General features: G+C 68.6%; 57 protein-coding genes (1 of these 57 cut by a window edge). 35 read left to right on the top strand and 22 right to left on the bottom strand.

The genetic code is table 11. The features are described from left to right. Positions 1–251: the final stretch of a TetR/AcrR family transcriptional regulator gene (locus tag OG587_RS04415; protein WP_329087103.1), read on the top strand. 385 nt of this gene lie to the left of the window's left edge; 251 of the gene's 636 nt are visible here — the last part of the coding sequence; its start codon lies beyond the left edge, outside the window; the stop codon is at positions 249–251. A 52-nt stretch (positions 252–303) separates the two neighbouring features. Then, positions 304–558 (top strand): hypothetical protein, encoded by a 255-nt coding sequence (locus OG587_RS04420; RefSeq protein WP_329087105.1) that lies wholly within the window; start codon positions 304–306, stop codon positions 556–558. A gap of 93 nt (positions 559–651) precedes the next feature. On the opposite strand, the gene OG587_RS04425 is transcribed toward OG587_RS04420, so the two are convergent. After that, positions 652–3,000, bottom strand: coding sequence for a serine/threonine-protein kinase (locus OG587_RS04425; RefSeq protein ID WP_329087107.1), 2,349 nt, complete (start codon positions 2,998–3,000; stop codon positions 652–654). Between the two features lie 432 nt (positions 3,001–3,432). Between OG587_RS04425 and OG587_RS04430 the strand changes: the two genes are divergently transcribed. Both OG587_RS04430 and OG587_RS04435 read left to right on the top strand, forming a co-directional pair. Further along, positions 3,433–4,431: an MBL fold metallo-hydrolase gene (locus OG587_RS04430; protein WP_329087108.1), complete on the top strand. Its 999-nt coding sequence runs from the start codon at positions 3,433–3,435 to the stop codon at positions 4,429–4,431. Beyond that, on the top strand, positions 4,428–5,645 hold the full coding sequence (locus OG587_RS04435; protein ID WP_329087111.1) for a CaiB/BaiF CoA transferase family protein: 1,218 nt from the start codon (positions 4,428–4,430) through the stop codon (positions 5,643–5,645). Before OG587_RS04430 ends, OG587_RS04435 begins: the two co-directional genes overlap by 4 nt. Here OG587_RS04435 and OG587_RS04440 read toward each other — a convergent pair. Continuing rightward, the gene (locus tag OG587_RS04440) at positions 5,606–6,319 is read right to left on the bottom strand and encodes a GntR family transcriptional regulator (protein ID WP_329087113.1); all 714 of its coding nucleotides are present in this window, start codon (positions 6,317–6,319) and stop codon (positions 5,606–5,608) included. The two genes, OG587_RS04435 and OG587_RS04440, sit on opposite strands and share 40 nt — an antisense overlap. Further along, positions 6,319–7,113 carry an alpha/beta fold hydrolase gene (locus tag OG587_RS04445; RefSeq protein WP_329087115.1) on the bottom strand — a complete coding sequence of 265 codons (795 nt, stop codon included), beginning with the start codon at positions 7,111–7,113 and terminating at the stop codon, positions 6,319–6,321. Before OG587_RS04445 ends, OG587_RS04440 begins: the two co-directional genes overlap by 1 nt. A 61-nt stretch (positions 7,114–7,174) precedes the next feature. Here OG587_RS04445 and OG587_RS04450 point away from each other — a divergent pair, with 61 nt between their 5' ends. The 9 genes from OG587_RS04450 (at position 7,175) to OG587_RS04490 (ending at position 17,368) form a co-directional block, all read left to right on the top strand. Continuing rightward, complete coding sequence (locus tag OG587_RS04450; RefSeq protein ID WP_329087116.1) at positions 7,175–8,008, top strand: ABC transporter ATP-binding protein; 834 nt, start codon at positions 7,175–7,177, stop codon at positions 8,006–8,008. A 68-nt stretch (positions 8,009–8,076) separates the two neighbouring features. Further along, complete coding sequence (locus OG587_RS04455) at positions 8,077–9,084, top strand: ABC transporter substrate-binding protein (RefSeq protein ID WP_329087117.1); 1,008 nt, start codon at positions 8,077–8,079, stop codon at positions 9,082–9,084. Positions 9,085–9,130: 46 nt separating this feature from the next. After that, positions 9,131–9,868: an ABC transporter permease gene (locus OG587_RS04460; RefSeq protein ID WP_329087119.1), complete on the top strand. Its 738-nt coding sequence runs from the start codon at positions 9,131–9,133 to the stop codon at positions 9,866–9,868. After that, entirely contained in the window at positions 9,865–10,701 is an 837-nt protein-coding gene (locus OG587_RS04465) for an ABC transporter permease (RefSeq protein ID WP_329087121.1), read from the top strand. The genes OG587_RS04460 and OG587_RS04465 overlap by 4 nt, the downstream gene beginning before the upstream one ends. A gap of 32 nt (positions 10,702–10,733) precedes the next feature. Beyond that, positions 10,734–12,437 carry a CocE/NonD family hydrolase gene (locus OG587_RS04470; protein WP_329087123.1) on the top strand — a complete coding sequence of 568 codons (1,704 nt, stop codon included), beginning with the start codon at positions 10,734–10,736 and terminating at the stop codon, positions 12,435–12,437. Between the two features lie 116 nt (positions 12,438–12,553). Beyond that, positions 12,554–13,360, top strand: coding sequence for an HpcH/HpaI aldolase/citrate lyase family protein (locus tag OG587_RS04475; protein WP_329087125.1), 807 nt, complete (start codon positions 12,554–12,556; stop codon positions 13,358–13,360). Positions 13,361–13,551: 191 nt separating this feature from the next. Further along, positions 13,552–14,577 carry a LacI family DNA-binding transcriptional regulator gene (locus OG587_RS04480; protein WP_329087126.1) on the top strand — a complete coding sequence of 342 codons (1,026 nt, stop codon included), beginning with the start codon at positions 13,552–13,554 and terminating at the stop codon, positions 14,575–14,577. 263 nt (positions 14,578–14,840) lie between these two features. Further along, a complete protein-coding gene (locus OG587_RS04485) occupies positions 14,841–16,727 on the top strand; it encodes a ricin-type beta-trefoil lectin domain protein (protein WP_329087128.1) in 1,887 nt (628 codons plus the stop codon). A 167-nt stretch (positions 16,728–16,894) separates the two neighbouring features. Beyond that, the gene (locus OG587_RS04490) at positions 16,895–17,368 is read left to right on the top strand and encodes a hypothetical protein (RefSeq protein ID WP_329087130.1); all 474 of its coding nucleotides are present in this window, start codon (positions 16,895–16,897) and stop codon (positions 17,366–17,368) included. 454 nt (positions 17,369–17,822) lie between these two features. On the opposite strand, the gene OG587_RS04495 is transcribed toward OG587_RS04490, so the two are convergent. Next, complete coding sequence (locus OG587_RS04495; protein WP_329087131.1) at positions 17,823–18,803, bottom strand: GlxA family transcriptional regulator; 981 nt, start codon at positions 18,801–18,803, stop codon at positions 17,823–17,825. A 160-nt stretch (positions 18,804–18,963) separates the two neighbouring features. Between OG587_RS04495 and OG587_RS04500 the strand changes: the two genes are divergently transcribed. Both OG587_RS04500 and OG587_RS04505 read left to right on the top strand, forming a co-directional pair. Beyond that, a complete protein-coding gene (locus OG587_RS04500) occupies positions 18,964–19,632 on the top strand; it encodes a DJ-1/PfpI family protein (RefSeq protein WP_329087132.1) in 669 nt (222 codons plus the stop codon). Positions 19,633–19,665: 33 nt separating this feature from the next. Further along, positions 19,666–20,004, top strand: a complete 339-nt coding sequence (locus OG587_RS04505) for a hypothetical protein (RefSeq protein ID WP_329087133.1) — start codon at positions 19,666–19,668, stop codon at positions 20,002–20,004. 93 nt (positions 20,005–20,097) lie between these two features. Here OG587_RS04505 and OG587_RS04510 read toward each other — a convergent pair whose 3' ends face one another. Then, complete coding sequence (locus tag OG587_RS04510) at positions 20,098–20,703, bottom strand: oxidoreductase (protein ID WP_329093730.1); 606 nt, start codon at positions 20,701–20,703, stop codon at positions 20,098–20,100. Here OG587_RS04510 and OG587_RS04515 point away from each other — a divergent pair. Further along, positions 20,656–20,871, top strand: a complete 216-nt coding sequence (locus OG587_RS04515) for an SbtR family transcriptional regulator (protein WP_329087135.1) — start codon at positions 20,656–20,658, stop codon at positions 20,869–20,871. The genes OG587_RS04510 and OG587_RS04515 overlap by 48 nt on opposite strands. An 87-nt stretch (positions 20,872–20,958) precedes the next feature. Here the strand turns inward: OG587_RS04515 and OG587_RS04520 are convergent, their stop codons facing one another. Further along, the gene (locus OG587_RS04520) at positions 20,959–21,522 is read right to left on the bottom strand and encodes a TetR/AcrR family transcriptional regulator (protein ID WP_329087137.1); all 564 of its coding nucleotides are present in this window, start codon (positions 21,520–21,522) and stop codon (positions 20,959–20,961) included. A 295-nt stretch (positions 21,523–21,817) separates the two neighbouring features. Here OG587_RS04520 and OG587_RS04525 point away from each other — a divergent pair, with 295 nt between their 5' ends. From OG587_RS04525 to OG587_RS04535, 3 genes are all read left to right on the top strand, one after another. Then, positions 21,818–22,723: a TIGR03564 family F420-dependent LLM class oxidoreductase gene (locus OG587_RS04525; protein ID WP_329087139.1), complete on the top strand. Its 906-nt coding sequence runs from the start codon at positions 21,818–21,820 to the stop codon at positions 22,721–22,723. Between the two features lie 285 nt (positions 22,724–23,008). Further along, a complete protein-coding gene (locus OG587_RS04530; protein WP_329087140.1) occupies positions 23,009–23,908 on the top strand; it encodes a helix-turn-helix domain-containing protein in 900 nt (299 codons plus the stop codon). A gap of 194 nt (positions 23,909–24,102) precedes the next feature. Then, complete coding sequence (locus OG587_RS04535; protein ID WP_329087141.1) at positions 24,103–25,074, top strand: hypothetical protein; 972 nt, start codon at positions 24,103–24,105, stop codon at positions 25,072–25,074. A gap of 344 nt (positions 25,075–25,418) precedes the next feature. Here OG587_RS04535 and OG587_RS04540 read toward each other — a convergent pair whose 3' ends face one another. From OG587_RS04540 to OG587_RS04555, 4 genes are all read right to left on the bottom strand, one after another. Continuing rightward, on the bottom strand, positions 25,419–25,826 hold the full coding sequence (locus OG587_RS04540; protein ID WP_329087143.1) for a PIN domain-containing protein: 408 nt from the start codon (positions 25,824–25,826) through the stop codon (positions 25,419–25,421). Next, positions 25,811–26,071, bottom strand: coding sequence for a type II toxin-antitoxin system Phd/YefM family antitoxin (locus tag OG587_RS04545; protein WP_329087145.1), 261 nt, complete (start codon positions 26,069–26,071; stop codon positions 25,811–25,813). Before OG587_RS04545 ends, OG587_RS04540 begins: the two co-directional genes overlap by 16 nt. Before the next feature lie 366 nt (positions 26,072–26,437). Further along, on the bottom strand, positions 26,438–27,211 hold the full coding sequence (locus OG587_RS04550) for an SDR family NAD(P)-dependent oxidoreductase (RefSeq protein WP_329087147.1): 774 nt from the start codon (positions 27,209–27,211) through the stop codon (positions 26,438–26,440). Between the two features lie 116 nt (positions 27,212–27,327). Next, positions 27,328–28,230 (bottom strand): AraC family transcriptional regulator, encoded by a 903-nt coding sequence (locus OG587_RS04555; RefSeq protein WP_329087149.1) that lies wholly within the window; start codon positions 28,228–28,230, stop codon positions 27,328–27,330. 156 nt (positions 28,231–28,386) lie between these two features. On the opposite strand from OG587_RS04555, the gene OG587_RS04560 reads away from it, so the two are divergent. Then, complete coding sequence (locus OG587_RS04560) at positions 28,387–28,692, top strand: putative quinol monooxygenase (RefSeq protein WP_329087151.1); 306 nt, start codon at positions 28,387–28,389, stop codon at positions 28,690–28,692. Positions 28,693–28,766: 74 nt separating this feature from the next. Here OG587_RS04560 and OG587_RS04565 read toward each other — a convergent pair whose 3' ends face one another. The 4 genes from OG587_RS04565 to OG587_RS04580 all read right to left on the bottom strand — a co-directional run bounded on the left by OG587_RS04565 (position 28,767) and on the right by OG587_RS04580 (position 32,667). Then, positions 28,767–30,917 carry a prolyl oligopeptidase family serine peptidase gene (locus tag OG587_RS04565; RefSeq protein WP_329087152.1) on the bottom strand — a complete coding sequence of 717 codons (2,151 nt, stop codon included), beginning with the start codon at positions 30,915–30,917 and terminating at the stop codon, positions 28,767–28,769. Between the two features lie 614 nt (positions 30,918–31,531). After that, positions 31,532–31,918: a VOC family protein gene (locus tag OG587_RS04570; protein WP_329093731.1), complete on the bottom strand. Its 387-nt coding sequence runs from the start codon at positions 31,916–31,918 to the stop codon at positions 31,532–31,534. After that, on the bottom strand, positions 31,918–32,214 hold the full coding sequence (locus tag OG587_RS04575; RefSeq protein ID WP_329087154.1) for an ArsR/SmtB family transcription factor: 297 nt from the start codon (positions 32,212–32,214) through the stop codon (positions 31,918–31,920). The genes OG587_RS04570 and OG587_RS04575 overlap by 1 nt, the downstream gene beginning before the upstream one ends. A gap of 81 nt (positions 32,215–32,295) precedes the next feature. Continuing rightward, positions 32,296–32,667 (bottom strand): DUF4267 domain-containing protein, encoded by a 372-nt coding sequence (locus OG587_RS04580; RefSeq protein ID WP_329087156.1) that lies wholly within the window; start codon positions 32,665–32,667, stop codon positions 32,296–32,298. An 88-nt stretch (positions 32,668–32,755) separates the two neighbouring features. Here OG587_RS04580 and OG587_RS04585 point away from each other — a divergent pair, with 88 nt between their 5' ends. The 3 genes from OG587_RS04585 to OG587_RS04595 all read left to right on the top strand — a co-directional run bounded on the left by OG587_RS04585 (position 32,756) and on the right by OG587_RS04595 (position 34,843). Continuing rightward, positions 32,756–33,328: a TetR/AcrR family transcriptional regulator gene (locus tag OG587_RS04585; protein ID WP_329087157.1), complete on the top strand. Its 573-nt coding sequence runs from the start codon at positions 32,756–32,758 to the stop codon at positions 33,326–33,328. 224 nt (positions 33,329–33,552) lie between these two features. Next, a complete protein-coding gene (locus OG587_RS04590; RefSeq protein WP_329087159.1) occupies positions 33,553–34,536 on the top strand; it encodes a BtrH N-terminal domain-containing protein in 984 nt (327 codons plus the stop codon). Continuing rightward, a complete protein-coding gene (locus OG587_RS04595) occupies positions 34,487–34,843 on the top strand; it encodes an acetamidase/formamidase family protein (RefSeq protein WP_329093732.1) in 357 nt (118 codons plus the stop codon). The genes OG587_RS04590 and OG587_RS04595 overlap by 50 nt, the downstream gene beginning before the upstream one ends. A gap of 168 nt (positions 34,844–35,011) precedes the next feature. Here OG587_RS04595 and OG587_RS04600 read toward each other — a convergent pair whose 3' ends face one another. Continuing rightward, positions 35,012–36,301: a hypothetical protein gene (locus OG587_RS04600; RefSeq protein ID WP_329087160.1), complete on the bottom strand. Its 1,290-nt coding sequence runs from the start codon at positions 36,299–36,301 to the stop codon at positions 35,012–35,014. A gap of 563 nt (positions 36,302–36,864) precedes the next feature. After that, positions 36,865–37,368: an inclusion body family protein gene (locus tag OG587_RS04605; protein ID WP_329087162.1), complete on the bottom strand. Its 504-nt coding sequence runs from the start codon at positions 37,366–37,368 to the stop codon at positions 36,865–36,867. Between the two features lie 639 nt (positions 37,369–38,007). Between OG587_RS04605 and OG587_RS04610 the strand changes: the two genes are divergently transcribed. The 3 genes from OG587_RS04610 (at position 38,008) to OG587_RS04620 (ending at position 39,776) form a co-directional block, all read left to right on the top strand. Next, entirely contained in the window at positions 38,008–38,568 is a 561-nt protein-coding gene (locus OG587_RS04610; RefSeq protein ID WP_329087164.1) for a hypothetical protein, read from the top strand. A gap of 9 nt (positions 38,569–38,577) precedes the next feature. Then, positions 38,578–39,150, top strand: a complete 573-nt coding sequence (locus OG587_RS04615; RefSeq protein WP_329087166.1) for a hypothetical protein — start codon at positions 38,578–38,580, stop codon at positions 39,148–39,150. A gap of 203 nt (positions 39,151–39,353) precedes the next feature. Beyond that, positions 39,354–39,776 (top strand): DUF6924 domain-containing protein, encoded by a 423-nt coding sequence (locus OG587_RS04620; RefSeq protein WP_329087168.1) that lies wholly within the window; start codon positions 39,354–39,356, stop codon positions 39,774–39,776. Positions 39,777–39,994: 218 nt separating this feature from the next. On the opposite strand, the gene OG587_RS04625 is transcribed toward OG587_RS04620, so the two are convergent. Beyond that, complete coding sequence (locus OG587_RS04625; protein ID WP_329087170.1) at positions 39,995–40,750, bottom strand: MarR family transcriptional regulator; 756 nt, start codon at positions 40,748–40,750, stop codon at positions 39,995–39,997. A 293-nt stretch (positions 40,751–41,043) separates the two neighbouring features. Here OG587_RS04625 and OG587_RS04630 point away from each other — a divergent pair, with 293 nt between their 5' ends. Next, positions 41,044–42,198, top strand: coding sequence for a serine hydrolase domain-containing protein (locus OG587_RS04630; RefSeq protein WP_329087171.1), 1,155 nt, complete (start codon positions 41,044–41,046; stop codon positions 42,196–42,198). A 211-nt stretch (positions 42,199–42,409) separates the two neighbouring features. On the opposite strand, the gene OG587_RS04635 is transcribed toward OG587_RS04630, so the two are convergent. From OG587_RS04635 to OG587_RS04645, 3 genes are all read right to left on the bottom strand, one after another. Then, the gene (locus OG587_RS04635; RefSeq protein ID WP_329087173.1) at positions 42,410–44,017 is read right to left on the bottom strand and encodes a hypothetical protein; all 1,608 of its coding nucleotides are present in this window, start codon (positions 44,015–44,017) and stop codon (positions 42,410–42,412) included. 378 nt (positions 44,018–44,395) lie between these two features. Further along, complete coding sequence (locus tag OG587_RS04640) at positions 44,396–45,676, bottom strand: YcaO-like family protein (RefSeq protein ID WP_329087175.1); 1,281 nt, start codon at positions 45,674–45,676, stop codon at positions 44,396–44,398. Between the two features lie 114 nt (positions 45,677–45,790). Next, positions 45,791–45,913, bottom strand: a complete 123-nt coding sequence (locus OG587_RS04645; protein ID WP_329087176.1) for a hypothetical protein — start codon at positions 45,911–45,913, stop codon at positions 45,791–45,793. A gap of 544 nt (positions 45,914–46,457) precedes the next feature. On the opposite strand from OG587_RS04645, the gene OG587_RS04650 reads away from it, so the two are divergent. The 7 genes from OG587_RS04650 to OG587_RS04680 all read left to right on the top strand — a co-directional run bounded on the left by OG587_RS04650 (position 46,458) and on the right by OG587_RS04680 (position 53,721). Further along, positions 46,458–47,891, top strand: a complete 1,434-nt coding sequence (locus tag OG587_RS04650) for a M20/M25/M40 family metallo-hydrolase (protein ID WP_329087179.1) — start codon at positions 46,458–46,460, stop codon at positions 47,889–47,891. Positions 47,892–48,591: 700 nt separating this feature from the next. Beyond that, positions 48,592–49,758 carry a glycosyltransferase gene (locus tag OG587_RS04655; RefSeq protein WP_329087182.1) on the top strand — a complete coding sequence of 389 codons (1,167 nt, stop codon included), beginning with the start codon at positions 48,592–48,594 and terminating at the stop codon, positions 49,756–49,758. After that, entirely contained in the window at positions 49,755–51,074 is a 1,320-nt protein-coding gene (locus OG587_RS04660; protein WP_329087184.1) for an aromatic ring-hydroxylating oxygenase subunit alpha, read from the top strand. The genes OG587_RS04655 and OG587_RS04660 overlap by 4 nt, the downstream gene beginning before the upstream one ends. Further along, positions 51,071–51,583 (top strand): aromatic-ring-hydroxylating dioxygenase subunit beta, encoded by a 513-nt coding sequence (locus OG587_RS04665; RefSeq protein ID WP_329087186.1) that lies wholly within the window; start codon positions 51,071–51,073, stop codon positions 51,581–51,583. Before OG587_RS04660 ends, OG587_RS04665 begins: the two co-directional genes overlap by 4 nt. A gap of 7 nt (positions 51,584–51,590) precedes the next feature. After that, positions 51,591–52,799, top strand: coding sequence for an MFS transporter (locus OG587_RS04670; RefSeq protein ID WP_329087188.1), 1,209 nt, complete (start codon positions 51,591–51,593; stop codon positions 52,797–52,799). A gap of 3 nt (positions 52,800–52,802) precedes the next feature. After that, positions 52,803–53,195 (top strand): carboxymuconolactone decarboxylase family protein, encoded by a 393-nt coding sequence (locus tag OG587_RS04675; protein WP_329087190.1) that lies wholly within the window; start codon positions 52,803–52,805, stop codon positions 53,193–53,195. Then, a complete protein-coding gene (locus OG587_RS04680; RefSeq protein ID WP_329087192.1) occupies positions 53,185–53,721 on the top strand; it encodes a hypothetical protein in 537 nt (178 codons plus the stop codon). The genes OG587_RS04675 and OG587_RS04680 overlap by 11 nt, the downstream gene beginning before the upstream one ends. On the opposite strand, the gene OG587_RS04685 is transcribed toward OG587_RS04680, so the two are convergent. After that, positions 53,664–54,386 carry a flavodoxin family protein gene (locus tag OG587_RS04685; protein WP_329087194.1) on the bottom strand — a complete coding sequence of 241 codons (723 nt, stop codon included), beginning with the start codon at positions 54,384–54,386 and terminating at the stop codon, positions 53,664–53,666. The genes OG587_RS04680 and OG587_RS04685 overlap by 58 nt on opposite strands. A gap of 193 nt (positions 54,387–54,579) precedes the next feature. Here OG587_RS04685 and OG587_RS04690 point away from each other — a divergent pair, with 193 nt between their 5' ends. Beyond that, positions 54,580–54,741: a hypothetical protein gene (locus OG587_RS04690; protein ID WP_329087197.1), complete on the top strand. Its 162-nt coding sequence runs from the start codon at positions 54,580–54,582 to the stop codon at positions 54,739–54,741. Between the two features lie 39 nt (positions 54,742–54,780). On the opposite strand, the gene OG587_RS04695 is transcribed toward OG587_RS04690, so the two are convergent. After that, the gene (locus tag OG587_RS04695; protein ID WP_329087199.1) at positions 54,781–55,734 is read right to left on the bottom strand and encodes a phosphotransferase family protein; all 954 of its coding nucleotides are present in this window, start codon (positions 55,732–55,734) and stop codon (positions 54,781–54,783) included. Positions 55,735–55,907: the final 173 nt, after the last annotated feature.

Below are 55,907 nucleotides of genomic sequence, written 5' to 3' on the forward strand. Positions count from 1 at the left end.
TCCTCGACATCGTCAAGGAGTACGGAGCCCATCGCCTCAACCAGGCTGTGGCCGACCGGCTGGCCCGGCTCACGCTCGCTGGCCGTCTGCGCGCCACCGACCCTGCCCAGGCGGCCGAACAGTTCATGGCGCTGCTCACCGGCCCGATGGAGGCACGCTCCCAGATGGGGACTCGCCCGGTCGGAGATGCCGAACTGCAGGCCGTGGCCCGTGCCGCCGTCGACACGTTCCTGCAGGCTTTCGGCGCGTAGCGCGCCGAGCATTTAGAAAGCTCTGCTCATCGCCCGGGGCCGCGGTGAGCGGATGGCCGAGCGCCTGTTCCGCGCCTACTTCACCGACGCGCTCAACGTCGCCGACCACGGCACCCTGGTGACGCCGGCCGAGGGGACGGGCATGCGGACGCACGACGGCGGCGCGACGGAACCGCACGCCGAGCTCGACCGCGTACGCGGGCTCGGCTTCACCGCCGGGTCGGTCCCCGCCTTCCGCTTCGACACCGGACCTGTTCTATCCGGCGAACAGCGAGAGGAGACCTTCTTCGCCGCGTTCAGCGGCTGAGACGCCCGGGGCGTTCGCCGGGTCGCTAAGGTGTTCCCCCCTCAGCGCGCCGGAGGCGTCACGCCTCGCCTCCGAGGAGCGTCCGACAACCCCTCAGGACCTCGGCGACGGCAGGGGCGGGCCGAGACTCCACACCCGGATCGTCTCGTCTCTGCTGCCGGTGACCGCGACGGGCAGCCCGCCGAGCTCGCCGAAGGCCACCGTCCACACGCAGTCGGTGTGACCGGAGAGAGAGCCGCCGAGTTGCTTTCGCGTGCCGAGATCCCAGACGCGGGCGGTCCTGTCCTCGCCACCGGTGACCGCGACGGGCAGCCCGCCGACCTCGCCGAACGCCACCGACCAGACCCAGCCGGTGTGGCCGGACAGGGGGGCGCCGAGCTGGTTCCCTGTCGTGAGATCCCAGACGCGGGCGGCCCTGTCCTCGCCACCGGTGATGGCGACGGGCTTCCCGCCGAGCTCACCGAGCGCCACCGACCGGACCCAGCCGGTGTGGCCGGTCAGGGAGTCGCCGAGTTGTTTCCTGGTGGCGAGGTCCCAGACGCGGACGGTGCCGTCGTCGCCGGTGGTGACCGCGATCGGCGAGCCGTCGAGCTCGCCGATGGCCACCGCCCACACCGTGCCCCTGTGCCCGGCGAGGGGGGCACCGAACTCCTGGCCGGTGCGCAGGTTCCACACCCGTGCGCGCTCGTCGGCGCCGCCGGTCACCGCGATGGGGACACCGTCCAGCTCGCCCACGGCCACCGCCTTGACGTCACCGGCGTGCCCGGCGAGGACTGGACCGATCGATTGGCCGGTTCTCAGATTCCAGACCCGGGCGGTGTCGTCGTCGCTGCCGGTCACCGCGATGGGGACGCCGTCGAGACGGCCGACCGCGACCGCCCGGACCCATTCCGTGTGCCCGGACAGGGTCGCACCGAGTTGCTCACCGGTGGCGAGGTCCAGCACGCGGGCGCTCTCGTCGTCGGATCCGCTCACCACCACGGGGGTGCCATCGAGCACGTCGACCGCCACCGCCCGTACGTCGTTGGCGTGAGCGGTCATCGGCTCGCCGACCGGTGCACCGAACGGCACCGAGGACGACGGGGCGACGCTCGGTGTACTCGATGTGCCCGACGTGCCGGGTGTACCGGGCGTACCGGGCGTACCGGTGAGGGTGGTGGTCGTCCGGGAGGAGTCCGTGCCGGTGTCGTCCGTACCGCGCGGCCAGAACCACACGGTCAACACCCCCGCCGCCAGGACGGCCGCCAGTCCGGCCGCGACCAGCGCGCGGCGCGGGATCGCACGCGTACCCGGTGCGGGCAGGGCCTCGGTCGCACGACCGGGACCGGCCGGGGCTGTGGCGTCACCGCCCGACCCCGGAGTCGGGCTCGGGCTCAGGTCCGGGCTCGGGCCTGAGCTGAGGCTCGGACCTGGGCTGAGGCTCGGACTCGGCCTCAAGCCCGGAGCCGTGCCCGAACTTGGACCCGGCCTCGTGCCTGGGCTCGTGCTTGAGCCCAGCCTTGGACTTGGACTTGGACTTGGGTCTGGGCCTGGGCCTGGGCCCAGACTAGGACTCGGGCTGGAGCTCGAACTTGGGCTCGTGCCTGGGCTTGGGCTCGTGCCTGAGCTCGTGCCTGGATCCGGCCTCGGACTTGGGAGATCTTCGCCGGTCAGGGTCCGGACCAGGGCGGCCGCGGTGGGACGGCTGCCGGGATCCTTCGCCAGGCATGCCTCCACCAGGGACCGCAGTCCTTCCGGCAGGCCAGAGAGGTCCGCGGTGCCGTGCAAGATCGCGTACAGCATCGCGGGAACCGAGGCGCCGGGAAAGGCCTGTCGGCCCGTGGCCGCGTAGACCATCGTGGCGGCCCAGCTGAACACGTCCGCCGCCGGGCCGACGGGTCCCGCAGCGATCTGCTCCGGCGCCATGTAGCCGGGCGTACCCATCGCCCCGGTCTGCGTGGCGGTGTTGTCAAGGGCGCGCGAGATCCCGAAGTCGATGACCACCGGGCCTTCGGGACCCATGATGACGTTGCTCGGCTTGAAATCGCGGTGCACGATCCCGGCCCGGTGGATCGCGGCCAGCGCGGTCGCCGTGGCGACCGCGAGCCGCTCCAGCCCACTGCCCGACCGTGGGCCGTCCTGCCGCACGACGTGCTGCAGTGACGCACCAGCGACGAACTCGCTCACGATGTACGGCCGCTCGCCCTGGAGCCCCATGTCGAGCACCCGCGCCGTGCAGAAAGGGGCGACCCGCCGGGCCAGCTCGACCTCGCGGAAGAACCGGCGGCGAGCGTCGGGATCCCCGGAGAGCCGGGCGTGCAGCACCTTGACCGCGACATCGGCACCCGACGGGGTCACCGCCCGGTAGACCTCGCCCTGGCCACCGTGCCCGATCCGAGCGGCCAGCCGGTAGTCGCCCACCTGTCCGAGGTCGCCCGGATCACGTGGCTCGGTACGAGGCAATTCCCACCTCTTCCGAAGCCCGGGCGAGACGCGGTTCCATCAACCACTCAATAATGAAGCCGCGGGCCTCGGGGCTGTGAGATCGCGGGTCGTCAATTCACCCATCGGCAATCTCCCGTCTCCCCGCAGTTCCCCACCGGCCAGATTCCCGCGCCCGCGGCGTACGCCTCGAACTCCGCACGCCGAACTCCGAACTCCGCACGAGCCCCGAGCGCCGGTGTCCTGGACGGCCCGGTTCACCGCCGGCGTCGCCCCCTCCCTCGCCCTCATCGCCATCGTGATCGGCGACGTCGGCCGCGCCGGCCCGGCTCCACGCGGTGACCCGCCTCTTCACATCGACCCGGCAAATAAAACATGATCTTGTATATGATGCATTATCTGTCTAGCTAATGTAAAGTGCCCCTCTGGTTGTACAAAGGAAGGAGCTGCCTCGTGTTCCAGGCCGAGTCCGTTACGATCACGGTCCTCGTGGAGAACTGGGTGGACATGTTGCTGCCGGATCAGGCGAGTCCACTGGGGTCCGACGACCACTGCGTCAGCCGTTACGGGCTGATCGAGCACTTCGACGGGAAGCGCGTCCCGCCGCAGGCCGAGAACGGGATCAGTCTCCTGGTCGAAGCCACCCGCGGCAGGCACGTCCTGCGCGTGCTGTTCGACGTGGGCCTGACCGGCACCGTGCTCGAACACAACATGAGGGTGCTCGGCGTCGACCCGTCCGGCATGGACCACGTGGTCATCAGCCACGGTCACCCCGACCACTTCGGGGGCGTCCACCGGTTCCTCGGGCTGGCCGGCCGCCGGATCCCGGTCGCCACGCATCACGACGCCGAGCTGCCGCGCTACGCGGTCATGGGCGACGGGCGGACGTCCTCGGTCTACAACTCCGCGTTCACCTTCGAGCAGATAGAGGCGTCCGGCGGGGCGCCCGTCCTGACGAGGGACCCGCTGGATCTGGGCTGGGGGGTGTGGACAACCGGTGAGATCCCGCGCAACGTGCCGTTCGAGTCGGTCTCCCAGCCGTTCGAGCGCGGAGCGCCCGGCCTGTACCAGGTGTCGCGGGAGGGTGACCTGCGCCGGGACGAGGTGATCGACGAGATGGGACTCGTCATCGACGTCAAGGGGGAGGGCCTGGTCGTGCTGACGGGATGCGCGCACGCCGGTGTGATCAACACCATCGAGCAGGCCCGGCGGGTCTGCGGCGACCGGCCGATCAGGGCGGTCATCGGGGGGTTCCACCTCGGCTTCCCGACGACTCCCGCGAAGAACGTCGAGGCGACGGCGAACGCCTTCCGGGATCTCGACGTCGCCACGGTCGTGCCCATGCACTGCAGCGGGCTGCGCTCGCACGCGCACATGTCGGCGTCACTGCACGACCGTTACGTGCAGCCCGCCGTCGGCACGGTGTTCCGCTTCGGCGGAGGTGCGCGATGAGGAACGACCTTCGAGGCGTGCGCGTGGTCGCCGTGGAACAGGCCGTCGCCGTCCCGCTGTGCTCCCGCCATCTCGCCGACCTCGGGGCCGACGTCATCAAGGTGGAACGGCTCAGCGGCGATTTCGCCCGCGACTACGACGACTTCGTCCAGGGGTACTCCAGCCATTTCGTCTGGCTGAACCGCGGTAAGCGAAGCGTCGCCCTGGACCTCAAGACGTCCGAGGGGAAGCGGCTGCTGGGAGAGCTGCTGCGGTCCGCCGACGTGCTGGTGTGCAACCTCGCGCCCGGCGCCTTCGAGCGGATCTTCACCGACGACGACCTCGTCGGGATCAACCCGCGGCTCATCCGGTGCTTCCTGTCCGGCTACGGCACGCAGGGGCCCTACGCCCACCGGAAGGCGTACGACATGCTCATCCAGGGGGAGGCGGGTACGGTCACGGCGACCGGCACACCGGCGCAGCCGGCCAAGCCCGGGGTGTCCCTGGCGGATCTGGCCGGTGGCACCTACGCCCTCGCCGCCATCAACGCGGCGCTCTACGCGCGGGAACGTTCCGGCGTCGGCCGGCGCATCGACGTCGCCATGTTCGACGTGCTCCTCGAATGGATGAGCCCCCTGCTTCTCGCCCAGTCGCACGCGGGCACGGCACCGCAGCCGGCCGGGCTCAGCCACGCGAGCATCGCCCCCTACGGCCCCTACCTGTCCGGCGACGGGGACCAGGTGCTCATCGCCGTGCAGAACGAGGGGCAGTGGCGCCGCCTGTGCGTGGGGGTGATCGAGGATCCGATCCTCGCGACCGATCCGGACTTCGCCTCGAACAGCGACCGCCTGCGCAACCGGGCACGGCTGGAGCCCCTGATCCAGGAGGCGCTGCGCGCGTTGTCGACGGAGACGCTGGTCTCCCGGCTCGACCTGGCGGACGTGCCGCACGCCAGGCTGAACGGCCTCCCCGAGGTTCTCGCGCATCCGCAGGCGCACGCCACGGGCCGATGGTCGTCGGCCGCCCTGCCGGACGGCGAGACGGCGACGGTGGTGACGTCGCCGTTCCATCCGGCACACGTCGAGGAGGAGGAGCGGGCCGTGCCCGCTCTCGGGGAGCACACGGTGGAGGTGCTTCGCGAGCTCGGCGTGCCCGACGCCGAGATCGACGGCCTGCTCGCCGCCGACGTCTGCCGTCAGTCGTTGTCGATCTCGAAGGGATCGGTGACCTCGTAGCCGGTGAGATGGCGGGCCAGCGCGAGGAAGCTGCTCGCCAGGTGCTCCTCCGTGGCGCGGGCGAGCGCGTCGGGGTCGCCGTCGTGGGCGGCCTTGAGGATCGCCCGGTGCTCCTGCGACACCTCGTCCGCGCGGTGGGTGAGCACCTGGAGCACGTCCCACGGGAACTGCTGCCACAGGAGCGCCACCTCCTCGGCCAGCCCCTCGTTGCCCGTCCTGTCGTAGAACAAAAAGTGGAACTGCCGGTTCTTCTCGTTCAGCGTCGCCCGGTCGCCCTCGGCCGCGACACGTTCCATGTCGTCCACGAGCCGCTGCGCGAGGTCGAGGTCCTTGGGGGAGAGGCGCCGGGCGGCCCGGCGCATGGCGTACGGCTCGACCAGCCTTCTCAGCAGGTAGACCGTCTTGACCCGCTCGTAGTCCGCGTCCGCGACGCGGACTCCCCTGTGCGGCTCGCTGACCAGCATTCCCTCCGCCTCCAGCAGCCGCAGCGCCTCGCGCACGGGGGTGATGCTGGTCTTGAAGCGAGCGGCGATCACGTCCTGCCTGATCCTGCTGCCACGCGCCAGCTCGCCTTCCGCGATCATGCGGCGCAGCTCCGCGACGATGCGGTCGCGCTTGGTGCGCGGGCTGTCGGCGGATCCACTTGACGAGGCGGACGAAGGGGGCTTGGCCATCAAGTTCCTTCCTGCGAGAGGACGGGCTCAGCAGGAGAGCCTGGACTGAGAGTGCCCGGCACGGCCGTACGCGCCTCGACGACCCGATGAAAGGCGTCCATCAGCTCACGGAAACCTCGGGGATCGTCCACGTACGCGATGTGACCGGCTCCGGGAACACCAATGTAGTCGGCACCGAGACGAGTCGCGAGTGATCGCGCCGCCTGCTCGGTCACCCGGACGTCGTGTTCTCCTCGCAGCATCCGGCACGGCACCGGACCCGGCGACACCGGCGTCTCCCACCCCAGCGCCGCCTCCAGGGCGCCGAGGAACGCCTCCGGCCGCATGCCCGTCATCGACGCGGTCAGCTCCGCCAGACCGATGCCACTGTCGGGGCCGCCGTCGGTCACCACCGTCGCGGTCAGGTACCCGGCCGCGAACCCGGCCATCCCCGTCGCGTGCAGCGAGTCGGCCGTGGCGCGCAGGCGGGCGGGGTCTCCGCCGGGAGGGAAGCCGGCGAGCAGCAGGGAGGCCAGGCGGTGCGGCGCGTCGGCGAGGACCCGCAGCGCGACGAAGGCTCCCAGACCGGAGCCGACGAGATGCGCGGGTGCCGTACCGCACTCGTCCAGCGCCGCGTGAACCACGGTCACGGCGGCGGCCAGGTCGAAGGGGTCCTCCCCGCGCACACCGTGACCGGGCAGGTCGACCGCGAGGAAGCGGGTGGGATCGGCCCCCGCGTCCACGACCGGCGCCCACGTGCGCGCGTTGCCTCCGAGGGTGTGCAAGAGCAGAACAGGGTTGGACGGATCATGCATTATTAATCTCCATGACACATTACTCTTGTACAGAAGGCATCATCATGCAACAGTATGGCCCATGTCACTGCTCGACAGGCTCAGGGATTCCTCCCGCCCTCCTCGCACCGTGAACGCCGCTCCCGCCTCGGGCAGCGCGTCGGTGGACATCGACGGCGTCACCATGCGCTTCGGGGACCGCAACGCGGCCGAGGACATCCACGTCGACGTCAGACCCGGTGAGATCGTCTCGATCGTCGGGCCCTCGGGATGCGGCAAGACGACGCTGCTGCGCGCGGTGGCCGGGCTCATCTCACCGGCCGAGGGACGCGTGCGCGTCGACGGGGAGACCGTGAGCACGACCCCCGACGGCGTCGCCATGGTCTTCCAGCACTTCGGCCTCTTCCCGTGGAAGACGGCCGAGGCGAACGTCGCCTACCCGTTGCGCCTGCGCGGCCTGCCCAGGGAGGAGATCACCTCCCGCACGCGTGAGCTGATCGAGATGGTGGGCCTCTCCGGTTTCGAGAAGTCCTACCCGCACCAGCTCTCCGGCGGCATGCAGCAGCGGACCGGCCTGGCCCGCGCCCTCGCGGTGCGCCCTCGGGTGCTGCTCATGGACGAGCCGTTCGGCGCCCTGGACGCCCAGACCGCCGAGGTCCTGCGGTTCGAGCTGCTCCGGATGTGGGAGGAGCATCCGATCACGATGCTGTTCGTCACGCACTCCATCGACGAGGCCGTGCTCTTCGGTGACCGGGTCGTCGTGCTGAAGGGCCGTCCGGGCCGGGTGCACGAGGTGATCGACGTCGCCCTGCCCCGGCCGCGCGACAGAGCGGTCGCGATGTCGGAGGAGTTCGTCGCCCTGCGTGAACGTGTCTGGTCCCTGGTGATGTCCCAGGACGCCGACCAGACCAGGTGAAACCCATCCAGTAAGTGGCAGACCCTCCGGCAGGGGTGGTCGCGATCCCAAGAGGACAGCAAGTGCAAATGATCAAACGCATCGGAGGAGCCGTCCTGGCCCTCGTGTCGCTGTCGGCCCTCGGCACCGCGTGCGGTGGCGACTCGCCCTCCGCCGGCGGTACGCCCACCATCACGATGGGCATCCCCGGCATCCCCCCCGTCTTCGTCAACCTGATGGCCTACGTGGCAGAGGAGAAGGGTTACTTCACCGCGAACGGGGTGAAGGTGACACTGCGCCCGCTGCCCACCGGGGCGGACGTGGGGCGTGCGATCCAGAGCCGTGAACTCGACGGCGGGATCGTGGGCACCTCCGGCGCGGTCGCGCTGCGGGCCTCCGGCGGCTCGGTCGTGGCCGTCCTCGGCAACGAGAACCCCTCGTACCTGGTGGCCTCCTCCGACGCGGCGGTGAAGGACTGCGCCGCCCTGAAGGGGAAGACGATCGCGGTGGACGGCGTCGGCGCCCCCAAGGCGCTGAGTGTGGGGACGATGCTGGCCTCCTGCGGGCTCACCGTCAAGGACGTCAAGCTGGTGAACGTGGGCGGGCCGCAGAGCGTCGACGCGATGATCGCCGGCCAGGTCGACACCGCCGTCCTGCACCCGGACGAGCTGGCCGCCGTGCAGCAGTCGAAGGAGACCCACGAGGTGGTCGCGCTGGCCAAGGTCGACCCGAAGTCGCACTACACCATGCTCGTCACCCGCGAGGACGAGTTGAAGGACGGCGGCAAGCGGCCCGCGTGGGTCGAGACCGTGGCGGCCCTGCACAAGGCGATCACGTACATCAACGACCCGGCCAACGCCGACGACGTGACGGCGATCGCCGCGCGGATGACGAAGCGAAGCCCGGAGATCTCCAAGGTGGCCCTGGGCGACTACGTGAAGCTCGGCTTCTGGCCCACCGACGTCGGCCTCACCCGCGAGCGCGTCGACAAGGCGATCGAGGACCAGGTGAAGGCCGGGAACGTTCCAGCGGACAAGACTCCCAAGTACGACCAGTTCGTCGACGCCACGGTGTTCCGCGATGCCCTCGCCAAGTGACCCTGCTTCCGGGGGTCCCGGGGTCTCCGGAGCCAGGCTGAAAGGCGTGGCGATCTCGCTGGTCGGGCTGCTCGCCGGGCTGCTGGCCTGGCAGGTGCTCGGTCAGCGCGATCCGGTGCTGCTGGCGACACCGGTCCGCTCCTTCGAGTCGCTCGTCGCCATGACCCGCGACGGCACGCTTCCCGAGGCACTCGCCGACACGGGGGTACTGTTCCTGGCCGGGCTCGTCGCCGCCGTCGTGGGCGGGGTGGGCTACGGGCTCGTCCTCTCCCGGTCCAGGCGGCTTCGCACCGGCACGCAGTGGCTCGTCTTCGCGGTGCAGTCGGTGCCCATCGTGGCGCTCGCGCCGCTCATCCTGGCGGCGTTCGGCTTCGGTTTCGGGGCGAAGGTGCTGGTCGTGTTCCTGAGCGCGGTCTTCCCCGTCCTGATCAACACGGCCGAGGGCGCCCGGCACACCCCCGTCACCCTGCTGGAGGTCGCCCGCGTCCACCGCAGCGGCGAATGGGCCCTCTGGCGCGACGTCCTGCTGCCGCACGCGATGCCGTACGCCATGAGCGGCATCAGGCAGGGGATCGCGATGGCCTTCGTCGGCACGTTCATCGCCGAGTTCTTCCTCGAGGCGACCGGCATCGGCGGGCTCCTGCTCGGGGCCAGCTCGCGCTTCGACTCCGCCACCGTACTGGCACTGACCGTGCTGGTGTCGGTGCTGGCGGCGATGCTCATGGCATTCGGGCAGGTCCTGGAACGGGCGTTCGCCCCATGGCGCGAGGGGAGCACGGAGTGAGCACCACCCCGGACACCACGGCGGACACCGGCGTGGGCACCACCGCGAAGGCCGCCTCCCCGGCCGTCTCCTCCGGCGGGCCGTCGCGCGACGTCACCGGCAAGCTCGTGGCCGCGGCGGCGGTCCTGCTCGTGTGGCAGATCGCCGGTACGGCCTGGCTGCCCGACTACCTGCCCACCCCCCTCGGCGTCCTCGGGCAGGCGATCCCGACCCTGACCTCGGCGAGCTTCCTCGGCTCGGTGTGGGAGACCGTCTCGGCCGTGGTGCTCGGCCTGCTCCTCGGCTGCGTCCCGGGGATCGTGGCCGGTCTGCTCATCGGGCGGGTGGCCTGGCTGCGCCACCTGAGCACGCCCTACATCAGCGGTCTGTACGCGATGCCGATGCTGGCCATCGTCCCGATGGCGACCATCTGGTTCGGCTACAACGACGTGACCCGCGTCATCGTCGTCGCGCTGTCCGCCTTCCTGCCCTGTGCCGTGAGCACCGCCGACGGGGCGCGGGCCCTGCCCGGCAACCTGGCGGACGTCGCGCGGGTGCTCAACGTGCCACGGCGCCGGTTCATCACGGACTTCGTCCTGCCGTCGGCGCTGCCGTTCGCGGTGGCGGGCGTCCACGTGGCCGTCGGCCGGGCGCTGGTCGGGGCGGCCGCCGTCGAGTTCCTCGCGAACCTGGACGGCCTGGGCACGTTCATCCTCACCAACGCCCGGTCCTTCGCCCAGGACCAGGCGTTCGTCGGCGTGGCCGTTCTCGCCCTCCTCGGCGTCCTCGCCCGCGCCGGGACGGAGCGCCTCATCCGGCGGGTGGCTCCGTGGCAGCACGCGGGCCGCGAATAAACCCCTTACACGTACAGACAGGAGCTTTTGGCATGTTGGTCGAATGGGACGTCCCGATCGAGGTCGACGACGGGACCGTACTCCGCGCGGACGTCTTCCGGCCGGAGGCGGAGGGCCGCTACCCCGTCATCCTCACCTACGGCCCGTACGCCAAGGGCCTGTCGTTCCAGGAGGGCTACCCGAGCGCCTGGGAGAAGATGGCGAGGGACCATCCGGACGCGGTCGGCGGATCGACCAACCGGTACCAGAACTGGGAGGTGGTCGACCCGGAGAAGTGGGTGCCCGACGGCTATGTCTGCGTCCGCGTCGACTCCCGTGGCGCGGGCCGCTCCCCCGGCGTGATCGACATCTTCTCCCCGCGCGAGGTCCAGGACCACGTGCTCTGCGTCGAGTGGGCGGGCGAGCAGGAGTGGAGCAACGGCAAGGTCGGGCTCTGCGGCATCTCCTACTTCGCCATCAACCAGTGGCTCGTCGCCTCACGGCGACCGGCCCACCTCGCCGCCGTCTGCGTGTGGGAGGGGGCGGCCGACTGGTACCGCGACTCCACCTACCACGGGGGCATCCGGACCACGTTCTGGGACCACTGGTACGGCATGCAGGTGAGCTCCGTCCAGCACGGCCTCGGGGACGCCGGTCCGCGTAACCCGAACACCGGGGTGAACGTCTGCGGGGACGAGAACCTGAGCGAGGAGGAGCGGGCGTCGAACCGCGTCGACCTCGGCGCGTCGATCCGCGAGCACCCCCTGGACGACGGCTACCACCGGGACCGCTCGCCGGACTGGGACAAGGTGACCGTCCCGGTCCTGTCCGCGGGAAACTGGGGAGGCCAGGGGCTGCACCTGCGGGGCAACACCCACGGCTACCTCCGCGCGGCGTCGCGGGAGAAGTGGCTGGAGATGCACGGTGACACGCACTGGTCGCTGTTCTACGCCGACTATGGCGTCTCCCTGCAGAAGCGCTTCTTCGGTCATTTCCTGAAAAATGAGGACACGGGGTGGAAGGAGCAGCCGCCGGTGCAGCTCCAGATCCGCCATGTGGACAGCACCTTCACGCTGCGCCACGAGGAGGCGTGGCCGATTCCCCGCACCCGCTGGACCTCCCTCTATCTCGACGCCGCGCACGGGTCGCTCACCCCCGAGCCTCCCGCGACGCCGGGAAGCGTCGGCTACGACGGCATGGGGGACGGGGTCATCTTCGAGACCCCGCCGCTGCCCGCCGACACGGAGTTCACCGGCCCCCTGTCGGCCAAGCTGTTCGTCGAGTCCTCGACCGCCGACGCCGACCTGTTCCTCGTCGTGCGGGTGTTCTCGCCGGACGGCACCGAGGTGACCTTCCAGGGCGCCCTCGACCCGAACACCCCGGTGGCGCAGGGATGGCTGCGCGCCTCACACCGCAAACTCGACGACGAACTCTCCCGGCCGTACCAGCCGTACCACACGCACGACGACCCCTCTCCCCTGGTGCCCGGCTCGGTGTCCGAGCTCGACATCGAGATCCTGCCGACCTGTCTCGTGGTGCCCGAGGGCTACCGGATAGCACTCGCCGTACGGGGCCGGGACTATGTCCACGACGGGCCCGCGACCCGCCTGTCCAACCTGAAGAACCAGATGACCGGGTGCGGGCCGTTCGTCCACGACGACCCGCGGGACCGCCCGGCCGAGGTGTTCGGCGGCCGGATCACCCTCCACACCGGCGGGGACCGCCTCTCGCGGCTCCTGCTGCCGGAGATCCCGTAGTGACCGTCGCCGGTGCGGGAGGGCGTCGATGAACCGGTCCGCGGTGCCCGCCGCCGGGGCGAGAGGGATCCGATGAACCGGGACACGGTGACCGCCGCCGAGGCGAGAGTGCGCCGATGAACCGGGACACGCTGGCCCGCGCGCGGGCGCTGCTCTTCGTCCCCGGGCATCGCCCCGAGCGTTTCGAGAAGGCGGTACGGGCCGCCGGTGACGCGATCGTCCTCGACCTGGAGGACGCCGTCGCCCCCGAGGACAAGGATCGGGCACGCGACAACGTCCGCCGGTGGCTCGAAGCCGGCGGGAACGCGGTCGTACGGATCAACGGGCGGGGGACCCCGTGGCATGACGCCGATGTCGAGCTGGCCGGCCGGCACGACTGCGGCGTCATGCTCCCGAAGGCCGAGAGCCCCGAGGACATCGCCGCCCTGATCGACCGGCTGCCTCGCGGCAACAGCGTCGTCCCGCTGGTGGAGACAGCCGCCGGCATCTTCGGGGCAAGACGGCTGTGCGCGGCCCCGGGGGTGACGCGGCCCGCCTTCGGCAGCGTGGACCTCGCCGCCCAGCTGGGCGTCGACCCCGGGGACCGGACCGCGCTGCTGCACGCCCGTTCGACGCTCGTCCTCGCCGCCGCGTCGGCGGGCGTGGCCGCCCCCCTGGACGGTGTCACCACGAACGTCGAGGAGCACGCCGCCGCGGTGGCCGACGCGGAACACGCGGCGCGCCTGGGATTCACCGGCAAGCTGTGCGTCCACCCCCGGCAGGTCGAGCCGGTGCGCGCGGCGTTCGCGCCGTCTGCCGAGGCCCTGCGATGGGCCGAGGCGGTGGTGGCCGCCGCCGGCGGCGGCGGCGGGGTGAGCACGCTGGACGGGCAGATGATCGACAAGCCCGTCGTCGAACGGGCCCGCAGGCTACTCGGCGGATGAGGCGGACGAGGCCGTCAAGCGGACCCGCCGGCCGCTCGGCGGCCCCCGGCGAACAAGGCCCTCGAACGCGGGCCCTTCGTCCCCCGGCACTCCTGGCTCCCCTGGCTTCTCCGCCTCCCCGGTTCCTCGCCGCGGCCTCCCGTCAGCGCTGGTTATGCTGACGGCAGGGACACGGCTATCAGGGGGCGCACATGGCTCGGCCCGGGACGCGCGCGACCGTGCGCGACGTCGCGGCGGAGACGGGGCTGTCGATCGCCACCGTCTCGCGGGTCCTGAACGGGCAGGCCAACGTCGCCCCGCACACCCGTGAGCTGGTGTTACGGGCCATCGGCCGCCTCGGGGACCAGGCGCCCCGGCCGCGCGCCGGGCAGGAGGCGATGGCCGGGGGCACGATCTACGTGCGCTGCCCCTACCTGCTGACCGACTATTTCGGGCTCATCGTCTCCTCGGTCGGCGAGACCATCGAGCTGCACGGCGGGCAGATGGTCCTGAGCGCCGGAGAGTCGGCCCAGCACACCCCGGTGCTCTCCGGCCTGCCCGACCGCCCCGACATCGCGGGGGCGATCCTGATCCTTCCCCCGGAGCCGGGCGACGAGCTCGTACGGCTCCGCGACCGGCAGTTCCCCTTCGTGGTGATCGACCCCAGGACGCCGCCTCCCAGGGACATCGTGGCGGTGTCGGCCGCGCACTTCGCGGGCGCGCGCAAGCTGATGGCGCACGTGGTCGAGCTCGGTCACCGCCGGGTCGGCATCGTCGGCGGCCCCGTGAAGTGGCTGCCGAGCGAGGCCAGGCTGGCGGGATACACCGCGTCGCTGGCCGACGCCGGTGTCCTGCCGTCGGCCGAGCTGCTGCGCAGCGTGCGGGAGCCCAACTCCGAGAACGGCTACCGCGCGGCCTGTGAGCTGCTGGACCTGCCCGAGCGGCCGACGGCGCTGGTCGCGTTCAACGACAAGATGGCGGTCGGCGCGCTGTGGGCGGCGGCCGAGCGCGGCCTGAACGTGCCGGGTGACCTGTCGGTCGCGGGGTTCGACGACCTCGACCTCGGCCGGGCGACCCTGCCGACGCTGACCACGGTGCGCCAGCCGCTGCAGGAGATGGGCCGGATGGCGGTCACGCTGCTGATGCGGCTCCTCAACCGGCACACGCTGGAGGCACTGCACGTCTCCCTGGGTACCGATGTGATCGTCCGCGGCTCCACCGGACCCGTCTCGCGCTGAGCGCGTTTGTTTCATTTGTTTCATTATCGGTCGGTCTTCGCGCCCGTCGCGCGACGTGTACCGGTCCAGGTGTTTCCCGACCTTTTCCGACCTTTCTCGGCCTTGACAATCGATTTCCACGTGTGTTGTCCTATCCTGCAACAGGAAAGTTTCTTATCTGTTACATCGGTTACAGCGACGGTTCCCGGGGCGACGCACGTGCTCTGACTCGAACGGCCCGGGGCGTCGCGGGCCCAATCGCACCCCCCGAAAGGACCCCTGCCGTGCTCCGACCACCTCGCCGGGCCCTCACCCTCGCCCTGGCCTGCGCCGCCGCCCTGTGGGCGACGGGACCCGTCGCCGCCACCCCCGCCCTGGCCGCCAACGAACCCGTGAACATCTGGCTCACCACCACTTCCGACGCGGGCGGCCGGACCGTCACGCGGGGCCTTCAGCAGCAGTCGCCCATCGCCTTCGGGCCCGCCGGAGGCAGCGCCAACCACACCATCACCGTCAACGAGGGCACCACCTACCAGCAGTTCGAAGGCGGCGGGGCCTCGATCACCGACACCACCGCCTACCTGCTGCGGGGCGGCCCGATCAGCGCGGCCACCCGCGACGCGGTGATGCGCAGGCTCTTCCACCCCACCGACGGCATCGGCCTGTCGTTCGTGCGCAACCCGATCGGCGCCTCCGACCTGTCGCGGCCCGGCCACGTCTCCCTCGACGACACCTGCTGCGACCTCAACGACTTCGGCGCCAACGGGTACGACACCAACGTGCGTCTGCTCACCGCGCAGGCCAAATCGCTCAACCCGGCACTGCGCGTCAAGGGCGTGCCGTGGAGCGCCCCCGGCTGGATGAAGGACAACGGCCGGATGGACCAGATGGGCTGGCTCAAGTGGGAGCACTACCCCACGTACGCCCAGTATCTGGTCAAGTACATCCAGAGCTACCAGAACGCCGGGATCCCGGTTAACTACATCTCGGTGCAGAACGAGCCCAACTGCTGCCAGGCGGGCAACCCGACCGCGGCGAACTACCCGAGCATGAACTGGAACTCGTCCGGGCTGGCCGAGTTCACCAAGAACCACGTCTACCCGGCGTTCCGCGCCGCCGGCATCACGACCAAGGTGCTCGTCCACGACTGGAACTACGGCGACTACGCCGCCATGGGCGCCGGCGTGCTGAACGACGCGGCCGTGCGCAACGACCCCCTGTTCGGCGGCATCGCCTGGCACGGCTACGCCGGCGACCCGGCGGTCGGCACCCAGATCCACAACCAGTATCCGGCCGTGCGCCAGTTCAGCACCGAGCACTCGGGCGGCACCTGGATCGGCAACCAGCACAACGAGGACCTCGCCGACATCGTCAACTACGCCCGCAACTGGAGCGGCAGCCTCGTCAAGTGGAGCCTCGCGCTCAACCAGGGCATGGGCCCGCACAACGGCGGCTGCGACGTCTGCACCGGCCTGATCACCGTCCAGGAGGGCGGCTCCCGCGCCGGCCAGGTCGACAACACCATCGAGTACTACACGACCGGTCACCTCACGAAGTTCGTCAAGCCCGGCGCGTACCGGATCGACTCCACCGCCAACGGCACGATCCAGAACGTCGCCTGGCGCAACCCCGACGGCTCCAAGGCCCTGATCGCGCACAACCGCGGCACCTCGGCCCAGTCCGTCCGGGTCAACTGGGGCGGCCAGTCCTTCACCTACTCCCTTCCGGCCCGCACCACCGCCACCTTCACCTGGTCCGGAACGCCGAGCGGCAACCCGGGCAACCCCGGCGGCGGCGCCATCACCGGCCTGGGCGGCAAGTGCATGGACGTCGCGGGCGCGAGCAACGCCGACGGCACCGCCGTCCAGCTCTACTCCTGCAACGGCAGCACCGCGCAGCAGTGGACCCGCCCCGGCGACGGCACGCTCCGCGTACTCGGCAAGTGCCTGGACGTCGTCGGCAACGGCACGGCCAACGGCAGCCAGCTCCAGCTGTGGTCGTGCTTCGGCGGCCCCAACCAGCAGTGGACCTACAACCCCGCGACCAGGGACCTGGTGAACCCGGCCGCGAACAAGTGCGTGGACGTCACGGGTAACACCAGCGCCGACGGCACCCGCCTCCAGCTGTGGGAGTGCACCGGTGGCGCGAACCAGAAGTGGACGGTGTCCTGACCTCAGCGAGACACGGACGCGAACCCGCCTGACGGGGGTTCGCGTCCGTGGCCTTCCCGGGTCCTCCGAGCTCCGGACGCCCCGGTACGACCGGTGGCCCGCGACCCTTGACGCTAACTTGAAGCGTCGGGGCGATTACTCACAGTGATTTCGGTGCATGAGGTCACATGCCAATCAACCCTCAGCACCAACGGGAGCACCCCATGCACACCCGCACCACCGCGACGGCGCTGGCCGCCCTCGGCCTTCTCACCACCCTGGCCACCGTCGGCGCCACCGCCACCACCGCCGTCGCGGCCACCTCCGCCCCGGCCCCCTGCGCGCAGGAATATCTCGCGCTGCTGAACGCCGAGGACGCTCTCACCAACGTCGACGCCCTACCGGAGGTCAAGGCCGCCCACGCCGCCCTGATGAAGGCCGGCGCGGCCGCGGACGTCGACCAGCTCTCCCAGAAGATGGCCCTGCAGCAGCTCGGGGTGAAGGCGCCGTCGCTGGATCCCGCCGCGAAGAAGATGGTGGACGCCTACAACGCCGCCGGGGCCAAGTACGTGCAGGTGCGCGACGCGGCGCTGCTGAAGGTCGCGCCGAAGCGGCAGAACTCCAGGGAAACGCTCAAGCGGTGCCTCACCGCCCACTCCTGAGCCTGACCGTGTGAATCGCTCACTCCTGAGCCTGACCGTGTGAGACGGGCCGGAGTCCCCGAGGCCACGACCGGGGCGACACGCCTCCTGGTGGTCGGGGACTCCGGCGAGGGCCGACACGGAACCCGCCGGCGGGTAGCCCGGACCGGGCGAACGCGCCCGGTTCCCTGTCAGGCCCCTCTGTTATCCGGGGACGAAAACCCGGCATGACTTATGGTGCCTCCGGCCATCCGGGTCCGTTCGGCCAGGCCGAGCAGTCCCAGTTTCCCGCCGGGACCCGCGGGCGCCCCGGACGGCGTCGGGTTGCTCATCCGGATCCGCAGGCCGTCACCCGGCCACCCGCCGAGCACCACAGCGCCGACATCTGGAACCTGTTGCGACCCCTCGCAGGGGTGATGAGGACGCGGGGCGTCCCACCGGCCGTGTACGGACCTCGGCGGACGTCCCCGCCATGTCACGACGCGCGCAGCGGGCGATGCCCCCCGACGGAGGCGCGGTAGGCCTGCGGAGTGGTTCCGACGACGCGTTTGAAACGTTCCCTGAAGGCGGTCGGCGAGCCGAACCCGGCCTGCGCGGCGATCCGCTCGACGCCGTGCTCGGTGTTCTCCAGCAGATACTGCGCGCGGCGCACCCGGGCACGCAGCAGCCACTGCAGAGGGGTCGTACCGGTCTGCTCGCGGAAACGGCGACTGAAGGTCCGTTCGCTCATCCCCGACCGGACGGCCATCCCCTCCAGGGTGAGGTCGTGGCCGAGGTTGTCCTCGATCCAGGCCAGCACCGGCTCCATGACCGACCCGCGCGGCACCGGCGGCTGCTCGTGCACGATGAACTGGGCCTGCCCGCCCTCGCGCTCCAACGGCATGACGGACAGGCGGGCCGCGTCGGCCGCCACCGCGGAGCCGTGGTCGCCGCGGATCATGTGCAGACACAGGTCCAGGCCGGCCGCGGCGCCCGCCGAGGTGAGAAACTGCCCGTTGTCGACGTACAGGACGTCCGGCCGGACGTTCACCCGGGGAAAGCGCTCGGCCAGCGCGGCGGCGCCGGCCCAGTGCGTGGTCGCGGTGAGCCCGTCGAGCAGGCCGGTGGCGGCCAGGGTGAACGCGCCGGCGCAGATCGACGCGATCCGGGCGCCCTGCCCGGCCGCCCGGCGAAGCGCCTCCAGCACCTGTGGCGGGGGCGGCCCCGCCTGTTCCGAGCAACCGGGCACGATGATCGTGTCGGCCTCGGCCAGCGTCTCCAGACCCCATGACACCTTGACGACGAACGCCTCGCTGCGCATCTCCGGCTCGGGACCGCACACCCGGATCCGGTACGGCCTGCGCCCATCGGGCAGCCGGGTCCGGCCGAACACCTCGATCGGCGTCGACAGATCGAACGCCACCACCTGATCCAGCGCCAGGATCGCCACCGTGTGCATGAACGCCACGATAGACACGATCCCGCCTCCCTGGCAGATGCGCTCTTATATCTGTTTCCGCACTTCACCGGGCTGGCGGGAATACGTTGGCCTTTGGCGATCCAGCCACTGTGAGCGGCGGTTCCTCCCTCCCTAGCGTGGAGCGGGCACAGACAACCAGAAGAAGGAGAGTCTGCTGATGCTCGCGCAGTTCGTCCTGTTCGACGGGTTCGACCCCTTGGACGTCATCGCCCCCTACGAAGTGCTGGACACGGCCGGCATGCTCACCGGCGGGGCGGTGAGAACGGAACTGGTGTCGGCCGAGGGAGCCCGCGAGGTCGCCGGCGGGATCGGAACCGTGTCCCTGCGGGCCGTCACCGCGCTGGACCCGGCCCGCGCGGACCTGATCGTCGTGCCCGGCGCGTACGGGGAGCTGCCCGGCGACGACGAGGACCTCACCGACGAGGAACGCGACAGGACCATCCCGGCCATCCTGGGCCGCACCCTCGGCACCGACCTCCCCCGGCTGCTCGACGAGGCCCTGTGCCGGGACGGGGTGACGGTGGCCACGGTCTGCGGCGGCTCGCTGATCCTGGCGATGGCCGGCCTGATCGAGGGTCGCCCCGCCACCACGCACCACATGGGCCTGGACCTGCTGGGAGCCACCGGCGCCCGCCCGATCGACGCCCGGATCGTCGACGACGGCGACCTGGTGAGCGGCGCCGGCGTCACCTCGGGACTGGACCTGGGCCTGTACCTGGTGGAACGCGAACTCGGCCCGCGGATCGCGCACGGCGTGGAGAAGCTGATCGCCCATGAACGGCGCGGCGTGGTCTGGCACGAGCGCGGCCCCACCCCGCCCACCTGACACCCCGTCCCATCGATCCAGAAAGATCGGTACATGTCTGCCGAAGGCACCTGGAACCTGACCATCGACACTCCCCTCGGTAAGCAGCACGCCCAGGCGGACCTGACCCGCTCACCCGACGGCACCTGGCGCGGTGTCGCCCGCGACCCCGCCTCGGGGGAGGAAGTATCGCTGGCCGACGTCACCGTCCAGGGCCGGGAAGTCACCTGGCGGCAGTCCGTCACCAGACCGATGCGGCTCAACCTGACCCTTCAGCTCACCGTCACCGGCGACACCGTCACCGGCAGCGCCAAGGCTGGACGGCTGCCCGCCAGCAAGGTGACCGGCGAGCGCGCCGGACAGGACGGCTTGTCGCGGGACGCTTCGTCGTGACCAGGGCCCCGACGCCGTTCCCCGGTGTCGGAGAACCGCGCGTCACGCGAATCACCTGCCGATTCGGCTTTTTCACGTCACAGCCGTTGCCCGTCACACCGGGAAGACGACGCCGGTCAGCTCCTCCGAGATCGTCCACAGCCGACGCTGATCGGCCACGTCGTAGGACCGCGCGATCGACGTGACCACCTTCGGGTATCCCCTGCTCTCCTGGAATCCGTCCGGGCCGTAGTACTCGCCGCCCCGGACGGCCGGATCCGTCGCGGCGCGCAGTGAGGGCAGCGCCCCCATCTCGGCGGGCTGGATCAACAGCGGCCGGACCACGCTGAACGCCGCCCGGAAGAACGCGGGCTGCCGTGACACCGCCGTCTTGGATCCTCCGGTGTCCGACCCCCCGGGATGCGCCGCGACGGCGATGGTCTCCCCCGTGCCGGACAGTCTGCGCTGGAGCTCGTAGGTGAACATCAGGTTGGCCAGTTTGGAGTGTCCGTACGCGGCGACCCGGCTGTACCGGTTGGTCTTCCAGTCGAGGTCGCCGAAGTCGATCGGCCCGCCCTGCCGGTGTCCCGCGCTGCTGACGGTGACCACACGAGAGCCGGGCACCGCCAGCATCATGTCGAGCAACAGCCCGGTCAGGGCGAAGTGGCCCAGGTGGTTGGTCCCGAACTGCAGCTCGAAGCCGTCCGAGACCAGGCCCAGCGCGCGGGAACCGTACGGGCCGACGTGACCGCGGCCGACATCAAGACTCTGATCGTCGGGCTGCAGGCGATGCGGCGCTTCCGCGGCGACGGCGAGCTGATGCGCCGCGTCTACCCGGTGATCCGGGCCGGCCTGGCCGTACCGAACCCGGCAGAGACCTCAACGTAAGAACCGATGGACGCGGGAGCCGGACACCCCGGCTCCCCGCGTCCCAAGCCGACTCCACCCTCCGCACCCGGAGGAGCCGCCAGCCGATCAGCCCCGTCCAGGCTCCTGGCCGGCGTTCCGGTCCCGAAGGAGGCCGTCGAGGATGGTGTCGATCGCCTTCACCCGACTCTCAGGGTTGTCCGTGGTGAGGGTCATCCGGATGAACACGGCGATGTCCTGGACGGTGATACCGGGACGCATCCCATCGATCTCCTGCAGCCGCGACGTGGCCGGCCCGACGACACCTTCGATCAGGCGCTGGGCGTACTCCCCGACGCGGCCGCCGACGTTGGCCAGCCGGGCGAACGTGACCACATCCCGCTCCGACATGTCGCAGCTCTGGGTGAACACCGCCCGGAACGCCTGCCGTGGATCCTCGATTCGCGCGACCCGTTCGGCGTTCTCCCGCACCGCGCCGACCAGGTCGTCGAGCACCGCCTCAAGCAGTTCCTCCTTGCCGGGGAAGTGCCGGTACAGCGTCGTCGGCCCGACCCCCGCGCGCCGGGCGACCTCTTCGAGCGAGATGCCCGGCCCCTGCTCACCGAACGCGTCGCGCGCGGCGGTCACCAGGCGCTGACGGTTTCGGACCTGGTCCTTGCGTGGCGTGCGCATCGGTGACACACCTCTCCATAGAAACGGTAGCGTTACCCCCACTTTCGCGGTACGTTTAAAGCGGAAGTGTTACTACCATATCGCTGGAGATCTCGTGACCAGGAATCTCGATACCCCACCGGCCCCGTCAGGCCGGACATTCGCCGTCACCGGCGGCGACGCCGGAGCCGGCTACCTCGTTACCGGACAGCCGGCCGCGGCGGTCGCCCCGGTCCCACCTTCCGACCGCGGTCGCTCATCGCCGGAGAGACCGTCCGGCCGTCGTCCCGACCGAGCGGGCACGAGGAGCTGACCGATGGACATCGGACTGTCGAGCTACGGCGCCGCGCCCATCCCGGAGCTCCTGACCGAGATCGAGCGCGCGGCGGCGGACGGTTTCTCACGTTTCTGGCTCGGCGAGCACGGCGGATGGGATCCGCTGACGGTGTTCGCCGCGCTGGGCGACCGCGCACCGGGCATCGAGGTGGCCACGTCCGTCGTGGGGACCTACCCGCGGCATCCCCTCGCCCTCGCCGCCCAGGCGCTGACCACGCACGCCGCCACCGGCGGGCGGCTGACGCTCGGCGTCGGGCCGAGCCACGCCCCGGTCGTCGAGGGCCGGTACGGACTGACCTGGCAGCCCCCCGTACAGCACACACGGGAGATTCTGGACGTTCTCGGCCGGGTCCTGCGGGGCGAGGAGGTGGAGGTCCGCGGCCAGGTGGTCACCGCGGTCGGCGGGGTCGCCGCGCCGGGCGTGACTCCGCCGTCTCTCCTGCTCGCCGCGAACGGGCCCCGCATGCTGGCCCTCGCGGGCGAGCAGGCGGATGGCGCGCTCACGATGTGGACGACGCCCCGGTTCCTCGACGAGGTCGTGGTGCCGACCGTCACCACCGCGGCGGCGGGGCGAGCGGCGCCGCGCATCGTCGTCGGGCTGCTCGCGTCCGTGACCTCCGACGTGGACGGAACACGTGAACGCGTCGACGCGGGCTTCCGCCAGGCCGCGACACTGCCCACTTTCCGCGCTCTGCTCGACCGGCAGGGCTCCGCGGGCCCGGCGGACACCCTGGTCGCCGGTGACGAGGCCGCCGTCGAGAAGGCGGTGGGCCGTTTCGCCGACGCGGGGGCGACCGAACTGATCATCTTCCCCGTCGGGCTTCCCGAGGACCAGGGCCGCACGGTCGCGTTGTCAGCCGATCTCGCGAGGAGACATCGCGGTTAGAGCTCCGCCTCGCCGGCACCCGGACTCCAACGTCTCGATCAGTGACACGTCGCCGACGAGGCGGTGGACGGAGTCCGGTGTCGTGTCGGCCCAGAGCCGCCGGGCGAAGGCGAAGGAGGTCAGGGCGAGCCCGGCGAGGCGGTTTCCGTGGCTCGGAGGGGGCGGAGGTGGCGCTCATGGACTCTCCCGGAGGCGACGAGAAGGGACGCGGGTGAGCCAGACCCCGCGGATCCCTACCCCGACGGGGTGAGGCGCGAATCGCCGGCCGCGCGCATACTCGGTTCCATGAACAAGCACGGCCACCTCGCCGACTTCCTGCAGACACGCCGGGGCCAGCTGCGGCCCGAGGACGTCGGGCTGCGGACCTACGGCGAGCGGCGCCGGGTACCCGGGCTGCGGCGGGAGGAGCTCGCGATGCTCGCGGGCATCAGCGCCCCCTACTACACCCGCCTGGAGCAGGGCCAGTCACACAACGCCTCGCGCGAGGTGCTCGACGCCATAGCGAACGCCCTGCGACTGGACGAGTCCGAGCGTGCCCACCTGCATGCCCTGGCCCGCGCACCGAGACGGGACGGACTCGCGGGCCGGCCGCGTACCGAACGTGTTACCCCGGCGACCAGCGCTCTACTCGCGGCCTTCGGGAGCACACCCGCCGTCGTGATCGGCCGCCGCGGCGATGTCCTGGCCTGGAACCGCCAGGGGCACGGGCTGTTCGCCGGCCATCTCGACCCGGACGGCCCCGACGTCCCGGGCCGACGGCCGAACATGACCAGGCTGGTGTTCCTCGACGCGCACACCCGTGACCTGTACGCCGACTGGCCTGCCAAGGCCAGGGCCGTGGTGGGCAACCTGCGCCTGACGGCTGGGCGATACCCGGACGATCCACTGCTGGCCGGGCTGATCGGCGAGCTGACCATGCGCAGTCCGGAGTTCGCCGCGATGTGGGCCGATCACCGGGTCCTGGCCTGCGACGTCGCCGACTACGAGATGCGCCACCCCCTGGTCGGGACACTGACGGTCACCCAGCAGACGTTGCAGAGCCCGCAGGGGAACGGCCCGGCTCTGGTGGTGGCCACGGCCGATCCCGGCTCCCCCTCCGCGACGGCCCTGACTCTGCTCTCCCATGTCACCGCACCGCGGGAGGCGACCCGGCCGCGCCACGGCGCCGAGACCCGCACCACCTGACCCGAGCCCCTTCGTCGGCCGAGGACACCGGGCGAGTACGTATCCGCCGCGGCGTCCCCTGCCGGGCCACCCCCTGCCGCCGGCCGCTCCCACGCCTGCCGGTCGGCGACACGATCGCGACCTCCCTGCGAGGCGCCCCCTCGACCACGGCGCCGCACCGCGGCTGCCGCATGCCGGAAAACAGTGAAGGAACCATGTCAAAGCAAAGCATCAAGATCACCATGTCGGCCGTTCTGATGGCCTCGGCCGCCCTGACGGCGACCGCGCCGGCCGGCGCGACGTCCGCCAAGGGCCCGCTGACGGACGTGCGGGTCGCCACCCACTTCGACCTGTCCGCGGGCCAGATGCCGGAGAACATCGCCCTGCTGCCCGACGGCACGGCGAACATCACCTTCGCCGCCAGCCGCCAGGTGGCCCAGGTCACCCCCCGGGGCAAGACACGCATCCTGGCGACGCTGCCCGCACCCGCCGACGGCGGGGTCAACACGCCGGTACTCGGTTTCCCCCTGGCCACCGGCATCGTCCACGCCTCGGACGGCACCGTGTACGTGCTGTACGCGACCGGCACGGCCGACCTGACGGGGCTGTGGCGGATGCGCCACGGGCAGACCCCGCGGCGCATCGCCGCGCTGCCCGCGGGCGGCCTGCCCAACGGGCTGGCACTGGACGGGCGCGGCAAACAGCTCTACATCACCGACTCGGTGCTCGGCACGGTGTGGACCGTCCCCGTCACCGGCGGCACCCCCACCGCGTGGTCCACCGCCCCCGAACTCGCCTCGACCGGCTTCCTCGGAGCCAACGGCGCGAAGGTACGCGGTGGCGCGCTGTGGGTGACCAACCTCGATCGGGGCACCCTCCTGCGCATTCCGATCCGCCCCGGAAACCGGGCGGGAGCGCCGCAGGTCAAGGCGTCAGGCATGGTCGGTATCGACGATTTCACCTTCACCGGCCGCGGCGACGAGATCCTCGCCGCCCTCAACGGTCCCAACGCGGTCGTGCGTATCCAGCCTGACGGCACCAGCACCACCGTTCTGGACTCCACCGACGGACTCCAGAACCCCACCTCCGTCGCGCTGCGCGGCAACGACGTGTACGTGCTCAGCGCCGCCTACACCACGACCACCGACCCCAACCTGCTGCGCGCACGCCTGCCCAAGCACCCGTGAGCCCCGGCGCGGCACGAATACCGGAACACACATCATGAGCGACGTCACTGTCGGCGGCATCGAGACGAAGCAGGACGGAGCGAGGCGACGCACGGACCGGTCGGCATGACCCGGGACAGGCGCCCAGCCCTCCGCGAACTCAGTGACGCACCCGAGTGAATCCGCCGTCCCCTGAACGCCCCGATACCCATATCGGGGCGTTCAGGCTGTTCAGGGGATGCGCGGTCAGGGTAGGAGCGAGCCACCGACCCTCCGCTTTTCGAACGCGGCGATCACCCCGCCCACCCTCCGTGGGAGCCGAGAGGGGCCACGGTGAACCTCGCCGTCAAGGCCGCCGTCCACGTTCAGCGGGGAACGACCTGCGCCCGGACCCCGGGCAGGTCATCGAATCCGGCGGACGAATCCATCGTGATCACGATTCTCGCGGTGGCGGCCGCCGTCGCGGCGATCAGCAGATCGTACGCTCCCCGCGTTTTTCCCGACCGACGCACATGCGCCAGGAGACGAGCGTGAACCCTGGCAACGTCCACCGTGTACTCCTCAACCGGAATCAACGCCAGAACCTCATCCACGAAGGCCTGTCGCCCAGGACGGCGCGCCGCATCCGCCAGTTCCACACCGACGAGCAGCTCAGCCACGGTGATCGCAGCGACCGCCACGTCGTCGGCATCTCCGATCACCGCGTCCACGGAGGCCCTGCCCCGCTCCGCCGCGATCAGCACGCCGGTGTCCAGAATCAGGCGTCGGGCCACGTGCTCCTCATCTCGTCGTCGACCACCTCCCGGGCCGCTGTGACATCGACCTCGAAATCGGCGTCCAGCGTCCCCGCGGCTCTGGCCAGGAAAGCTTTGACCATACGCCCCGGCGCCGTAGGCGCGGGCCCGATCACCGCGATCCGCTTACCCCCACGAGTAACCACGATCGTCTCCCCCCGCTCAGCCTCATCCAGAACGACCGCGAAGCTCCGGGACGCCTCAGTGGCAGTCATCACCTTCATAAAATCAGACTATCTGATTTTCGGCGGGGGCAACATCGATTGGGTGACCGGCACGGGAGCCGGACTCGGAGCCGGACTCTAAGTCGGCGTCACGGCTCCAGGAGCCTGACCTGCTCGAAGATCTTCGCGCGCAGCTCGTGGGTGTCGCATCTCCATCCGGAGATCTTGATCACAATGGGGACGAACGACATGCCGAGCACCTCCCGGGAGATCCCGGCGCCCTCCTGGCGTCCCGGACACGGAATCAGCAGCGCCTGAACCCGTCCGAGCAGGAATTCCAGCGTGACGGCGGCGATCCCGGCACCGGCCGCCCGCAGGTGGACCGCCGCCGTTCCCCCGCGGGCGACCAGCCAGGCCAGCCGGCCGTCACGTCTCTTCGGGATCGCGCGCGAGCACCGACCGTCCGCCGTCGACAGGCATGACCACCCCGTTGACGAAGCTCGCGTCGTCCGACAGCAGATACGCGACGGCGCCCGCCACCTCCTCAGGACGTCCCACCCTGCCCAGAGGATGGAGCAGGCGCATCTCGTCCTGGATCCGCCCGGCCGTCGCGGGTTCCTGCCGGCCGAGGAAGGCCTCGTAGCGTTCGGTGCCGATCGAACCCAGCGCGACGGTGTTGACGCGGATGCCCAGCGGCCCGTAGTCGACGGCCAGCGCGCGGGTCAGTCCTTCGGTGGCCGCCTTGGCCGTCACGTACGGCAGGGCTCCGCGAACGGCCCGCTGGGCCTGGTGCGAGGAGACGTTGACGATCGCACCGCCCTGGCCCGCCGCCAGGAAGCGACGGATCGCCGTGGCACACCCGACGACGGCGGGGTTGAGGTTCAGCGCGATGAGATCCAGGATCTCGCGGGCCGGCACCGCGTGCAACGAGGCGTCGCGGAACACCGCGGCATTGTTCACCCAGCCGGTGAGCCTGCCCGCGGCCTGCGCCAGATCGGCGGCTCGCTCCGTGACGGCCTCGTCGGCGGCGTCGCCGACCACGGCGATCACCCGGGAACCGGCCGGGTGGTCGTGGGTCCACGCGAGCGCCGCGGGGTCGAGCTCGATGACGACGACGCTGTCCGCGTTTCCGAGAAGCCGCTCGACGAGTGCGCGGCCGATGCCCTGACCGCCTCCCGTCACGACGTAGGAACGCCCCACATCCACCCCCTTCGCCGAGATCGCAAATTACCACCGATGACGGACGGGCCGCCGTCATGACCGAACGCCCGGCCCATCATCCCCCTCACGATCCGCCCCGGTTCTTCGAACGGCTGTCACACCAGGGCGGGGGCGGTGCGCGGCGTCGACCCGCGCAGGCGGGCGGCGTCCTCGCTCGGTGATGCGCCGAACTGGCGGCGGTACTCGCGGCTGAACTGCGACGGGCTGTCGTAGCCGACGCTGTAGCCGACGCCGGTGACGTCGTTGGGATGGGTGGCGAGCAGGAGCCTGGCCTCCTGCAGCCGGATCTGCTTCTGGAACTGGATGGGGCTCATCGCGGTGACCGCCTGGAAGTTGCGGTAGAAGGCGGACGCGCTCATACCGGACAGCTGCGCCACGTCCTCGACGCGGAAGGACTGCGCGTAGTGGTCGCGGATCCACCGGACCGCTCGGGCGATATGGGTGAGGCCGCTGTCGGCGAGACCGAGCTGGCGTACGACGGCGCCCTGTTCGCCGGTGATGACCCGCCAGAGGATCTCCCTCTTGATCAGCGGCGCGAGCACCGCCATGTCGCGTGGCTGGTCGAGCAGCCGCAGCAGCCTGATCACCGCGTCGACGAGCGCGTCGGGCGCGTCACTGACGGCCATGCCGGACGGCGTGCCGCCGGTGGGTGGAAGGTCTCCGGGGGCCGCCTGCAGCAACAGCTCGGCGACGGTGGCCGGGTGCAGGACCAGGCCGAAGCCCATCGCCGGCCGCTCTGGGCTTGCCTCGGTGAAGTGGCCGGTGATCGGCATGTCGACCGAGGCGAGGAGATACTGCCCGGCGCGGTACTCGTACACGCGGTCGCCCAGCGCGATCCGTTTCGCGCCCTGCGCGATGAGTGCCAGCACCGTGCCGGACATCGAGGACGACGGCGGAGTCGGCTGCTCGACCTTCGAGACCAGGACACCGTCGATGGCGGTGGTCATGTCGGGCCGGGCATGGCGAGCGAGCAGGGTACGCAGCTCATCAAGGTCCATGACCCGATTGAAGCACGAACCCGATACTCCTGGTAACGAGAGGAATAGGCAAGAGGGAGGGAGCATCCTTCTAACGTTTCCGCTGGCAGTACTGATTTCATGGACCTATCGAAATCCCAGGAGCGCACAAAAGCTCCACGAACGAGGAGATCCCCCATGCACGTCGGCCACGGTTTTCACGCCACCATGACCGCGCAGCCCGGAAAGGGCGACGAGCTGGTCGAGTTCCTGCTCGACGCGCCGTCCCTGTCCAACGAGGACTGCGTCGTCTTCCTGGTCGGCCGCTCGGCCGGCGACCGGGACACCGTCTACGTCACCGAGGGCTGGACCAGCCAGGAGGCCCACGCCGGGTTCTTCGCGACCGAGGAGGCGCAGGCGCTGGTCGCGAAGCTCCAGCCGCTGCTGGCCGGCGAGTCCCGCTACCTCGACGAGGTGCCGGTCGGCGGTAAGGCCGCCTTCTGAACTCGGCTTCCGGCACGTAGGCGCCGCCTCAGAAACCGATGATCACGTCCGCTGCCGCTCCAGCCCGCACCCGATCAGGGTTCGCGGACGAGCCCATCCCGGTGTGGTTCCGCGACGGTCTCGTGAAGACGCATGGTCGTCTTCTCCGGTGACAGGCCGGTGTATTTTCCAGCGAAGGTCAGGATGTCCGCGATCAGGGCGCGTTCCTTGCTCGCGGGGAAGGCGGCGTGGGCGGTGTCGGGTTCTCGACGCATGAGGATCGGCCGGTCACCGCCGGTGGCGTGTTGAAGGGCCGCGCACATCTTGGTGACGTGGGCCTCTCCGGTCTGCAGATCGGTCACCGCACCGGTGAGGAGGAACGCGGGATAGGAACCTCCGGGCGTGACGTTGTGGTACGGGGAGTATCCAAGCAGCCATCGGAGGTGTTCGGGCTGGGAGACGGTACCGAATTCGTCCGTCCATGTGCATCCCAGGCCGAAGCGTTCGTAACGCACCATGTCACAGAGCGGGCCTTCGGCGATGACCGCGGCGTACAGGTCCGGTCGCTGGGTGGCGGCGGCGGTGACCAGTAGTCCGCCGGCGGACTGGCCATGGATCGCCAGCTGCTCGCGGGTGGTTCGACCGGTGTCGATGAGCCAGGTCGCGGCGTCGTTGAGGTCGCTGACCGCGCGGTGTTTGTGTGGTCCGCGGCCGGCGTCGTGCCAATGCTGGCCTTCTTCTCCGCCTCCGCGTACGCAGGCGACCGCGTAGGTGCCGCCGGCGCCGACCCACGCGGCCGCCATGGGGGAGAACCACGGGCGCATCGGCATGCCGAAGCTGCCGTAGCCGTAGAGGAGGGTGGGGCGGGGGCTCTGATGCTCTTCGGCCGGAGTGAAGAGGAACAGCGTGATCTCGGTACCGTCGCCGGCGTGATAGCGGACACTCCGGCTGCGGATCTCTGGAGTATGCCCGGCTGTCGTGGCGCAGGTTTCCTGTTCCGTCTGCCCGCCGATGGCGTCGTAGCGATAGACGGTGGGAGGCGTGGTCGCGTCGCAGTAGCTGAACCATGCGTGATGTCCGTGTGGGATGTTCGTGCGCAGGGATGACACGACGCCCGCGCCAGGAAGGGGCGGATCGGTGAGCGGCCGGCCAGTGGCCAGGTCGTGCATCGTCAGGACGGAGGTGCCGTGGCGGGTGCGTGCCACCAGCAGGAGGGGTCGCGGAAGTGCCGGGTCGTCCAGGACCAGACACTCGTCCAGGGGGGCCTGGGGGTCCTCGGCCACCAACACTCGCCAGGCGGCCGGGTCGGTATCGTGCCGGTCCGCCACACAGATGCGGCCACACGGGGCCTGGTAGTCGGTGACCAGCAGCAGGTCGCCGTCCGCGAGGAAGCGTGGGAGGACACGGGCACCCGTGGTGTGCCCGTCCACGATCTTGATAAGACGCGGGGCTTCCGGATCGATGAGCTCGGCCACGTACACATCGTTGTGCGAGGCGGGACCGACCGTCGCGGTGATCGCCAGATGGCGGCCGTCGGCGCTGACCGTGAGCCCGTAGTAGTGGTCCGGGGCGTCGTCGCCGCCGAACACCACCGTGTCGGCCTGCCAGGGTGAACCGATCCGATGCAACCTCACCCGCCGCTGCAGACGCATGTCGTCGGGGGCCAGTTCCTCGTCGGGAACCCGGCTGACGTAGTAGAACGCGTCCCCTCCCGGCAGCCAGGCGAGCGAGGTGTTGCGGGCGCGTGGCAACGGCCCGCCCACCGTCTCACCGGTACGCACGTCCAGCACCGTGATGTCGCTGCCGGGCTGCTCGGCGACCTCCATCTGGACAGCCACGCGTTCGCCCTCGCGCGACGGCCACCAGGCGTACAGCCCGGTACGGCCGGACGGATCGATCTCCATCGGATCGACCAGCACCCGCCTGTTCCCCTCGGCGTCAACGACGAGCAGTCGCCGCTGCTCATCCCCACGGAGCTGCTCGGCGAGGAATATGACCGGACCACGCGCCATCGGGGGCTCCGACACGCCGGAGGATGACACCTGATCCACCAGGGAGGCCCACGATCGCCTCTCACGCCATCCGGCGCGACAAGCGCGGAAGAGACGGTCCTGGGCCGCCGTCCAGTCCCGCACCCGCGCGTCGTCGCTGTCTTCCAGCCATCGATAGGGATCGGAGATCGGGAGTCCGAACAGATTCTCCACCACATCGCCGCGCCAGGCGGCAGGGTAGAAAAACCGCGCCATGAACGCCCCCTATGCGTCGCCCCGCCCGCCACAGGTGGAGGCACTGCGGCCTGCACGCAACCGCAGTACCCCTATTACTCAGCTACGACTCGCCGCGAAGAATATCCGCCTGCCAGCCGCGCACGGTCCCGATACGGGCCGCCGGAGTGGAGTCACGATACGGTAGGTATCCGTTCATGTCAGCCTCCCGGATTTGTTGATTCGCCCGAAATGGGCGATTACACAACAGCTATCCCCGTGCCCGCGATCGATAAACACCGGCATTCTCTCGACAGCGAGCGCCAATCCCCCCGGATTCTCGGCCCATGCGGGCCGGAGGGCCAACCGGCCATACCTGCTGTTCTCCCGCTAAAGTTTCACGCAAGAGAAGAAGGCATATCGGTATGCCGCGCGAAGATCTATTTTCCTCGAAAGTAATTCGGAGCCCTCCGAGATGGGTCCCAGGTCTGACGGAGCCCTCACATCGGGATGTCGAGCGCAATCAACGGGTCGCCGAAACCGGCGGGCTCAGCGGGTTCCCTCGGCGATGCCGGTGCGGCCGAACAGTCGCGGCACGCCGATCGCGCAGCCGCGCATGACCGTCTGGCCCGATGTTCGCCGGCGGGGGTGAGCGGCTACTTCATGGCGGCGATCTGGATCAGGTTGCCGCAGGTGTCGTCGAAGACGGCGGTGACCACCGGGCCGAAATCGGTCGCGTCCTGGGTGAACTCGACGCCCAGCCCCTTGAGCCGCTCGACCTCGGCGTACACGTCGTCGACGGCGAACTGGGTGAAGGGGATGCCGTCGGTGACCAGGGCTTTCTTGAACGGGCCCGCCGCCGGGTGGCCGTCCGGCTCCAGCAGCAGCTCGACACCGTCCTGGTTGGCGGGGGAGACCACGGTGAGCCATCGGGCCTCACCCACGGGCTCGTCGGTCTTCTTGATGAACCCCAGCTTCTCGGTGTAGAAGGCCAGCGCCTTGGCCTGGTCGTCGACGAGCACGCTGGTGATGTTGATGCGGATCACGGGTTCGGTTCCTCTCGGTCGATGGGCCACCGCTCGACGATCGAGCGCAGCGGGCTCGTGTCGATGTGGTGGAACTTGTACCGGCCCTGCCGCCGGGTGTGCACCAGGCCGGCCTGTTCGAGCACCGCGAGGTGCTGCGAGATGGCCTGGCGCGAGGAGGCCAGGCCATGCTTCATGGTCAGTCGGCCGCAGATCTCAAACAGCGTCTGACCGTCCCTGTCGGTCAGCTCGTCCAAAATGATGCGTCGCGTCGTGTCACCGATGGCCTTGAACAGGTCAGGGTCTACGTCCACGTGCACAGTTATAGGCAAGTATCCACTTGCCTGTCAAGGGGAGGAAGGCCGCATGGGCCTTCGCTCATCGCACTCCGACCTTCAGACGGCGAACAGGAGGGCGGCGCTGATGAGCACGACCACGGCAGTGGCGAAGTGGATGCCGAACGCAACCGCCTTGGTGCCGCCGTGCCGCAGGACGATGACGGTGTCGCCGAGGGGGGCGAGGGCGACGACGAGCATGAACCAGGCTTCGGCGTGGGCACCCGCGAAGGCGAGCAGGGCGAGGCCGAGGATGCCGTAGCTGAAGTCACGCAGGCCCTTGATGGTCAGGTAGGCGGCGTCTCCGTCCTTCTTGGCAGGGACGCCGTAGCCGGCGGCCGCGGCGTGGGGCACCACCAGGAATCGGACGCCGATGAAGATGATGAGGAGGTTGAGCAGGATGGCCAGACCGTAGGCGACGGAGGTGAGCATGACCTCTTCCTTTCCCTAGCACCGCTAGAATCAGGGGCGACGCTAACATAGCCGCGAAATAAATTCTAGTGATGCTAGAATCTCGGTCATGTCGATCCAGACGCGCCGGCAGCGCGAGCGAGCAGAGCGAGAGCGGCTGATCATCACGGCCGCGCGAGAGCTGGCCGAATCAGAAGGCTGGGACGCGGTGACCACGCGGCGGCTCGCCGAGGAGATCGAGTACAGCCAGCCGGTCCTCTACAGCCACTTCAAGGGCAAGGACGCCATCATGGCGGCGGTCGCGATGGAGGGCTTCGCCGACCTCGCCGCCGAACTGCGCGCGGCCCGCGCATCGGCGACCGACCCGCGACAGGCCATCGCCGACGTCGCCGCGGCGTACATGGCATTCGCCGAGCAGCGATCCGCACTGTACGACGCGATGTTCACACACACCGTCGACCTGACGTTCGCCAGTCCCGAAACCCCGGCCGCCCTGCGGGAGGCCTTCGCCGAGCTGTGCGAGCCCCTGCGGCCGCACGCGGGGGACGACGACCTGGAGACGTTCACCGAGACCTTCTGGAGCGGGCTGCACGGGCTCCTCACGCTCATGCGCAACGGCAGGCTCCGGCGCGAGGACCACGAGCGGCGCCTGGAGCTGCTGGTCAACCGCTTCTCGCGCTGACCCGCTCACCCATGCGTCCTCTCCCCCACGCGACCGTCGCCATGGCGACACCGCCCGCTCCCGCTGTCCGTCAACGCGGATCAAGCCCGGTCGAGGGTGAGTCCGGTCTCGGCTGGACTCTCCCACTGTGGGAGGCCTCACGCTACTCCCAGTGGTTGATCATGAAGGTGTCAGGGACGGGGACGGTGTGACCGTTCGCCGCGTCATCCTGAGGAGAGCGACGCATGACCATCGTGAAGGACATCGAGACCCGCGGCATGCACCACTGCGAGACGACGGCGCTGGGGGTGTTGTTGCGGCATGAGGGACTTGATCTGCCCGAGCCCATGCTGTTCGGGCTGGGCGCGGGCCTGTCCTTCATCTATTGGGACAGCAAGAACATGGCGTTCCCCTTTCTCGGAGGCCGCGTCAAGCCTTTCGACCTCACCAGGAAGCTGGCCGCCAGGCTGGGACTGACGTTAGTGGCCGAGGAGACCACCTCACCGCGCAAGGCGTGGGAGAACGTGGCCGCCCCCATCGACGCCGGTCGGCCGGTCGGCCTTCAGCTCGACTGCTACCACCTGGACTATTTCCGCTCCAAGGTGCACTTCGGCGGTCATGTCGTCGCCATGTACGGCTACGACGAGCACGACGCCTACCTTGTGGACACCGAGCAGCAGGGAGGAGCGGTGCGCACCAGCCTGGCCGGCCTCGCCACCGCACGCGCCGAACGCGGCCCGATGACCGCCAGGAACCGATCCTTCACCATCACCCTGCCGGCTCACCCGCCTTCCTGGCAGGACCAGATCATCCCCGCCATCAAAGACTGCGCCGACGCCTTCCTCGCCGCTCCCATCGCGAACCTGGGCCACCGAGGCATCGAGAAAGCCGGCGAACAGGTGCCCAGATGGCTGCTACGCACCGGCGAGCCGCAGCAGGACCTGCCGCAGGCCGCTCTCCTCATGGAAAAGGGCGGCACCGGCGGCGCCCTGTTTCGCGCCCTCTATCGTGACTTCCTCGACGAGTGCACCCGGCTGATCGACGACGGCAACCTCCGCGCCGGTCACAGGCTGTACACCGAGGCAGCCGCCCTGTGGACGGACGTGTCCACCTTGATCGCGAAGGCTGGGGAGAGCGGCGACGCGGGGTACCTCGAACAGGCCGGCGTCATCCTCCGCGATCTTTCGCGCATCGAGAAGAACGCCATGCAGGCGCTGCGTCGGCTGTAGCTCATCAGTTACAGCTCAAAGGAAAGCCGACCGTACGGCCCGAGTGGCACTGGCGCCGACCTACCAGCGTGCCTGCCTGCACGCGATCGACTACCTGACGGCGTTCGACTACAGCCCCGAGCAGGCATATCTGCTGCTCGGCGCCGCGCCGATCGAGGGCCGGCTGTCGGGGGTGGTGGACATCCCCAACTCCTGCGCCACCGTCTACCTGCCAGCCGCGATCTTCGACTTCGACGTCCGTCCCGGCGCGTCCGGTCCGCTCCGCGTGCCAGAAGGCGCCGGCGCACCGCACGCCGGTTTCGACTGAGAACCGCTGCCCGCCCTGTCGGCCCCCAGGACGTAGGAGCAGGCATTTACGCAGCTCAACGGCTCAGGTGACCGCGGACGCGTGGGAACCGCGGGAACACCCGGAGTGCGGACGCGCGGGCCTCGGCGCCGGGTGCGGCGATCCGCGCGCCCGCGCCTCACACCTCGCTCACGGCTGCCCGTCGATGCGGGCCGTCACGCTCCCGATCCGGTTCCTCCCGTTGGGCGAGTACACGGTTATCCCCTGGTTGTGGAGGTTGACGAACGAGCTGTCGTCCCTGTCGTTCGCGTAGACGTTCTCCGTGTACACGACGCCGTCCTTGGCACTGTCCGTCCCGCCCCGGGATACCTGGATCCCGAACCTGGGGAAGCTGATCCATCCGTCCTCGGTGCTCCTTCCCTGCACCCAGCGGGTGTTCACCCCGGTGAGGTCGGCCTTCTCGGCGAACACGGTTCCCCACGCTCCGCTTCCATTGCGCACGTTCACCCCCTCCTTGGGGAAACTGATCCATCCGTCATCGGTGCTCCTCCCCTGCACCCATTCGGTGTTCACCCCGGCGAGGTCGGCCTTTCCGGCGAACACCGCCCCTCGTTCCTGGGAGCCGAACGCGCTCCACACGTTCACCGCGCCCGGGGAGAAGGTGATGGTCCCGTCACCGCCGTTCGCCCCTCGCACCCACGGGGTGGTGACACCGGTGGTGACGGTGAGGGTTTCCAGGACGGGATTGCGCACCTGAACGGTCGTGGTGAGGAAGTGCTCCCGTCCGGGCGTGCTGCGGGACGCGGCGGCGAGGGTGTAGGTGGTGGCCCGACTCGGGGCCGCGGCCGGTGACCAGGAGCGCGCCCCCTGGGGGACGGTCTCCTGCCCACCCGGGAACAGGATCCTGTACTCGAAGTCGTCGGACCCCTCCCAGCTCAGCGTGATCGTTGTTCCGGCGTCCACCATGGCGTTGTCCGGGCGGAAGTCGCGCGGCGCCGGGATCTCCTTCGGAGCGGTCTTCACCAGCGCCACCGCCGCGAAGCCGTCGGTCAGGCGCCCGGTCCTGGTTCTGCCGGTGTGCTCGGTCACCCTCAGCACGGCCAGCCCGGCGGCAGCGGTGACGGTGACGTTCTCCAACGTCAGCACCAGGTGGTCACCGGAGACGAAAGAGGCTCTGCCGCCGGAGGCGGTGACCTGGAAGGAGTTGGAACCCCCTGACCCCGGCTGGACGTTCACCGGCGACAGGGCGCCCGACCGCGTGCCGTACTCACCCCTGGGACTGATCGTGCTGAAGTCGGAGGTGAGATCACCGGCGCCGTTGCCGACGGGCACCTCCACCGTGATCGTGGACCAGTACGCCGTCTGCGGCCCGGTGTTGGTGACGAGCAGGTACACCGTCCCCGTGGACGGGGACCGCCCGGATGCCGACGCCTCCAGGGGCTCCGGGTCGGTGAGGACGGTGTAGGTCAGCATGGTCATGGTCACGACTCCTTCTCGTGGAGGACGGCGCGGGCCGACGATCCGCTCACCGCGAGAGGACCGGGCCGGGCAGGACAGGCGGCGAGACGGGTGAGGTATCCGGACTACCTCGAATCAACCGAACCTCGACGCCTGTCCTCTGGACGGCGATCCCGGATCGGCCCGCGAGATGGTGAACATCCGGGCGACAGAGGATCACCTCAGCACGAGGTCCACCCCGTGCTCCTCGAAGATCGCGCGGATGACATCGATGTAGGTCGCGTCGGCACCCGCTCCCTCGAATGGGAAAGGCGAGAGATTCCCGAGCGATGTGCGAACGGTGCCAGGCCGGCGTGAAGGGCGCCTCCGCTCCGCGTGACAAGCACAGGTAGGCCCGCCGCATTGCTGCGGCGGGCCCTCAAAACCGTGCGGGCAAATCCTCGCCGAACACGGCTCAAGCAGGCTCTCCGAAGGGCGACGCAGGTGTGCCGTGCCCCTGTGCCGACGGACGAGCAGCATGCGATAACGTGTTTCATTTTCTAACGGCGAAGTATTACCGGACACAGATCGGCGAATCGACTCCGTCAATCCTGAATATTGATGTAGGGGTCCCAGTAGTAGTAACCCTGCTTTTCACCTTTGCGGTTGATAATCATGAAACTGAAGTTGTAGGTGACCGTCCCCGTGGCCAAGACCTCGGACTCCCAGTAGTAGCTGTTGATTTTCTGGGTGGTGGGATTCAACGGGTCCTGACCGTTCGGCTGCGGCTCGTTGAGGACCACCGACCTCGGTACGGGGGTGCTGATCAGACCCTGTCCGGACAGGGCGTTGAACCTGTAGAGGATGCTGGTGTACTCGGAGTTCAGGGACAGTGTCGTCTCACGCCACCTGATGATGTCCATGGGGGAGGCGTTGACCGTCAACTCGCTACCCGGACTACTCCCGAGCTGGTTCTGCCGGGTCGTCATGTAGATCAAACTGCTACTGTCGGGGATCGACGTGGGGCTGTTCGGATCGGCGTTCTTGCCATACTTTCCGAGAATGGTTTCCGCGTCGATGGCGATGAGGACGTTAATGAACTCCGACATACAGAAATTCTCCCTGTGGTGTCCGAAAAGGCAGACCTTAGTCCAGAATCCTGCAATCACGACTTGACTGCAAATCGCCCGCACTGGAGATCTTGCCGAGCCGGTGAACCATTGTCAAGATTTGTGAATCAAGATCCTTGGGCGGGGTTCTCATCGGGGCGCCCAATAAAGATGCCATGAGCCGCACTTCTTCCTTTTGGGCAGCGCAGGAAACGCCGTTCCGTAGTGCCCTTAAGCATCAGGCCATACACCGTCGAGCCGGTCAACTAATGGGAATCATGATGAATATCGAGACTAGAATGACGGATTGGAAGGCGGTCACGCAGGCGGGCGCCACTTGGGGTTCCACAGGCGGGGGCACCTCCGGCGGGGATCAGGGCATGACCACCGCACCGACTCCGGGGTGATCGAGGTCCGCGAAGCGCCAAGCCGTGTCTCCACTTCTGGACCGATGTCGAAGCGCCCCGGGCGCATCGCAAGCAGCGGTTCGTCGAACGCTCTGACCACTGGGACCACTGGGACCACTGGGGAGAAACACGGCCTGGTCTTCCCGTCCCGGCGCGGGACGCCCATGAAGCCGGACAACCTCCGGCGAAGCTGACCTGTCAGGAGCGCAGGTGTGATCGCTAGGGTGACGCCGTGATCACCAAGCCGCCTGGATGGCCGTTTCTGACCGCGGTCTCAGCCGTAGGGCTCGTACTTCTGTACTGGGCCAGCGCTCCTTATAGGTACACCATCGAGATGTTCCTGTTCGCCGTCTTCGTGGTAATCCCACTGGCCTTGGTCTGGCTCGTTCGCATCATCCTGGCCGGACGCAAGGACGCAGATGTGGTCTCCGACCGCTTACGACGCTGGTTTCTCCCCTGGATCGTCCTCGCGGTAGTTTTAGCCACAATCGTTGTCGACGCCCCATTCTGGGTGCGGTTCACGATCTCCAAACCGAGCATGGAGGCGTTCGCCAAGACGGTGACGGAGGAGACAACCATCGATGCCTCCTGCCGATGGCTAGGCCTGTACCGGGTGTGCTGGGCATCTCCCTATTCGACCATAGAAGCCGAGGTGCTTCCCGGCAGCGCCGCCCTCAGCACCGAGGAATGGGCTATTCATAGCAATACCGGCTTCGTCTGGTTACCCAAAGGCCGACCCGAGGAGACCATGGAGCAGGTACACCCCTGGAGATCACGGCCGACCCAGCGCTAGGGTGACGCCGTGATCAACAAGCCACCAGGATGGGGCTACCACGCTGCTGCCGTGATCACCACCCTCGTCATTGCCTGGTGGGTGAGCGTCCCCTTCAGCTATGCCGAATCAGGCGTGGTAGTAATCTTCGCTCTGGTTCCGCTGGTGTTGTACTGGGCTGTCCGCCTCATCGTGGCGTTGATACACGACGCCACCGCAGTATGGCGCCGAATCCTCGGCTGGCTCCCCTTACCCCTGATCGTCTTGGTGCTGTGGGCTGCCGCCGACGCCGACCTGCCCTTCAAAACGCGCTTCGCCCTCTCCCAGTCCAGCATGGAGCGCTTCGCCCAGGATGTCCTCCGTGGCGGCACGCAAGGCCTTCCCGTCTGCGCGTGGACAGGACTCTTTCCGGTATGCGGCCACGTTATCGCCGAGGAGAACGAACCTACCGGCGTCGAACTACAGATCAACGAGTGGCTGATCGGGGGCTCGCGCTGCTTCGTGTGGGCGTCTCACGGTCAACCGCGTGCTGACGACTACGAATACGGGCTCAGGCATCTGACGGGTTCCTGGTGGGGCTGCCGAGGGTGGGACGGCTGGTAATCGACTATCGGTCTCGACATCTCGACACGCGCAGCGGACGACATGACGACTCCTCACTGGGTCACACGTGGTGACCGCCGAAAAGAGCTCCGGGAAGAATTAGCGACAGTTGGATAAGCGACCTCACCAGTAATGTGCCGCTACGGACAATACGGTCGTTGGCGAGCTTGCGGAGCCACCGACTTTGCCTCGAAGATCGTCCGATGGACATGTTACCCAAAGCCGACGCTCTGCTCGTGGTGCGTACCGACTTCTCTGACCAGGAACGCTGGCAGGCCGTACGCGACTCGCTCGGCGGCATCGACGAGGACGGCTGGGCAAAGGAGTTCTCGGACCAGGTGAAGGTCGTCGAGGACCATGCCTATCAAAGCCTCACCTCGCAGCAGCTCCTCGCCCTGCTCCCGGACGGCTACAAGGACCCGCTCTTTGTCATCGCCGACAAGGTCACCATCGATTCGCAGGAGATGCCGTTCCTGGTCATCGAGCTGAGCGCCGAATGGGAGATGCGCGTCATCTCCTCCGAGCTCCCCTCGATTCACGCCAACCTCTCCATCGGCAACATGGACTTCGGCGAGTTCGCCGAGAACGCCGATGCGGACGGCGTCTTCCGTGGGTTCCACAGCTGAACCGCTACGCCGCCGAGAAACACGGAACGTCACCAGCAGGACCTAGGGAACGACAACTCGCAACAGTTGAATACGCGACTCCACCAGTACCAATCCCGGCACTGGAGCACCAACCGATTGGTGTTGTCCTAGCCGACGCTCGCTGCACACCGCCTCCGGCCTCGTGTCGTCGGCGTTGAGGGCGCGTTGGTGAGTCGGGTTCGCGCACAGGAAGTCTCCTAAGGCTTCCTGTGCCTCGCTTCGCCGTACCAACCGTCTGTCGTTCGCCTCGCGGCATGAGCCTGCCGCCACTGCTCAGCCGCCTGGATCATGTGGTGACCGACGTGCTCGAAGAACTCGCCCACGTCCCGCAGCCGGGTGCCGGCGGGTGTGGTGGCGCCGAGGGTCCGGGCTCCCTGGCAGGCGAAATCCGCCAGCATGGCGTTCTGTCTGGCGCTGGCCAGCCAGCCGCGGAACCAGGCGTCGTCGTCGACGACGTACCGGTCGCGCCGCCGGCGGGGGTCGCGTTCCCGCCGGATCAGTTCCTGCTGCTCGAGTTCGCCGATGGCCTTGGAGATGGAGGCGGGGCTGACCTGGAGGCGCTGGACGAGCTCGGCGGCGGTAAGACTGCCGCTGTCGGTGAGGTACAGGCAGGTGAGCACCCGGGCGGTCATGCGCGGTAGCCCCGTCCCGATCATCATCGCGGTGAACTGTTCCTCCAGTTCGTGGACCGCCTCGGGGTCGCGCCCGTGTGCGTCGGTGGCGGCCGGTGGCGCCGGGGCCGGGGTCGGCTTGCGCCGGCGAGCACGACCTTCGGTCGCCTGGTGTGCCCGGTCGGCCTGGTAGCCGCCGGCTCCACCATTGCGGATCACCTCCCGGCTGATGGTCGAGATCGGCCGGTCCAGGCGCATGGCGATCTCGGTGTAGGTGAGTCCTTCGGCCAGCCCCTCGGCAATGCGCCGGCGGTCCTGGTAGGTCAGTCTGCCTCCCGGCATCGGGTGTTCGCCCCCTGTTGCTCTGTCATCCCAGTTCGCTTGACGCGTCCGCGGGGCGGATGGACAGTATTGCGTTCGCGAACACATCATTGCAAGAAGCGATGACCCATATTGCGTTCGATCATAGAGTCATTGCAAATCTCATCGCGATTACCTGCATAAATAGAAAAAATCTGAGATTAGATTTGACATTTTTGTGAACGCAAATTAGCTTTTTCCATGTACCGAACAAGCACTATCGCGAGTGAGGCAGTCGGTGTCGCGCTGATGTCCCTCGCCTGAAAGGAATCGACATGACCAAGTCCCTCCCCGCCACGGCAGGGCTGCTCATCGCCGCGGCAGGGGCCGCAATGGCGGCCCCTGCCGCGGCGGCGGTGTCTGCTCCCGGTCATGCCGAGGTGCAGCGTGCTCTTGATCACGCCGTGGCCGGCGGTACTCCCGGCATCGTCGCCGAGATTCGCGATGGCAGCGGCGAGTGGTTCGGCTCGGCGGGCGTGGCCGACACCAACACCGGCCGCAAGCGCCGGCAACACGAGCGGTTCCGCATCGGGAGCGCCACCAAGGCGTTCACGGCCACCGTGGTCCTGAAACTGGCGGCCGAACACAAGCTGGGCCTCGACGACACGGTGGACAAGTGGCTGCCCGGCCTGGTCAAGGGCAACGGCTACGACGGCCGTGAGATCACCGTCCGGCAGTTGCTCAACCACACCAGCGGGATCTTCAACTACGGCAATGACAAGGAGTTCTTCGCCACGGGACAGGGAGCCGCATGGTTCGAGCACCGCTACGACACCTACACCCCCGAGCAACTGGTGCAGGTCGCCCTGGCCAACCCGCCCTACTTCGAACCGGGCAAGGGCTTCGGTTACTCCAACACCAACTACGTCCTGGCCGCGATGATCGTCGAAAAGGCCACGGGCAGGACGTACAGCGAGGAGCTCACCCGGCAGATCTTCCGTCCGCTGGGGTTGACCGGGACATACCTCCCGGGCCGCGAGGCGAAGATCCGCGGGTCGCACCCCGTGCACTACTCCACGCTGTTCTCCCCCGACGCCAACCCCAGGATCTACGACGCGACCGAGATGAACCAGTCCTTCGCCTGGGCGGCCGGCGGTATCGTCTCGACCACCTCCGATCTCAACCGGTTCTTCGGCGCGCTGCTGGGCGGACGCCTGCTGCCGCTCGCCCAGCAGCGGGAGATGTTCACCACCGTCGCGACCCAGAACTGGATTCCCGACACCCGGTACGGCCTCGGCGTCTTCTCGCAGAAGCTGTCATGCGGCGTCACGGTCTGGGGCAACGCCGGCGCGACCTACGGTTCGTGGGCGTACGCCATGGGGTCCCGTGACGGCAAGCACATGGTCACCAGCCAGGTCAACGGTGACTGGAGCGGCTTGAGCGTCTTCAACGACGTGCTCGCGGCGGAGTTCTGCCCAGCCGAGCCCTAATGCATTGTGGTGGCGCGCTCGCAGGTGCGGCGGATCTTGCAGGCCGAAGGGGTACGCCGGCGCCGCGCCCGCTCCTGGACCACCAGCCACGACCCGGACTTCGCCCCACAAGAACCCGCATTGTTGGCCACCGCGTCGATCGCATCGCCCGGACGGTACTTGATGAGCACCTGCACGGGCCGTGGCGACTGGCCCGACACTTGACGCCGACTCACTGATGGCGAGGCGGGGCCAGATGATCGACCGGGCCTGAGCGTGCGAGAGCTTCGTATGAAGATGTCAATGCCCGATCGAGAGCAGTGCTGCCCTCACAGATACCGTTCGAGACCGGTACGGTCAGGCCTTCTTCTGCCACGAGACGGTTTTGGCACCGTTGGATCGCTCCTATGAGCAGCACATACAGCGCAACAATGCCGGCGGCGAGGGACGCAAGAGCAGCCGGCGCTACTTTCTGTGGTGCCAGCTCCCATATATTCATCTTCTTCAAGACCAGCAGGACCAGCAGGACCAGCAGGAGGGGGCAGGCCACGGCAGCACACCTCCGGTACCGACGGCGCGCTGACTCGCCGACATTGAGAAGCCCGGCCAACCGCCACAGGTGGAGGACCAGAATAACGATCGGTACGGCGACGGCCAAAGCCCCAGCTGCTACCTCGAGATGCCTGGGCGGCTCCCACACGAAACGGACCGGAATATAGATCAGTGTGGCGATGGTGAAAGCCGCAGCTGCCAGCAGGGGCCGACCGCCACGTGGGGGGCGTCCGTTGTGTGTGGCTGCCGCTGCACGTAATCGGTCTGCGGTCAGGGTGAAGCGATGGAAGGGGATCGCCCCCAGCAGTGGATACAGCCAGGGGGTCGCAAGGAGCAGAAGCGGCAGTGCCGCGGCTTCGGTGAAGGGCCGGGACTCCACATAGCGGCCAGTGCCTTTTGCGATGCCGACCACAGGTGGCGTCCGGTCCTGGTCTTGGCGGCCACGCCAAACCGACCACAGCCACACCGTACGTAGAACGGCCAAACCTGCAAGCCACAGGGCCCACCACGGCCGAATGGTCATCGGGGCAGACGCACTCGATGCCAGAGCTACCGCCGCTACTGTCAGGCAGACGACTGGGAAGATCAGGACCACAAGATCGAGTGGGAACTCCCGGGGTGGCCGGTAGCCGAGATCGGCGAAGACCTTCCGCTCCTGCTGGTAGGCCCCGACCGACTTGGTGACGTGCCAGCTACTCGCTGACTCACGAACGTCGCGATCGTCCCGATCAGAGAGGTTGAGGATCTGACGCTTGAGCCGAAAGGCCGGAACGAACGGCCGGGTCAGCACGTAGCCGCCGATCAACACGATCGCCAGCGATGTCAGCAGGCCGGTGATCCCCAGCTCGAAGGCCTTGGTGACGACCTTCTCCATATCGGCCGACCGCGAACCGGTGGCAAAGAACACGAGCATCATCGCTAGGAGCTCCTTGAGCCTCCTCCCATCCGACGTCCAGTGACTGGCCTCCTCGATGAGCAGCGCGGTGAGGAACAGCGCCGGCACTGCGAAGCCGATCATCATCCACTTGTATCGTCCGAGCGGCAGGGACTCGCGGTATCGCATGCATGTGTCGCGGTCTTCTGTCGGCTTGGCCGAGGGCGTGCCGAGAGCCTCTCGGGCCGTGTAACGACGCCCAAGCGCAGAGAGAGATCGGTCAATATGCCAGATAATCAGCGTCCGCGTGCCCAAGGTCAGCCGTGGCAACCGGGAAAACGGTCGGAGGAGCCGCCACCGGGAAGGACGACAGGGCAGCCACTCGATCAACGGCAACGAGGTTGCCTGCAGCATCGCCCGATCGTAGAACTTAAGTAGTTGGTGCACCCCATCGTCGGGAGTGATCTGAGATACGGGGACGGGTTCTCTCATCTGCCCTCCCTTCCCCTCCACTCACGTGGGGGGTGAGGCACACCTTGTCGCAGTCAGCAGAGCTGTACACGACACCGAGGGGGCCTGGTCCACCTTGTTGCCGGCGGCTGGCCTGGTTGTCTTCCCTACTGCCACCGTGCATGCCGTGGCGATTCATCAGCTAGGGGATTTAGCTCCGCCCGTTCCCAATCCTTCGCAAATCTGCTGCCCGCCAGACAAAGGCCGCCCCCAGCATCACCCAGACGATCTTCAGCCATGGTCGCCCCAGCTGTCCTTGGCCGGACGGTAGACCTCGGGTGGTCACCGTTGAGGAGCAGTCCAGCCTCCGTGGCCTCGAACAGTGGCCTGTCCACGGGGGCCGGGCAGGACGAGGTTGCCGTCCGTGATCAGCATGAAACGTTCCAAGCCAGGCACGATCGCGTGTACGGCGGTGATCGCGCCTGGAAGTGTGGCCACCGTGCGATGGTAGGGCGTGTAGCCGTGTGCGGCCAGGATGGCGATCAGCTTGTGCAGCTGCGCATGGGGGTGATCGGGCGCCCTACCGGTCGAGGTGAAGGGGATTGTGAGGGCGCCGCGCAGGTGGTCGGTGAGGTCGAACCGCCCGCACGCGTGCAGGGCGGGATAGGCGGTGAGCCCCGCGAGTTCACCGCGGAGTGGGGCGTCGGACCACGACAGGGTTTCCCCCAAGGTGGTCTGGAGGAGTTCGGTGAGAGCGCGCCAGGCGGCGTAGCCGGGGCTGAGTGAGGTGCCGACGCCGCGCCGGTGTGGGTGGTGGAGGGTGGGGGCGGTGTAGGCGAGCATGGTGGGCACCCCGAGGTCGCTGATGATATCCAGCAGATACACCGGGGAGCCGGTGAGCTGCTCGGCCGCCGAGTAGGCGTGCGCCAGCTCGCCGGGGAGAGTGGCCGGATCGATCACGGTGGGCCGGAAGTCGGCTGTGCACAGGAAGGCCCGCACCAGAAGTAGGGACAAGGCGTCGCGTTCGATGGTCTCGTTGAGGGCGTGCAGCAGCGCTTCGTCCGCGGTGACGCCGACGGCCGAGCCGCTGTTGCAGCTGTAGCGCATCAGATGGCCGTAGCCGTAGGTGTCCGCGATCTGCTCGCGCAGCTGACCGGCATGGGTCTCGACATACCAGGGGGCCGACAAGAACAGCGGCACCAGCGCTTCCCGTCCTCCTCCCACGGGGTGATAGCGGTGGCAGGCCAGATGCTGGGCGGGTGTCTGGGCCAGCAGTACGCTGCAGGCCTCATTCCGCAGCGGCCCGACCGCGATCTGAGCGGACTCAGCCAGCTCCACGGCTGTGGGGTCGAACAAGGCCGGGCCGGTGAGGTAGTGCTCGAGCGCCTCATAAAGCGCTCCCACGCGCGCTTCCTCGCGCCGGCCCTTGCCCATCCCCCGGGCCATCGGCGGCATGGCTCCGTCGTCGGTGAGCATCCGGCACGACCAGGCGGTCGGATCGCCGTCCTGCCCCAAATCGGTGAGCTCCGGCTCCAGGCCCAGTTCCGCCAGCGCGACCATCACCCGCTTCATGGCCTCCAGCAGTGGTACCGCGCGCTCCACCTCGAATGGCGGACCACACATACGCTCTGCTTTCGACTCCATTTCCCTGTTTCCTCTTGTCGCCGATTCATGCCGGCAAAAGACAGTGGGCACGGGAGATGCCGTCCCATGCCCAGTGTTCGGTTTCCGCATCTACTACTTACTGCCGGCCTTCGCCGCGCGAAGCAGTTCTTCCAGCTGCTCCCGTTCGGCTTCGGTCAGTTCCTGACCGCTTCTGTCCAGCGACTCGGATTTCATATAGTCCACACCGTGACCCATGAGGCTCACCTCCCCTCATGCAAGTGTGCTCGAAATGCCCAGGAACAGGTCCAGCGAACACCATAAGCGGTGCATACATTGCAAAAGATTCTAGAATCCTCCGTTTGGAGATGATCGATACACGCCTCCACATCCCTGCCTGAAGGGTTTCGTTATTCGCCGTAGGGACTGACTTGCGGCTTCGTGGTCGTCAGCCGGCTCTTCGGCACTCCTTGATCAGTTACGGCAGCCATAGATCGGGATCTTGAGGCTGTGGTGATCGCGGAGATGCCTGCGGGCACGAGAACGGCCACCAGCATCATGATCGTTTGTGATGGGCGGTGTTGCCGTACAAGCCACTGCACGCCGTTCGGCGTGACCGGTCGACGGCAGCGGCTCGCATGCTGATCTTTCATCGTAGGCGGAGGCGATCACCTACGACAGGAGAGCGAGTGCCGAACCGGGGCTGCCCGCCAACGCCTCCCCTCGATGCGGTACCCAGGGGCGCCGGAAGCGCGGCATATTGGGCATGGACAAACCTTCTATGTCCGGATAAACCCACTATGTGGATGACAAAGATTCTCAACTCCCCAGTAAAGCCAGCCGTCGTACCTTCCTCTCCGTCTCCGCGGCCGCGGCGGTAACCGCAGGAGTGACCCTCGACGGAGGCCCGGCGGCGGCGGGCTCGGCTCGTCCAGCCGGTCCCGGTCGGCCCGTCACCAAGCAACACCCCGACGCCGAACTGCGCGCTCTGCTACGAGACATCGACGAGCGACGCATCGAGGCCACCATCCGCAAGCTCGTGAGCTTCGGCACCAGGCACACCCTCTCTGCCCAGGACGATCCGAACCGCGGTATCGGCGCCGCCCGCGACTGGATCTTCGCCGAGATGAAGAAGTACGCCGCGGCGTCCGGCGGGCAGATGGCCGTCGAGCTGCAGTCCTACATCCAGCAGCCCGCCTCCCGGATCCCCACCGCCACCCTCATCACCAACGTCGTCGCCACCCTGCGCGGCTCCGTCACCCCTGACCGGATATACGTGGTGTCAGGCCACTACGACTCACGGGTCACCGACGTCATGAACGCCACAGCGGACGCGCCGGGCGCCAACGACGACGCCTCCGGCGTGGCCGTCGCCATGGAACTCGCCCGCGTCATGGCCACCCGCCGGCCCAAGGCCACCATCGTCTTCGCGGCCGTCGCGGGGGAGGAGCAAAACCTGTACGGCGCGAGGTACATGGCCGGGCAGTACAAGGCCGCGTCCGCCGATGTGCAGGCGATGTTCACCAACGACATCGTCGGCAGCAGCACCGCCGACGACGGCACCCGCGATCCCCGCACCGTCCGGCTCTTCGCCGAGGGCGTGCCCACTGCCGAGACCCCCGCTCAGGCGAACACCCGCCGCTCGGTCGGCGGCGAGAACGACTCGCCCGCCCGCCAGCTCGCCCGTTTCGTCACGAACGTCGCCGACAACGATGCCACCGGCATGAACGTCCGGATCATCTACCGCCGTGACCGTTACCTGCGCGGCGGAGACCACATCGGCTTCCTCGAACAGGGCTATCCCGCCGCCCGCTTCACCGAACCCAACGAGAACTTCGACCACCAGCACCAGGACGTACGCGTCGAGAACGGCAAACAGTTCGGCGACCTCCCCGAGTTCTGCGACTTCGCCTACATCGCTCGCGTCGCCCGCGTCAACGCCGCAACCCTCTGGTCACTCGCCCAGGCCCCCGGCACGCCCAAGGACGTCAAGGTCCGCACCAACCAGCTCACCAACGACACCGACCTCGTCTGGACCCGCGGCACCGAACCCGACCTCGCCGGCTACGAAATCGTCTGGCGCGAGACCACCGGCCCCGACTGGACCCACGTCATCCCGGTCGGCGACGTCGCCGAAGTGCGCATCGACCTGTCCAAGGACAATGTCTTCTTCGGTGTACGGGCCGTCGACAGAGCTGGGCACCGCAGCCCCGCCGGCTTCCCCGTGCCTTCCTGACCCGGCGAGGGCAGGCGAAGGAGGGGCCTGGCATCGATCGCCCCAGCAGTCAACGGCGGCTACCGAGGTCAGCGATCGTCACGGCTCTGCCATAGGACTCGAAAAGACACCCCCGTTGGGAGAGCGGTTGCGATCAGCGCCGCTCAGGTCTGTCGATCTGCGGCTATGGCTGAGACCGCGCTTGAACCGTTCTTGATTATTTCGCAAATGTTTCGCGGACAGGAAATTGGGTGACCTCGGTATCGCCTACTGAGCGGGCACTGACTCTGTCGCGGGACGCTCATCTGTCGCGTAAGACTCCCATAGCCGTCCTTGACGAAGTTGCGTCCAACATAGTGGTGGTAGGTGACAGTTGCGAGGCGTTGAGATCGATTGCACATCCCGGCAGGCTTTGCGAAACTGCCTGGGGCAGGTGGTGAACCCGGTTGTTTTCGAGGTTGTTCCGAATAGCGTCGATCGATGTGTCCCCTCAGCGAGGGTGGGAAATGCGTAGAGCCCCTTAGCAGTACCTGGACGTCGACGGTCCCTTTCGCCTGCCGGGCGTTCTCGCCTGTCCGGGGGCGGAGTTCCGCCGTTCGTGCGTCGCCGTCTCGACTCGTTTCCGAAGGCAGGGGGGTGTCGCGGTCGTGGCTGCTGTGGTGCATCCAGAGCCAGATCTTGAGTCGGCCTGGTCGTCTTCTTTCGATGGATCGGAGATCTGATGCGCGTCGCCCTCCTCACCACGACTCAGCATGGTCACCTGAACCCGTATATCCCGGTGGTCAATGCGCTCCAAAACGCCGGCAGTGAGGTCGCGCTGCTGCTGTTGTCCGCGGACGGTGGCGCGCTCGACGAGCAGCGTCGCGAAGCCCTGGGCAAGGCGCAGGTCGACGTGATCGGGCAGGTCGAGATGGCGCCGTGGAGCGGCGACCCGGCGAAGATCGGCCCGATGCTCCAGTCGTCGCCGGTGGCAGACCAGACAGCTGACGCGCTCCGTGCGACGGCGCCGGACTTCGTGCTCGTCGATTCGCTGCCGGTCACGGCGTCGGCCATGGTCGGCGCACAGGCGTCCGGCGTGCCGTACGGGATGATCTGGGCCAACCTGGGTGGAGTATGCCCGAGCGAGCATCGACGAGGTCGCTGGCCGTACGACGAGCAGGTCGGCGACTATCTGACCGGGCACGGGGTGCTGTGGTCGACCCGGACTCATTCGGCGCGTTCGCCGATTCTCAATTTGATGCCGACGATTCCCGCTCTCGTCGGGGACGACGCGGTCACCGACGACGGTGTGCAACTGGTCGGGTTGCCGGGTGCGGCGGGGACCCGCGGCGACGAGGTCGCCTTCTCGGGCCTGGATCGGATCGACCCCGACCGCCCGGTGGTGTACGTCTCCTTCGGCACGATCTTCTACCGGCGGCCGGACCTGCTGCGCACGGTGATCACCGGGGCGGCGGCGACCGGTGCACAGGTGATCGCCGCGGTAGGAGATCTCGCCGAGGAGCTCGCGCTGCCCGACGAAGTGCTCACCGCCCCGTATCTGCCGCAACGTGAGGTGCTCGAGCGCGCCGACGTGTTCATCACCCATGGCGGATACAACTCCGTGGCGGAGTCGATCCGGGCCGCGACACCGATGCTGGTGATCCCGCTGGCTGTGGATCAGCCTGTCCAGGCGTACTTCGTGGGTAGCGCGGGCTTCGGGACGGCGTTGGAGCCGACCGGCGTCACCGAGCAGGCGGTCGCTGACGCTGTCACCGATCTGCTCGACCCCGCCCGGGACTACCGGGCCCGGCTGCGCGCCGCGCAGCCGGAGTGCGGCGACTCCGCCGTGCGCACGGCCGAGCTGGTCATCAGCACGGTCGAGACGCTACAGCGAAAGGGGGAGCGGTGACGATCGAACTGCAGCGGCCGGTGGGCGACCCGATCGTGATCGATGATCTTGAGCGCCTCTCGTTCCGGGTGGATCGCCGCGCCTACACCGACGACGACCTGGCCGCACGGGAGATGACCAGGATCTTCGATCGCTGCTGGTTGTACGTCGGTCACGAATCGGAGGTGCCCGGGCCGGGCTCCTACGTGGCACGCGACGTCGGCGGGCGCCCGGTGTTCATGGCGCGCGGGTCCGACGGGGTGATCCGGGTGTTCGCGAACAGCTGCACTCACCGCGGGGCTCTGATCTGCTCGCAGCCGGCCGGGCAGGCCAGATCGTTCCGGTGCCCGTATCACGACTGGACGTTCTCCAACCAGGGCGACCTGGTCGGGGTCCCGATCCCGGACGGGTACGGGCCGGGCTTTCGGAAGGCGGACTTCGGCCTGGCGCGGCACCATAGTGACAGTTACCGCGGTTTCGTGTTCGCCACCTTCGATCCGGAGCAGCCGCGCACCTTGACCGAGTACCTGGCGGGTGCGACGGAGTACCTCGATCTGATCGACGACCAGTCCGAGGTCGGGATGGAGGTGATCCAAGGTGCGCAACTCCACGGGGCTCGGGCCAACTGGAAGCTCATGATGGAGAACAGCGTCGACATCTACCACTTCCGGGCCCTGCACAAGCGTTACGTCGGCTACATGGAGTCGCTGGGGTCGGTGCCACCACGACGACGAGGCGGCTTCGGCTGCGCCCTCGGACTGGGGCATGGAGCCAACGAGCTGCCACCGGCGGCAGCCCGCCCGCTCGCCTACTGGACGCCGATGTTCGGCGCCGAGGTCCGGCCGCGGATCGAGGCGACGGCCGCACGGTTCGTCGACCGGTTCGGCGCCGAACGCGCCGAACGGATCACCGGCACCAATCGTGCGGTGCTGATCTTCCCCAACCTGATGATCATCGACGCGATCGCGATCACGATCCGCAAGATCGACCCGGTCGGCGCCGGCCAGATGGCCATCACCTCGGTCGCCCTGGCCCCCAAGGATGAGGATCCGGACATCCGGGAACTCCGCAAGAGTCACTACCTGACGTTCCTCGGCCCCGCCGGCTTCGCCACTCCCGACGACATCGAGATCGTCGAGTCGTGCCAGCGGGGTTATCTCAACCGCACGGTCCGCTACTCGGATCTGTCACGCGGTATGAACAAGGAGGTCCCGGAGACGACCGACGAGCTTCCCGCCCGCGAGTTCTGGCGGCAGTGGGACCGGCTGATGCACGACGACGACGGTCACCTCGAGGTCGCTCACCGGGCTGAGACGCAAGGGGCGGAACCACGATGACCACCGAGCTGACGGTCGACGAAGCGGCCCAGGTGCGGTTGTGGCACCGGGTGAGCCAGTTCCTCTTCCGTGAGGCACGGCTGCTCGACGAGTGGCGCCTGCTCGAGTGGTACGACGAGATGCTGACCGACGACATCCGCTACTCGGTGCCGGCCACCGACGTCCGCGGCGAGACGGCCGACGCGCTCGGGCTCATCGACGACGATGCCGCCCGGCTACGCCAGCGGATCGAACAACTCCTCAACGGTGAGGTGTGGTGCGAGAACCCTCGGTCGCGGACGAATCGGATGATCAGCAACGTGGAGATCCTGACCGATCGGGGCACGCACCTCGACGTGGCGGCGAATGTCGTCGTGTACCGGTTCGGGCACGGGCGCTCTGACGCCTACGTCGGAAAATGCCGGTTCGAGCTCGTCGTCGAGGGCGAGTCGTTCCGGGTCCGGAAACGGGTCGTGGTGCTCGACCACGAGACGTTGTACGAGCACGGAAAGCTCAGCATCATCCTGTGATCGGACAGTGACGGCGGCCGGCCCTGGCAGCGCCCCACCCGTTGCCGCCGCCCAGCCGAGTCTCCCTCGCGAGGTCTACGTCCTCAGTGTCGTTGGTGGCTGCGTCATGCTGGGCCTGGGACTGGTGCTCCCGGTGCTCCCGGTGTACGCGGCGGCGTTCGGGGCCGGGCCCACCCAGGTCGGAGCGCTCGTCGCCCTGTTCGCGTTGATGCGGCTGGCCACCAGTCCGTTCTGCGGCCGGCTCGGAGTTCGTTTCGGGGAGCGGCGAGTCCTGGTCGCCGGCCTGCTGCTATGTGCGGTCTCCTCGGCCCTGACGGCGTTCGCCGGGTCCTACGGGCAGCTGCTCGTGTTCCGCGGCCTCGGCGGCGTCGGCTCGGTGCTGTTCTCGGTGTCCGCACTGGCGACACTCCTGGCGATCGCGCCGGCCGACCAGCGGGGCCGGGCCGGTGCCGTGTTCGAAGCGGGCTTCCTGCTCGGTGGGATCTGCGGACCGGCACCGGGCGGGCTCCTCGCTCTCATCTCCCTGTCCGCGCCGTTCGTGGCGTACGCCGTGCTGTTGCTGGCCGCCGCGGTACTGACACTGGCGGTGCTCCGCACCGGCCGAACCGCCGGCGCGGAGCCTGGCCGTGATGTGGTCCGGCTACCGGTCCTGCTGCGGGATCGACGCTACCTGGTGGCCTGCCTCGCGGCGTTGGCGCAGGGATGGGTCCTGTTCGGGCTGCGCGGCGCACTGGTCCCCACGGTGGTTGTGGCGTGGCGACATGACGTGACGTGGGTCGGGTGGGCGTTCACGATATCCGCCGTCGTTCAGGCGCTGCTGATCATGCCGGCCGGCCGGGTTGTCGATCGGGCCGGCCGCCGGCCCGCCATGATCGTCGGCACCGGTGTGGCCGCGGCGGCGATCACAGCCTTGGTGTTCGTGGACGGGTACGCCTGGCTCGTCGTCCTGCTCAGTGTGTACGCGGCGGGATCAGCGCTGCTCAGCGCCGCACCGGCCGCGCTGATCGGTGACGTCGTCGCCGGCCGGGCCGGCAGTGGCGTCGCCGTCTTCTCGATGTGCACCGATGTCGGCGCCGTGGTCGGACCGGTCGTCGTTGGGCTCATCGCCGAGCGGGTGAGTGTTCCGGCCGCCTTCGGCAGCGGCGCCGCGCTGCTGGTCGTCGCCTTCCTGGCGTCGTGGACGTTGACAACTGTTCGGCCAACACGAAGGAGTTGATCGATGAATCAGCCGTCTGACCGACACGAGCGGGGTGAGGCCATGTTCCAGCAGGTCTTCGGCCGCGAACCGCGCCCGGGTTCCTACCCGGAGTTCCTGCAGATCACCGTCGACCACCTGTTCGGTGAGATCTGGACCCGCCCGCACCTGAGCGTCGAGGAGCGCGAACTCGTCGCGCTGACCGCGGTCACGCTGGCGCGGACCGACTGGGAGTTGCGCGGCCACATCGGTGCCGCCCTGCACCTCGGGATGTCGCGAGAGAAGATCGTCGAAGTCATCATTCAGCTCGCCTACTACGGTGGCTGGCCGGTCGCCAACAACGGGCTGCGCGTCGCCCAGGAGGTCTTCGCCGAGCTGGACGGCGCCACCGGGAGGGACGCGGACCATGACCGGTGAACCGTCTCCCCTCGACCCGGCCGAGAAGGTCGACCTGTGGCGCCAGCGGTTCTTCGAGGCCCAGGCGGCCGCGGAGGAGTTCATCCTGGGAGAGCACGGCGAAGAAGGCCTGGCCGCGTGGATCCAGGCAAACTCCCGCATCACCGCGGAGCTACTGCGAGCGCAACGGCCCGCCGGGGTATCCGCCACCGATCACTTCATGAACCGGCTGCAGTGTCAGCTGTTGCTGTACGACTCGGCGGTGACCAGTGAGCCCCAGCCCTCGGGCACCGTCCTGCGCAACGCCGACTGTGGGATCCTCCGGTACCGCAAACGGGCCGCCCGCGCCGGCGTCGTACTGACGTTCTCGTCACCGTGCCCGTACTGCCAGGAACTCAACACCGCCATCGCCGCCCGCTACGTGGAACCGGACGTCACCGTGTCGTGCGAACAGGCGGGTGACGGGTGCACCTGGCGCGCGGAATCTCCTCACGCTCCAGGAGAGGACGCGGCCGGGTCACCGCACCGCGGACGAGCCGGTGATTGAACCAACGGCAGTGCCGTACGGTCGTTGGCCGGTGATTGAACCAACGGCAGTGCGGTGCGGTCGTTGCGGTCGTTGCGGTCGTTGCGGTCGTTGGCCGGCGACCGGCTGCCGTCGAGCGTCATGCCGAGTTGCCGCCCCACGGCCACACACAGGTCGAGCGCCGCGGTGCGGGTCAGGTCCTGATGATCGTTCTGGGTGAAGCACGCCGACGCCACGTTCTTGTTCCGTAGACGCAGGTACCACGGGAACAACGATCCCAGTGCGGGCTCGGTCAGCATCGTGCGCGAGTGCACGATCGTCCCCACCAGCAGGTCGCCGAACGGGCGTTGCCCGGCGTTCATGAAGCTCTTCAAGCGTTCCTGGAAGATCTTCAGCACCGCGGGTACGTTCCCCGCGTACACCGGCATGGCGAGCAGCATCGCCTGCGCACCCTCGGCCAGATCGACGACATGCTCGAAGTCGTCGTCGAGCGTGCACCGGCCCACCTCGGGATCAAGGCAGGTGTCCTCGCCTTCGCACATCGCGATGCGATGGTCGATCAACCGAATCCGCTGGATCTCCGCGTCACCGACCTCCCGGACGACGCCGGTGATCGCCGCCTCGAGCAGCGCGTCGGTCAGCGACGGGAGACGCTTCTGCGTGCAGGACAACGCAACAATCTTCATCCGAAGGGTCTCCCCTGTCCGCTCAGCGCCACCCAGGACCGGCCACCTGACGAAGCCCCCGTGGCAGCACACTGAGGCAGCCGCAACCTACCCACAATTGGGCACCACCGAAACGGGTATTGAGCTTCCCCCCGCAGGACGGACACCTCATATCGAAAAACCCACGAGCAGGCGCCCTCACCGCCGTCGGGCTGTGACGCCTCACTTCGAGACCGAACTGGCCGTGACCAGGCGCGCGTCGCGCAGGGCGAACAGCGAGTCCACGTCCGCATACATACTGCGCCAACGCCCGCAGCAGGTCGCGGACATGGGCGTCGTCACCGTCGCGCACCGCCCCCGCTTGGTCGAGCGGTGAACGATGAGGCCGGGGCCTTGCGCCCAGGACCGCCTTGGCTCAGCCCAGCGCGTCCATCAGGGCGGTGACATAGGCATCCAGCCGCTCCTCCACGGCTCGCGTCGTCAGCTCTGTCCTCCCTGCCTCCCGCCATGGCCGCGCCACCGACCGCACTTCTTCTGAGCACGCCAGCCCGTCCCGGACCTGCCAGTACAGCCGCTCGCTCGCGGCTGCGGCCAGCAGCCCGCCGGCTTCCTGATACGCCTCAGCGAACCGCAGACCCCACGCAGGGCCGTGCAGCAGCGCGAGATTGGTGGAGCAGTGCGCCACATCGAGGTCCGCCGGGCCCCAGGAGGTAGCCGCCCAGTCGACGACGCCGGTGATCCGGGCATTTGCCGGCTGTGGGGGCGGCACGTCGAACAGCACGTTGCCGGGTTGGAAGTCCCGGTGCAGGAATCGCCCTTCATAGGGCGGCGCGGGCCTGCGGATCACGTCGATCGCCGCGGCCCATGCCGCCGCGTCTGCGCCCTTCGGCGTCACGACGGTGTCGGCGGTCGTCAACGCCACATACGCCCGGGGCCGCTCGGCGGGTCGCAACGCGTGGATCGCCACGAGTTGACGGGCCAGCAGAGGGACGCGCGTTTCCAATCCCTCGTCGTCGAGGACCGTCCGGCCCGCCAGATGTGTCATGAGGAGCGACGGATACTCGCAATGCGCGGCGGTCGGATCAACCGCGACCAGTCCAGGAGCCGGCACGCCGGTCCCCGGGAGCAGGGTCAGGGCGCCTGTCTCCCTGTTCAGCGAGTCCTCGGCGTGCTCCACGTTGACGAAAGTCCGTAGCACCAGGTCACGGGTGCCTCCGTCCCGCGTGCCGATGGTCAGCCTCCGCATTTCGGCAGTGATGCCGCCGTGCAGCGCCTCAACTCTGACGATCCGTTCGCCGACCTCCAGGTGCCGGCGCACCCAACCCAGTGTCAACGGCCGGACAGTCGCCACCTCATCATGGTTGGTCACCGTGCTACCTCATCATCCGAGCGGCGGCACGCGCGACAGCTTTACCGGACTCGAACAAGGCCCGATGATCCACATCCGGAGCCTCCCCAGAGCCGCTCCGGCCGTGTGTCCGGACTGCAGGGGGGAACCTCAGGGGCGATGAATACGTCGAGGCGGTCACACTCCCCCACGAG

This window comes from Streptosporangium sp. NBC_01469, assembly GCF_036227305.1.
Taxonomy (GTDB): domain Bacteria; phylum Actinomycetota; class Actinomycetes; order Streptosporangiales; family Streptosporangiaceae; genus Streptosporangium.

Excerpts from the sequence above, each read along its gene's own strand:
- OG587_RS04525 (WP_329087139.1), top strand. The coding sequence starts at position 21,818 with ATGGACATCGGACTGTCGAGCTACGGCGCCGCGCCCATCCCGGAGCTC.
- OG587_RS04450 (WP_329087116.1), top strand. The coding sequence starts at position 7,175 with ATGTCACTGCTCGACAGGCTCAGGGATTCCTCCCGCCCTCCTCGCACC.
- OG587_RS04555 (WP_329087149.1), bottom strand. The coding sequence starts at position 28,230 with ATGGACCTTGATGAGCTGCGTACCCTGCTCGCTCGCCATGCCCGGCCC.
- OG587_RS04445 (WP_329087115.1), bottom strand. The coding sequence starts at position 7,113 with ATGCATGATCCGTCCAACCCTGTTCTGCTCTTGCACACCCTCGGAGGC.
- OG587_RS04545 (WP_329087145.1), bottom strand. The coding sequence starts at position 26,071 with ATGAAGGTGATGACTGCCACTGAGGCGTCCCGGAGCTTCGCGGTCGTT.
- OG587_RS04530 (WP_329087140.1), top strand. The coding sequence starts at position 23,009 with ATGAACAAGCACGGCCACCTCGCCGACTTCCTGCAGACACGCCGGGGC.
- OG587_RS04470 (WP_329087123.1), top strand. The coding sequence starts at position 10,734 with ATGTTGGTCGAATGGGACGTCCCGATCGAGGTCGACGACGGGACCGTA.
- OG587_RS04665 (WP_329087186.1), top strand. The coding sequence starts at position 51,071 with ATGACCACCGAGCTGACGGTCGACGAAGCGGCCCAGGTGCGGTTGTGG.
- OG587_RS04655 (WP_329087182.1), top strand. The coding sequence starts at position 48,592 with ATGCGCGTCGCCCTCCTCACCACGACTCAGCATGGTCACCTGAACCCG.
- OG587_RS04685 (WP_329087194.1), bottom strand. The coding sequence starts at position 54,386 with ATGAAGATTGTTGCGTTGTCCTGCACGCAGAAGCGTCTCCCGTCGCTG.
- OG587_RS04560 (WP_329087151.1), top strand. The coding sequence starts at position 28,387 with ATGCACGTCGGCCACGGTTTTCACGCCACCATGACCGCGCAGCCCGGA.
- OG587_RS04630 (WP_329087171.1), top strand. The coding sequence starts at position 41,044 with ATGACCAAGTCCCTCCCCGCCACGGCAGGGCTGCTCATCGCCGCGGCA.
- OG587_RS04480 (WP_329087126.1), top strand. The coding sequence starts at position 13,552 with ATGGCTCGGCCCGGGACGCGCGCGACCGTGCGCGACGTCGCGGCGGAG.
- OG587_RS04535 (WP_329087141.1), top strand. The coding sequence starts at position 24,103 with ATGTCAAAGCAAAGCATCAAGATCACCATGTCGGCCGTTCTGATGGCC.
- OG587_RS04500 (WP_329087132.1), top strand. The coding sequence starts at position 18,964 with ATGCTCGCGCAGTTCGTCCTGTTCGACGGGTTCGACCCCTTGGACGTC.
- OG587_RS04580 (WP_329087156.1), bottom strand. The coding sequence starts at position 32,667 with ATGCTCACCTCCGTCGCCTACGGTCTGGCCATCCTGCTCAACCTCCTC.
- OG587_RS04675 (WP_329087190.1), top strand. The coding sequence starts at position 52,803 with ATGAATCAGCCGTCTGACCGACACGAGCGGGGTGAGGCCATGTTCCAG.
- OG587_RS04435 (WP_329087111.1), top strand. The coding sequence starts at position 4,428 with ATGAGGAACGACCTTCGAGGCGTGCGCGTGGTCGCCGTGGAACAGGCC.
- OG587_RS04645 (WP_329087176.1), bottom strand. The coding sequence starts at position 45,913 with ATGGGTCACGGTGTGGACTATATGAAATCCGAGTCGCTGGACAGAAGC.
- OG587_RS04620 (WP_329087168.1), top strand. The coding sequence starts at position 39,354 with ATGGACATGTTACCCAAAGCCGACGCTCTGCTCGTGGTGCGTACCGAC.
- OG587_RS04520 (WP_329087137.1), bottom strand. The coding sequence starts at position 21,522 with ATGCGCACGCCACGCAAGGACCAGGTCCGAAACCGTCAGCGCCTGGTG.
- OG587_RS04490 (WP_329087130.1), top strand. The coding sequence starts at position 16,895 with ATGCCAATCAACCCTCAGCACCAACGGGAGCACCCCATGCACACCCGC.
- OG587_RS04505 (WP_329087133.1), top strand. The coding sequence starts at position 19,666 with ATGTCTGCCGAAGGCACCTGGAACCTGACCATCGACACTCCCCTCGGT.
- OG587_RS04565 (WP_329087152.1), bottom strand. The coding sequence starts at position 30,917 with ATGGCGCGGTTTTTCTACCCTGCCGCCTGGCGCGGCGATGTGGTGGAG.
- OG587_RS04585 (WP_329087157.1), top strand. The coding sequence starts at position 32,756 with ATGTCGATCCAGACGCGCCGGCAGCGCGAGCGAGCAGAGCGAGAGCGG.
- OG587_RS04625 (WP_329087170.1), bottom strand. The coding sequence starts at position 40,750 with ATGCCGGGAGGCAGACTGACCTACCAGGACCGCCGGCGCATTGCCGAG.
- OG587_RS04440 (WP_329087113.1), bottom strand. The coding sequence starts at position 6,319 with ATGGCCAAGCCCCCTTCGTCCGCCTCGTCAAGTGGATCCGCCGACAGC.
- OG587_RS04605 (WP_329087162.1), bottom strand. The coding sequence starts at position 37,368 with ATGTCGGAGTTCATTAACGTCCTCATCGCCATCGACGCGGAAACCATT.
- OG587_RS04680 (WP_329087192.1), top strand. The coding sequence starts at position 53,185 with ATGACCGGTGAACCGTCTCCCCTCGACCCGGCCGAGAAGGTCGACCTG.
- OG587_RS04475 (WP_329087125.1), top strand. The coding sequence starts at position 12,554 with ATGAACCGGGACACGCTGGCCCGCGCGCGGGCGCTGCTCTTCGTCCCC.
- OG587_RS04635 (WP_329087173.1), bottom strand. The coding sequence starts at position 44,017 with ATGCTGCAGGCAACCTCGTTGCCGTTGATCGAGTGGCTGCCCTGTCGT.
- OG587_RS04455 (WP_329087117.1), top strand. The coding sequence starts at position 8,077 with ATGATCAAACGCATCGGAGGAGCCGTCCTGGCCCTCGTGTCGCTGTCG.
- OG587_RS04600 (WP_329087160.1), bottom strand. The coding sequence starts at position 36,301 with ATGACCATGCTGACCTACACCGTCCTCACCGACCCGGAGCCCCTGGAG.
- OG587_RS04420 (WP_329087105.1), top strand. The coding sequence starts at position 304 with ATGGCCGAGCGCCTGTTCCGCGCCTACTTCACCGACGCGCTCAACGTC.
- OG587_RS04590 (WP_329087159.1), top strand. The coding sequence starts at position 33,553 with ATGACCATCGTGAAGGACATCGAGACCCGCGGCATGCACCACTGCGAG.
- OG587_RS04640 (WP_329087175.1), bottom strand. The coding sequence starts at position 45,676 with ATGTGTGGTCCGCCATTCGAGGTGGAGCGCGCGGTACCACTGCTGGAG.